Origin of the sequence: Gilvimarinus chinensis DSM 19667 (assembly GCF_000377745.1) — a bacterium.
Taxonomy (GTDB): Bacteria; Pseudomonadota; Gammaproteobacteria; order Pseudomonadales; family Cellvibrionaceae; genus Gilvimarinus; species Gilvimarinus chinensis.
The window spans coordinates 1-57671 of record NZ_KB898715.1 but is presented as its reverse complement, the minus strand read 5'-3'; the positions used below and the strand labels follow the sequence as shown (position 1 = coordinate 57671).

Annotated in this window: 30 protein-coding genes (1 of these 30 running past the window's edge); 21 read left to right on the top strand and 9 right to left on the bottom strand. The window is 48.6% G+C overall.

The features are described from left to right. The 11 genes from D568_RS20665 to D568_RS0117760 form a co-directional block, all read left to right on the top strand. On the top strand, nt 1–5495 hold the 3' portion of the coding sequence (locus tag D568_RS20665; RefSeq protein ID WP_020210969.1) for a DUF7933 domain-containing protein. It extends 91 nt beyond the left edge of the window; 5495 of the gene's 5586 nt are visible here — the last part of the coding sequence; the start codon falls outside the window, past its left edge; its stop codon occupies nt 5493–5495. Further along, a complete protein-coding gene (xrtH, locus tag D568_RS0117805) occupies nt 5492–6040 on the top strand; it encodes an exosortase H (RefSeq protein WP_020210968.1) in 549 nt (182 codons plus the stop codon). Before D568_RS20665 ends, xrtH begins: the two co-directional genes overlap by 4 nt. After that, the gene (locus D568_RS0117800; RefSeq protein ID WP_020210967.1) at nt 6027–6623 is read left to right on the top strand and encodes an exosortase H-associated membrane protein; all 597 of its coding nucleotides are present in this window, start codon (nt 6027–6029) and stop codon (nt 6621–6623) included. The genes xrtH and D568_RS0117800 overlap by 14 nt, the downstream gene beginning before the upstream one ends. 596 nt (nt 6624–7219) lie before the next feature. Next, on the top strand, nt 7220–8236 hold the full coding sequence (locus D568_RS0117795; protein ID WP_020210966.1) for an outer membrane beta-barrel protein: 1017 nt from the start codon (nt 7220–7222) through the stop codon (nt 8234–8236). 188 nt (nt 8237–8424) lie between these two features. After that, nucleotides 8425–9465 (top strand): LacI family DNA-binding transcriptional regulator, encoded by a 1041-nt coding sequence (locus D568_RS0117790; protein WP_026287142.1) that lies wholly within the window; start codon nt 8425–8427, stop codon nt 9463–9465. A 118-nt stretch (nt 9466–9583) separates the two neighbouring features. Then, complete coding sequence (locus D568_RS0117785) at nt 9584–10375, top strand: DUF1206 domain-containing protein (protein WP_026287141.1); 792 nt, start codon at nt 9584–9586, stop codon at nt 10373–10375. Between the two features lie 8 nt (nt 10376–10383). Next, complete coding sequence (locus D568_RS0117780; RefSeq protein ID WP_020210963.1) at nt 10384–10995, top strand: YqaA family protein; 612 nt, start codon at nt 10384–10386, stop codon at nt 10993–10995. A 270-nt stretch (nt 10996–11265) separates the two neighbouring features. Further along, on the top strand, nt 11266–12963 hold the full coding sequence (locus D568_RS0117775; RefSeq protein ID WP_020210962.1) for a ShlB/FhaC/HecB family hemolysin secretion/activation protein: 1698 nt from the start codon (nt 11266–11268) through the stop codon (nt 12961–12963). 34 nt (nt 12964–12997) lie between these two features. Next, the gene (locus D568_RS0117770) at nt 12998–30490 is read left to right on the top strand and encodes a two-partner secretion domain-containing protein (RefSeq protein ID WP_020210961.1); all 17493 of its coding nucleotides are present in this window, start codon (nt 12998–13000) and stop codon (nt 30488–30490) included. A gap of 1 nt (nt 30491) precedes the next feature. Next, nucleotides 30492–31331, top strand: a complete 840-nt coding sequence (locus tag D568_RS0117765; protein WP_020210960.1) for a hypothetical protein — start codon at nt 30492–30494, stop codon at nt 31329–31331. Nucleotides 31332–31474: 143 nt separating this feature from the next. Next, nucleotides 31475–32110: a hypothetical protein gene (locus D568_RS0117760; RefSeq protein ID WP_020210959.1), complete on the top strand. Its 636-nt coding sequence runs from the start codon at nt 31475–31477 to the stop codon at nt 32108–32110. Between the two features lie 675 nt (nt 32111–32785). Here D568_RS0117760 and D568_RS0117750 read toward each other — a convergent pair. Together D568_RS0117750 and D568_RS0117745 are read right to left on the bottom strand one after the other, a co-directional pair. Continuing rightward, nucleotides 32786–33076 (bottom strand): type II toxin-antitoxin system RelE/ParE family toxin, encoded by a 291-nt coding sequence (locus tag D568_RS0117750; protein WP_020210957.1) that lies wholly within the window; start codon nt 33074–33076, stop codon nt 32786–32788. Further along, entirely contained in the window at nt 33066–33308 is a 243-nt protein-coding gene (locus D568_RS0117745; protein ID WP_020210956.1) for a CopG family ribbon-helix-helix protein, read from the bottom strand. Before D568_RS0117745 ends, D568_RS0117750 begins: the two co-directional genes overlap by 11 nt. A gap of 159 nt (nt 33309–33467) precedes the next feature. Between D568_RS0117745 and D568_RS0117740 the strand changes: the two genes are divergently transcribed. Continuing rightward, nucleotides 33468–33824: a hypothetical protein gene (locus tag D568_RS0117740; protein ID WP_020210955.1), complete on the top strand. Its 357-nt coding sequence runs from the start codon at nt 33468–33470 to the stop codon at nt 33822–33824. A 129-nt stretch (nt 33825–33953) separates the two neighbouring features. Here D568_RS0117740 and D568_RS0117735 read toward each other — a convergent pair whose 3' ends face one another. Further along, nucleotides 33954–37733, bottom strand: coding sequence for an SIR2 family protein (locus D568_RS0117735; RefSeq protein ID WP_026287139.1), 3780 nt, complete (start codon nt 37731–37733; stop codon nt 33954–33956). Between the two features lie 295 nt (nt 37734–38028). Here D568_RS0117735 and D568_RS21865 point away from each other — a divergent pair, with 295 nt between their 5' ends. The 3 genes from D568_RS21865 (at nt 38029) to D568_RS0117720 (ending at nt 40916) form a co-directional block, all read left to right on the top strand. Next, nucleotides 38029–38199 (top strand): hypothetical protein, encoded by a 171-nt coding sequence (locus D568_RS21865; protein ID WP_020210952.1) that lies wholly within the window; start codon nt 38029–38031, stop codon nt 38197–38199. Nucleotides 38200–38204: 5 nt separating this feature from the next. Beyond that, complete coding sequence (locus D568_RS22300) at nt 38205–38477, top strand: type II toxin-antitoxin system RelE/ParE family toxin (RefSeq protein WP_020210951.1); 273 nt, start codon at nt 38205–38207, stop codon at nt 38475–38477. A gap of 261 nt (nt 38478–38738) precedes the next feature. After that, nucleotides 38739–40916 (top strand): TonB-dependent receptor, encoded by a 2178-nt coding sequence (locus tag D568_RS0117720; RefSeq protein ID WP_020210950.1) that lies wholly within the window; start codon nt 38739–38741, stop codon nt 40914–40916. A 288-nt stretch (nt 40917–41204) separates the two neighbouring features. On the opposite strand, the gene D568_RS0117715 is transcribed toward D568_RS0117720, so the two are convergent. Both D568_RS0117715 and D568_RS0117710 read right to left on the bottom strand, forming a co-directional pair. Further along, nucleotides 41205–42647 (bottom strand): Nramp family divalent metal transporter, encoded by a 1443-nt coding sequence (locus tag D568_RS0117715; RefSeq protein ID WP_051084097.1) that lies wholly within the window; start codon nt 42645–42647, stop codon nt 41205–41207. 255 nt (nt 42648–42902) lie between these two features. Beyond that, nucleotides 42903–43100, bottom strand: coding sequence for a CsbD family protein (locus D568_RS0117710; RefSeq protein ID WP_020210948.1), 198 nt, complete (start codon nt 43098–43100; stop codon nt 42903–42905). Nucleotides 43101–43630: 530 nt separating this feature from the next. Here D568_RS0117710 and D568_RS0117700 point away from each other — a divergent pair. Continuing rightward, nucleotides 43631–44005, top strand: coding sequence for a DUF1622 domain-containing protein (locus D568_RS0117700; protein WP_020210946.1), 375 nt, complete (start codon nt 43631–43633; stop codon nt 44003–44005). 149 nt (nt 44006–44154) lie between these two features. Here D568_RS0117700 and D568_RS0117695 read toward each other — a convergent pair whose 3' ends face one another. Then, nucleotides 44155–47181, bottom strand: a complete 3027-nt coding sequence (locus tag D568_RS0117695) for a cellulose-binding domain-containing protein (protein WP_211211726.1) — start codon at nt 47179–47181, stop codon at nt 44155–44157. A gap of 509 nt (nt 47182–47690) precedes the next feature. Here D568_RS0117695 and D568_RS0117690 point away from each other — a divergent pair. Together D568_RS0117690 and D568_RS20655 are read left to right on the top strand one after the other, a co-directional pair. After that, nucleotides 47691–48989, top strand: coding sequence for a putative DNA modification/repair radical SAM protein (locus tag D568_RS0117690; protein ID WP_020210944.1), 1299 nt, complete (start codon nt 47691–47693; stop codon nt 48987–48989). Between the two features lie 2 nt (nt 48990–48991). Beyond that, nucleotides 48992–49966 (top strand): TIGR03915 family putative DNA repair protein, encoded by a 975-nt coding sequence (locus D568_RS20655; RefSeq protein ID WP_020210943.1) that lies wholly within the window; start codon nt 48992–48994, stop codon nt 49964–49966. Nucleotides 49967–50124: 158 nt separating this feature from the next. Here D568_RS20655 and D568_RS0117680 read toward each other — a convergent pair whose 3' ends face one another. Further along, on the bottom strand, nt 50125–50400 hold the full coding sequence (locus D568_RS0117680; protein ID WP_020210942.1) for a hypothetical protein: 276 nt from the start codon (nt 50398–50400) through the stop codon (nt 50125–50127). 547 nt (nt 50401–50947) lie between these two features. Here D568_RS0117680 and D568_RS0117675 point away from each other — a divergent pair. Further along, on the top strand, nt 50948–52633 hold the full coding sequence (locus D568_RS0117675) for a sensor domain-containing diguanylate cyclase (RefSeq protein ID WP_020210941.1): 1686 nt from the start codon (nt 50948–50950) through the stop codon (nt 52631–52633). A 225-nt stretch (nt 52634–52858) separates the two neighbouring features. Here D568_RS0117675 and D568_RS21295 read toward each other — a convergent pair whose 3' ends face one another. After that, nucleotides 52859–54412, bottom strand: coding sequence for a fibrinogen-like YCDxxxxGGGW domain-containing protein (locus D568_RS21295; protein WP_026287136.1), 1554 nt, complete (start codon nt 54410–54412; stop codon nt 52859–52861). Nucleotides 54413–55142: 730 nt separating this feature from the next. After that, a complete protein-coding gene (locus D568_RS0117665; protein ID WP_157497991.1) occupies nt 55143–56279 on the bottom strand; it encodes an acyltransferase family protein in 1137 nt (378 codons plus the stop codon). Nucleotides 56280–56442: 163 nt separating this feature from the next. Here D568_RS0117665 and D568_RS0117660 point away from each other — a divergent pair, with 163 nt between their 5' ends. Next, on the top strand, nt 56443–57078 hold the full coding sequence (locus tag D568_RS0117660) for a hypothetical protein (protein ID WP_020210939.1): 636 nt from the start codon (nt 56443–56445) through the stop codon (nt 57076–57078). A gap of 335 nt (nt 57079–57413) precedes the next feature. Continuing rightward, nucleotides 57414–57671: transposase (locus tag D568_RS0117655; RefSeq protein ID WP_020210938.1), on the top strand; the 258-nt coding region annotated here is incomplete at its 3' end.

The following is a 57671-nucleotide window of genomic DNA, read 5'->3' as shown; positions in this document are numbered from 1 at the left end:
CCGGCATTTCCTGGTCCCAGGAAAATGCCAATTTTTCGGTTACGGTTAATACAGGGCCGGTAGCTCCGAATAATGACACAGTGTTTCCCGGCGAACCGACCAGCTTGCGAGTGACATTAAGTAATAACTCGACTGTAACGCCGATCACTAATGTAACCTTTAATAAAGGTCTCCCCAGTGGGGCAACTGGTGGATTGACTGTCAATGGTACAGCGACCATTAACGGCTCTGGGTGCAGCGGTACTTTGAGTACAAGCGTCGGTTCAACTGCTGTAGCGCTATCTGGGTTGGACATTCCGGCTCGAGTCAACGGCATTGAAAATTCTGGCGAATGTTATATTGATATCCCCGTCGTAGCTTGGTCCAGTAATGGCCAAAGTGCTTCTTATGCCTACGCCCTAGAGGCGGGTGAAGTTAGTAGTGATAGTGGAACTAACGCCACAGGTGGTCCCCAATCTATAACCGTTAGCTCTGTTAGTCGCCCTAGCTGGTCTAAGAGCTGGACCGGTGGCGGAGGTGCCTTAATATTGGGAGGGGCGAGTAAAACGTTACGTATACAACTAGCTAATACAGATAAAAATGTCTCGCTGAGAGATTTTAGCTTTACGGATAACTTTCCTGGTAGTGGCAGCTCTGGTGCGATATTGGAGCCTACCGGTGAGCCTGCAACAGGCTCTTGTGTAGAGCCGCCAGTTAATGGATCAGTGAATTTAACACAAGGGAGTACCGCTGGTTTCAGTGTTAGTGGTGGGGTTTTAGCGCCAGAGACTAGTTGCTTCTTGGATGTAGAGGTGCAGGCTCGACATACTGATGGTAATTATCAGCTGAATAGGCAGAATAGAATTGATGCTGCTGGCTTTAATAGCCGCGAAGGCATCACTCCGGCTTCTGATGCCATACAGAATATTACAGTTCGCTCCCCCCTTAGAATCAGTAAAAACTTTGCGGCGAGCCCGGTAGCCAGTGGTGTGCCGAGCTCCTTTACTATTGTTCTGTCAAATAGTGGTGGCTCTGACCTTGAAGTTGGCCATTTTGCCGATAATCCTATTGCCGCCGCCCCTTATGCAGATCGCATGACGGTTACCGATGTAGATAACTCCTGTGGCGGTAATTCTAATATTGTCAGCTCTGGGCAAGGGTTTGAAGTTGATGGCTTTAGTGTACCGGCAAATGGCCAATGTAGTTTAACCGTGACTTTTGAGGGGCAAACACCTAACACGGATTTGCCCACATCCTATACCAACGCGATACCAGAAGGGGCAGTGAGCATTGTTGGTGAGCCGGGTATAGTCAGTCAGGCGCGCTCGGCCAGTGTTATTATCGCGGATCGGTTGCGTGTGCTTAAAAGCCAGTCGCCCAGAGATGTGGCACCGGGCAACCCAGTACGTTATCAAATAACCTTACAAAACTATTCTGCAACTCCTGCCAGTAATGTGACGGTAGCTGATCAGTTAACCAATGGTGCGACACTTCTTACCAGTGGTGCCTTTGCTCCTGAGTTGTCGGCTGCGTGTGGGACCCTGGGGTTAAATGGGCGAGTCGAGGGTGATAGTGACTTGTTATTTAGCGTGCCGACCTTGCCGGGCCGTGCCGGTGCCAGCTCCCCGGGTGTGTGTACTCTTACCTTCTGGGCTATGATTAATCCTGATGCTGAGAGTGATACTGGCAATCAAATTGGTGTGTGTGCCGTTAAAATCAATGGCAGTAGTGCCAATTGTAATGGCCGTGCCTCTAATAATGTCAGTACTAACCACCAGGCGGTGATTGGCCTGAGCAAACGCTTTGACGGAAAAACAAGTCAAACATTAAGTGAAGGGCAAGTATCGCGCATGCGCATCCGCGTGAGCAATTACTCGGACAGCCCACTGACCACGCTTGCCATGAGCGATACCCTGCCGGTTGCAGGAGCAAACCAGCAATTGCGTATAGCGCAGCCTGCTAATGCAGGTTCTACCTGTGGCGGTACACTTAACGCTGTTGCTGGTCAAACCTCACTTGCATTAAATAACGGCCAGGTAGCGGCACGTAACCCAGGTAATAACCAGCCCGGAAGCTGTGTGATTGATGTGGATGTAGTGGGGCCAGCCGGTGTTTATAACAACACCGCAACCGTCAGTGCAATACAAACAAATGCGGATGGCTCGGAATTGGTGGTTAATACCCATGCCTCAGCAACACTGACCTATACAGATGCTTTAGCTGCGCGTAAAAACTTCGCACCCGATACAGTCGGCCCAGGTGGCGAGTCCACGGCTCGGATTACTTTAAGCAATTTGGATGGCTCCCGTCCCATCACAGGTATTGATGTGACTGATAATTTGCCTACCGGTATGGTGTTGGCTCAAGATCCCAATGCGTATACCACGTGTAATGGTAATACCAGTATTACAGCAACGCCGGGCACCGACAGGGTAACTTTAATCGGTGCCAGCCTGGCTCCGGCGGCTAGTTGTGAGTTGTTGTTTACCGTAACCGTTGAAGGCAGCAGCGATTGGGTTAACACTCTGTTGCCGGGCGATATTATTGCCGACGGTGGTTTGTTAAACCGCACCCCAGTGAGCGCGACTCTATATTATCAAGCGCCCGAAGTCCCGCTAATCTCTAAGGCGATTAATCCAGGTGTAATCGCTCCAGGGGAGAGGGCGCGTTTAACCATTACTGTAACTAATGCCAGTCAGGATTTAACCGGTTTACAGTTAACGGACTTTTTTACTGAAGATGGTTTGTCTGGCGGTATCGCCAATGGCATGAAGGTAGCCTCTCCCGCCCAGGCAACCACTACTTGCCCAGGAGGTGTAGTGGTTGCTGAACCAGGTACAGAGCAGGTAGGGGTCTCGGGTGTCAACCTGGCTGCGGATGAGGCTTGTGAGGTGGCTGTTAATGTTACGAGTACTACAGTAGGCACCATTACTAACACCATTCCCATGGAGGCTATTGTTACTAACGAGGGTGCCACCAATACCACTACGTTTGCACAGAGTACCTTGAGTACGACCAACAGCGTCGGTATTAGTAAGCAGTTTTCCCCCAGAGTTATTGCTCCCGGGGCAGAGACCCGGTTGCGTATTACTTTCTATAATACGCTCGAACAATCGCTGGTAGATTTTGATATCGTCGATAACTTTCCAGCAGGCTTGCAGATCGCGGAGGAAGCGAATCCTTTTCATACCTGTGGAGGTAGCGCTGAGATTAGCTGGCCGAATGATAACTCCGTGCAGTTAACGGGGGGGGTACTTGACCCTATGGTTACCGGTGTGGCAGCGAGCTGTTATTTGGAGTTGGATGTAACTGCTGCGACAGAAGGGTCATACACTAATCTAATTCCCGCTGATAGTGTAACTGTGAATGAGGAGCCTGTGAGTCACCCATCTGCGGAAGATACACTGGAGGTGCGCGAACACATAGTAGTGCACAAGGCCATCGATGACTTAACTCTGGATGAAGGCAGTCCAGCCAACTTTGTCACAGGCTCGGCAACACGTATGCCCGGTGAGGCTGCTCCGTTGACAATCCGCTTAGAAAATCCTAACGATATAGAGTTAACTCAGGTGATGTTTATCGATTACTTGCCTGATGGATTGGTAGTCGCAACTGAGCCTAACCTGTTTACTGACTGTGCTAATGCTGTCGTTAACACACCGGAATCGGCAAAATCCATTATATTGACAGGGGCAACACTAGCTCCCAATGGGCAAACGGGAAGTACATGTGATGTTCGTGTCGATGTGCTTAGTAATATCCCTGGAAGTTACGTCAATGAAATTCCATCCGCTGGTGTTTCTAGCTATGAGGAAGTGGAAAATCAGGAGCCCACACAAGCTGAGCTTATTGTTAGCGAACCCGGGGAGTTGGGAAAAACTTTTGCTCCGCCTGTGATTGCGCCGGGCAATATATCGCGTTTGAGTATTGTGATGAATAACCCCAATGATGGGGATATGGTGCTGAGTACACCTTTAGTGGATAACCTGCCTAGCTATCCAGCGCAGATGCGGGTCGCGGCATCGCCCAATGTTTCGACTAGCTGTCCGGGCGGAACAAGCATCGCCGATGCGTCAGCAGGTAGTGAGAGTGTGACAATAGAGACCAATACGGTAGTTCCCCCAGGCGGCTGTACCCTAGAGGTAGATGTTACCGCCGATGAACCTGGACAGTACCTGAATAACTTTTCAGTCGGGGCGCTGAAAAGCAATTTTGGGCCGAATGAAGAACCTGTTAGCTCACCGTTGTTGGTCAGCACCCTTGGGTATATTTCAGGTAAAGTGTTTATTGATCACCAGGCTGTCCCCGATGGGCGTTACATTACTGATGAGTCGACGCCTATACCGGGTAATGTGATTGAACTTTACACGGGGAGTTTTTGTTCTGGCGCTCAGTTAGCCAGCACTGTGACTGATTCACAAGGCAATTATTTATTTGCCGAACTTCCGGCGGGAACCTACTCGGTATGTCAACCGGTGCAGCCAAGCGATACCCTTAACAGTGTGACTACTGAGGGGGAAATTATTTCCTACAACGGTAGTGTTGGTTCTCCTGGCCGTGCCAGTAACCCGGGGACACCGACCAGCCAGATTGTTTCGATTGTAATTTCGGACAATGGCAATGCCGATGAAGTTAGCGGCTCCCCGGACAACAACTTCTCCGAAGTTCAGCCCGCGAGTATTGCCGGTAATGTTTACTATGATGTAAACGATAACGGCTTGATGGACAGCGGGGAAGTAGGCATTGGCAATGTGACTATTACCCTGAGTGGGCCAGTCTCCGCGACGACTCAAACTGGGTCTGATGGCGGCTTTTATTTTGGCCAGCTTCCCCCAGGCGTTTATACAGTGAGTGAAACCCATCCGAGTGGCTGGTTAGATGGACGGGACACCATTGGAAGTCATGGTGGTGATGCGAGTAACAATGAAATATTGACTAGTGTAACTCTGGCCCCTGGTGATAATGGCACGGAATACAATTTCGGTGAGCTGCTGGCTGAAGGTGGGCAATCAGACGGTTTGAGCTTGAGCCTGAGCAGCTTCTGTGACAATGATACGCCTTGGTTGAGTTATCAGGTTCTGTCAAATGGCCAGCCCATTGGTGCGTCATCACCTCCTGTTTCTATCTATTGGTATAGTGAGTCGGGTCGTCTTGTTGAGTTTAATTCTGACTTGGACAGTGAGGGAGTTTTGTTGTGGCCCGGCGCAAAAGTTGATGGCATTGGCAACCCTGTTGCTTGGCCGGGATGGAGCTATGTAGATGGTCGTTGGGTTACGGTTGAAGATGATCGCCGTGGTGAGTTGCGTATTGTTGCTCAAATTAATCCCAGTGCCGAAGCGAGCAGCAGCTACCCAGCGGCTACCCCAAGCTGTGCCGCTCAGCCTCCAGGAACTTTTAGTTTTGGTATCAAAGGTGCACCTACTCTATCGCACTGGGCTCTAATGTTGCTGTCCTTTTTAATGACCGTGATAGTGTACTTAAAGCGTCACAGTGCAAGTCTTAGAGTTCAGCGATGAGCCAAGAAGTCACAGCGTCTTGTTCTCCAAATGCGCCATTAGGTAAGTTTTGGTTAAAATTTTTGCTGCTGCAAGGGGTAATGTTCAGTGCACAAATGCTGGTGATCGTCCAGCAGCAGCTAATTTTGCCATTTAATCGCCTGCTGGCTACCTTGTCGGCAGGTTTACTCTCTTTGTTTGAAACAACTGTGTCAGCACATGATGCGATTATTTGGAATTCTGCGACACAGTTTGGAATAGAAATACTGTCTGGCTGTAATGCCATTGAGGCCAGCATTTTATTGCTTGCAGCCCTGGTCGCCTTTCCTGCTCCAGGAATGTATAAAGTCAAAGGTATGCTATTTGGTGTGTTGGCATTGCACTTGGTAAATTTTGTTCGGATCCTGAGTTTGTATTACTTGGGGCAATGGAGTGATGTCGCGTTCGAGTGGGCGCATCTTTACATTTGGCAAGCACTTATTTTTCTGGATGCTATATTGATATGGGGGTGGTGGGTTGGACGCCATCCCGGCCACAGCGGTGGAAGGCAGTGTGTCTCAGTCTAAAACTTGGCCTCTGGGAGAGAGGTATTTTGTTAAGGTTTTGGTGTGCTTACCGTTTTTTTTTCTGGTTTGGTATTTTCTAGCACCCTATCTCAGTATTTTTCCAGTCCTAATAGCAAAGGTGGCAGCTAACTGGATATGGACCGATTTGATTTTAAAAGTTGAGTCGGTGTCCCATGAAGTTGAATATGTCACCAGCATACGCGTGCCAGGTGCAAGTGCTGAGGCAAAGGGAAATCTAACGGTAGCTTTGAATCCATTGATCTACTCCTGGAGTCTGCCACTATTTTATTCATTGTACTTCGCTGTAAATGAAGAATATTTTCGGCAGAAATATCTTATGATCTGTACCTTATTAATGCTTGGTGCCCATACCTTTTCAGTATTTTTTGAGTTTACTCTTAACTTATTCGTTCGCTATGAAGAGTATTTACCAAAAACTCTTTTACTGAAAACTTGGCAGGAAAATATAGTTGCTCTTTGCTATCAGTTTAGCTGCCTTATGCTGCCAGCTATATCTGTTCTTATGCTTTTTTTTTGGTGCTATAAGAAACAGCTGTCTATTTGGCTTGAACGGCAGATATAGATTAATCGTATAAACAATTGGAGGTTAATTTATTGTTGTGATTTTTTCAGTTAAATCTTTTATGATATATAGGAATCATAGTGTTTTCTGTGATCACTGATTTGGGTATTGCTGAAAGATTAAGACTAATTGCCGCATAAGATGTTTTGTTAGCCTGCCTTTGTTTTCCCCTTTATTACATGATTAAACCCTATTGATAGATTATTGTTCTGATATTGAGTTTCTTTGAGTGGCTTTGACGCTAAGATGAACTTTGGATCGCCAAAAGCTGTGCTGAACGTGGGAGTTAATATCTGTAAATTAATTGGAAATAGATTTTACAGCGTAGATTTTAAGCAGGGCGATAGAATATTTTATATAATTAAGGTCAACGATAATTCACCGGTTGGAAGCCAGTATCTGGGGGCGTAACTCTATAACGCTGTTATGGCAGAGTTTCGAAAGTGTTTCGATAACCGTAAGTTCTAACGGGCTACTCTCTTAATATTCTAATAATTATTTTTTTTTGTGAGCAAAGTGGAGCACACTTGATAAAGTGTGCGTATGATACGTTTACGCCTGAAGAAGGCAATTTAGTGTTTTTACAGGAGTTACAAATGAAAATTCAATACGGCTTGCCCGCAGTTTTCAGCAGTTTATTAGTGCTTTCCAGCACCGTTCATGCGGATGATTTTCCGTACGCAGAATCCGGCTTTTATTTGGGTGGTCAAACTGGGGCCAGTGAGTTCAAATCGGCTTGTCGCGATATGTCGATAAAGTGCGAAGAGGACGACGAAGTCTACGGCGGCTTTGCTGGTTACCGCTTCAATGATTATTTTGCCATTGAAACTGGCTACCACGAGCTTGGCGAAGCAACGTCGTGGTACATGGTTGGTAACAATGCCAAAAAATCCGAAGTCAGTGTAGAAGGATACGATTTATCCGTTCTTGTGGGCTTACCTCTTTCCGATCGCTGGATGGCTTATGTTCGCGGTGGTGGCTTTTACTATGACGCAAACCTTGTAGAGGGTGGCGATGTATTCCAGCAGCAGACTTACAGTTCTGATGGTTGGACAGAAACTGCCGGTGCGGGTCTGGTGTTCCGTGCAAACGAGCACTTGCAGGCGCGTTTGCAGTATGAATACTTCAACGAGTTTGGCGATGATTGGGGCAGCCAGCCCGACGTCCAAGCCGTAACGTTCGGTTTACTGTGGCAGTTTGGCCACGTTGATAAAGCAGAACCTGCTGCACCGGCACCAGTGGCTGCGCCAGCACCTGCCCCAGTGCCCGTTGCGCCGGCAACCAAGCCTGTTAATGTGGTCACCGAGTTTGCCTTCGATTCAGCGGTGCTACAAACCCCTGAGGCACTGGATAATCTGATCCGGGATCTGAACTCAAACAAGGATCTGCAGGTTGAGTTATTGGTTACTGGCTACGCTGACGGCGCCGGTCCGGCAGAGTACAACATGAACCTGTCCAAGAAGCGTGCTCAAGTGGTTCACGATTACTTGGTGAATAAGGGTATTTCCTCAAGCCGTATTACGGTTAACTGGAAGGGTGAAACAGAAGCCTCTGGCGACAAGCCCAACCGTGCAGACCGTAAAGTGGTTGTTCAGACGGAGCTGCCTAAGTAATACAATTTGGAAAGGTATAGAAGTGTACCTTTATCTCCTAAACCGCCCCAAGGGGCGGTTTTTTATTTTTGGGGAAAATGAGAGGAAATAGGGCGACGCCTGTTATTCTGTTATGATTAGATTTTAGGGTAAAAACGGGCATAACGTCCTTGTTTACCTGCTGCGAAAACAACAATCGAGAGCAGCCTATGAAAGATCGTAAACCCACCTCGTTTGACATTGCCTATCGAGCGGGGGTCTCCCAAGCTACTGTATCCAGAGCGCTGAGTGATAGCCCGCTGGTTAATGAAGAGACCAAGCAACGTATTAAAGAGATTGCCCGCGAGCTTAATTACAAAGTCGATAAAAACGCTCGCAACCTGCGCTCGCAAAAAACTAAGACTATTGCATTGCTGCTGAATGAAGACCATGGAACGGGCGACTCGTTAATCAATCCGTTCTTCCTCTCTATGGTTGCGAGTATTATTCGTGCCAGTGCTAATCAGAACTACGATTTATTAATCTCATTCCAGCAGTTCAGCGACGATTGGCATGCAGATTACGAAGATGCTAACCGTGCCGATGGTATTATTTTTCTTGGCTACGGTGATTACACCACCTATGTAAAAAAGCTAACTCATCTGGATGAGCAAAACGCTCATTACATTACCTGGGGCCCCGTCTTGCCGGGCCAGCCTGGTGTTTCAATCGGCTGCGATAATTTTAATGGAGCCCGGCAGGCGGTAGAGCATTTAATAAGTCTAGGTCACCGACGAATTGCTTTTGTTGGCGGTATTTCTGACGGCAGCCCAGAGTTCAAACGTCGCTATGAAGGCTATTGTCGAGCACTGGAAGAGGCCGGTATCGAGGTAGACTTGCAATTACAGATCGATGCAGAAACCTCAGAAGATTCAGGCTACCAAGCAGCCTTGCGGTTACGTGAGCGCAAAATTAATTTCGATGCCGTTCTTGGGGCCAGTGATTTAATTGCTATTGGCGTTATGAAAGCATTTGAAGAGCAGGGTCTAAACATCCCCGATGATATTGCCATCATGGGTTTCGACGATATTCCGATGTCAGCGTATACCTATCCGCCTCTTTCAACCGTGCAGCAAAATACTAAACTTGCCGGTGAGTTATTGGTGGAAAATTTACTCAGACTGATGGAAAACGAAACAGTGACTTCCTTTCTTATTCCTGCTCAGTTGGTTGTTCGCGGTTCGTGTGGAGGAAGCCGACAAGCAAAATAAACCATTATTTTTGAGTTTTTGGTTGTTGTAATCGCTAACATAAATATCGGAATACATTTTGCTCTAAACCTTTACGTTACTCGGGACTGGGCCCGAGCATTCATTTAAGGTTTAGGGCATGTCATTACAAAAACCTGCGTTATCGTTTCTCGCCCGCAGTGGGTATGCGGCAAGAGGAGTAGTGTACCTTTTGGTAGGGGGATTAGCATTTTTAGCATCCATTAATGCAGGGGGTAAAACGACGGGGGGTAAGGGTGCTTTGCAAAGTTTACTCGATGCTCCGTTTGGGTATGTAATTCTTACGTGCTTAGCGTTAGGTTTAACGGCCTATGCAACATGGCGCACAGTTCAAGCCGTGGTAGATACGGATAATCACGGAAAAGGTGCCAAAGCCCTGGCTATTCGTGCGAGTCTTATTGTTAGTGCCGTGCTCCATAGCTTACTTGCTATCTCTGTCGTTCGGTTGCTGGTGTCTTTTGGTGGATCGGGAGGTGAGGGCAGTAAGAGCCTGGTGAGCAGCCTAATGGAAACCACTGCCGGGCGCGCTGTACTTGTCGCCGTATCTGCAGCCATTGTCGTAGCGGGTTTGGCTCATGCATATAAAGGTTGGGCGGCGAGTTTCGATCGGCATTTTTCAGTACCCACTCACTTACAGCCTCTATTGTATCCATTTTGTCGATTCGGCTTGGTTAGCCGTGGGCTAGTATTAATGGTCGTTGGTGGTTTATTGCTGCTAGCGGTTTATAACATGGATGCATCTCAGGTGGGTGGCATGGATAAAGCCTTTTCCTGGCTTCACGCTCAAGTCTTCGGAAATATTATTCTGGCAGGAGTTTCCTTGGGATTATTAGCTTTCGCAAGTTATAGTTTTATCGAAAGCCGCTACAGAATAATCGGTTTAAGTCGTTAAGTTTATTTATGATTAGTTCTATTGGCGCAGACGGTGCAAAACATTGGTTTAAAAAAATTAGCCAATCGAAACACATGCTGTGGTTAATAGGTTTTTTATCTTTTCTTGAAACTATCATTCTCCCAGTCCCTATTGAATTAGTGCTTATTCCTTTAATGGCTGCTAACCGGGATAAGCTATGGAAGATTGCGTTGGTGACTACGCTCGGCTGTCTGCTGGCATCGCTCATCGGATACGGAATAGGCATGGCTTTTTTCGAGTCGCTTGGACGTTGGGTTGTTGAGAACATGGGATGGGAAGGCGCTTTTAAAGAATTCCAGGATTTCTTTGACCAATATGGTTTTGGTGCGGTACTCATTGTCGGGTTAGTACCTATCCCTTTTCAGGTGGCAATGTTGAGTGCGGGTATGGCTGGGTATTCTATTTTTTTGTTTGTCCTGGCTGCGTTAATTGCCCGGGGTGTTCGCTATTTTGGATTGGCCTGGTTAGTAATGAAGTACGGCCAGAAGGTGCAGCACATGTGGCAAAGAAACGCCACGAAAACCGGAATGGTTGCTGGTTTGGTAGTGGTAGGTTTGTATGCAGTTATGCATTACATTTCCGTACTCATCATGGGGTAGGTTATTTTAAACCTGTCGCCTAGTGTTTTTAATTTACCATTTTAATGGCTGTTAAGTAATCCTCTGAATAATGAGTTGGGTAACGAATTATAGATTTCGTAGTTAATATTTTTAACTGTGATGCGCGTCTCACTTTTAAGGTGTTGAGTTTGGTTGTTGCTTTAAGTGTGACGATTTCGTGACTAATATCAGGTATAGAAAAAATATTTAAAAGGAATTAATGCTGATTGATGTATAGATAATAAAGATATAATACAAAGGATTGTATAGGTGACATTAACAATAAATAAAACTATATGGATTCTGAGCCTGGTAATTATTGGTTCAGCATTCATTGAGCAGGCAAGTGCAAACGCTTTAGAAGACGCCGTCCGCAATAATGAACAACGTATAAAAGACGATGAGCTTCGTCGCGAAGACGAGCTCCAGCGTAACCTTCCCCATTCCGATATTTTTCTACAGCAACCAGCCGAGCAGGCACCACTGTTTAATCAAGATAGCCAGCAGTGTTTTGATATTCACACTATTGCCGTTGCAGGGGTAACGCGATATTCCAGCGCCAGGGTAGATGAGCTAACGGCCCCCTATACAAACCAGTGTTTGGACATGGCCAGTTTGCAAAATATAGTCAGAGCCATCAGTAACCTGTATTTAAACGGCGGCTATGTCACCAGCAAAGCCTATGTCCAGCCTCAGGGAATACGCGACGGTGTGCTGGACATTCTGGTTGTCGAGGGCCGCCTGCAGTCGTTGCAAGCTAAAAAGGGCAAGTTAACCGAGCGCCAGCTCTATTGGGCTTTTCCGCTTGCCGATGGTGACTTGCTCAACCTGCGGGATTTAGAGCAGGGGCTGGAAAACCTTAACCGTCTGCGTCAGAACACCGCGACTATGGAATTACTGCCGGGTGAGCAGCGCGGTTCAACTGTGGTGGAAGTTGACAATATTCAAACTCGCCGCCTCAGCGGTGGCGCCGGTGTGAATAACAGCGGTAGTGAAGCCACGGGCGAGTATTTGGCGAACCTGTTTGTCTCTTGGGATAACCCCTCAGGCTCGAGTGATAACCTTTATTTAACCTTCAGCCAGTCGGTGGATGCCCCGCCCGATGCTGAATCAAGCAGCTATGCCCTCGCTTACAGTATGCCTTTAGGCAACTTGTTGCTGCGGCTCAATGCCAACCAGTTTGATTATCAGCAAAAAGTGTCCGGCGCGGTGGAGGACTTTACGACCAGCGGTTCATCCGAGGGGCAGTCGTTGGGCGCAGACTACATGCTGCGCCGAGGGCAGGCCGATAAACTGGCGCTGTTGTTGTCTTTCAACCGTAAGGTGAGTCGTAACTATTTAGAGGATGTATATCTGGATACCTCTTCTCGGGTGCTTTACCTAACTGAGTTAGGGCTTAAATACACCCGTTATATCCAAGGCGCCGTTGCGCGATTGGAAGGTGTTTGGACGCGCAGTGGCGATTGGCTGGATGCAAAAACAAAAGTCGTTAGCGCCGAAGACGATTTTCAGTTCGACAAGTTCTCTGTAAACGCCAACTATTCAACGGGGTTTTCGTTACAAGAAGTTCCGTTTAGCTATCAAAGCAATCTGTCACTTTATTACACCCCTGATGATGTTATCGCCTCCGAGGCTTTGTCTCTCGGTGGGCAATACACCGTGCGTGGCATTGAAAACGCCAGTATCGTCGGCTACAGCGGTGGTTACTGGCGCAACCAGCTGGGCCATCAGTTTGAATTGCCCGTTAACGCTTCGTTAAATGTTTCCTTGGCGTTGGATGTCGGCAACAGCGACACGCCCGAATTTCCCGAGCAAGGCCGCGAGTGGATGGCGGGTGCCGTTATCAGTGCGGCGCTGGCCAGTCGACGCCTTGGTATCAATTTAACCTACGCACACTCCCTGCAAAGCCCCGAGTATTTAAACGCTCAAGATTACGGCTTTTATGCATCAGCGCAGTTGTACTTTTAGCAAATAATCAAACAACACAGTTCGCGAGCGCACTATGGAACGCAAAAACAAAACACGGATTATTTCTCTCTCTGTCATTATCGCCATGATTGCCAACCCCGCCCTGGCAGAAAGGCAGCGCGCCGATGAAGTTCGAATGCGCCAGTTAATGCAGCAAGCCATGCAAACCGGTACGATCCAAAAGTCCAGTTCTCGTCGAACGGGTGCGCAAAAAGTTTCAGCGGATATGTCCGCGGGGGTGGTTGTCGATCACTCGGCCCCCGCTCGTAATCAATCTCGTTTAAAAGAATCCTCTAACGGTACACTGGTGGTGGATATTGCCGAGGCCAGTGCAGCGGGAGTATCTCATAACCGCTACCAGAATTTTAACGTCGATGAAAACGGCTTGATTTTAAACAATAGCACCGCACCGGTTCTGACTCAGTTAGGCGGCTGGACCGACGGTAACCGCAATTTAACTGGCGGTTTGGCCAATATAATTTTAACAGAGGTAACCGGCGCCTCCCGTTCTAACCTACTGGGGCACATAGAGGTGGCAGGCCAAGCCGCTGAATTTGTACTCGCAAACCAAAATGGCATTACCTGTGATGGCTGCGGGTTTATCAATATTCCCCGGGCAACCTTAGTCACTGGCCGGGCCAATATGACAAACGGCAACCTGGATGGCTTTACGCTGGGTGACGGTGATTTTGTGCTCCAGGGCGATGGCATCAACACCTCGAATGTTGACCGGTTCGATATCGTAACGCGCATGGCAACTATTAATGCCAGTCTTTACGGTAAAAAGGTTAACGTGTTAACCGGTAACGACTATTTCTCTTACCGCGACGGTGTTATCAGCTCGACCGAAAACTCGCAAGGCTCTACATCGTCTGGTGTTGCGCTGGACGTCGCGGCTTTGGGCGGAATGTACGCACAAAGCATCCACCTGATTGGTACCGAAAAAGGTTTGGGCGTTAACAGCGAGGGTTTAATTCAATCGGTTCAGCAGCTGGAAATTTCGGCAGATGGCGACATTCGCCTAAAAAATGCGGTCTCTAATCAAGCCGTTACCATTGCTTCCGCTTCTGAGAGTGTCATTGCCGATGGGCAAGTGTACGCGCCGACAGTGGAGCTTATTGCAAGCGACACTATCACCAATACAGGAATGCTAGCCGCTCGAGATTCACTGTCCTTGCAGTCGGACCATATCGTCCAGCAAGGGAATTTATACGCAGGCCTGGCGGAGGATGGCTCGCTACTGCCTGAAGCAAGTTTTAGCTTGAATGGCGTTAATCACCTGGAAAATTCCGGTTTTATGTACAGCGCGGAAGATTTGTCGCTGTCATTGCAGTCGCTGAACAATAATAACGGCCACATCGTATCCGGTGGGGGAATAAATTTTGACGTTGCCGAGCAAATTGGTAATCGCGCCGGTGTGCTTCAGGCCCAGGCGGGCAATGTGCAACTTTCCGCCGATGCACTGGACAATCACATCGGAGAGATTCATGCAGAAGATCAGTTCGAGCTTTCTATTGATGTTGATAACGGCGTAAACAATTCGCAAGGTACTCTGTTTAGCACCGAGGCTATCAGCATCCAGGTGGCTGAAGGAGATATAGAAAATTCGCAGGGGAAAATTAAAAGCCAGCGCATAGCGCTGAGTGCAGAAGATATCGTCAATGATGCAGGCTTTATTGATGCACAAACCCTCAGTGTAAATGCCGGTAGGTTGGATAATCGCAGCGGTGTTCTGCTGGCGAGCGATACGGAAGGCTCGGGCCTTTCGCTTCAAATTCAGGGCGACATTGACAACGAGCAGGGAAGCATTCATTCGGCAGGTGAGTTACAGCTTTCCGCAACGGGTGGCCTGAACAATACCGGTGGCACCATCAGCTCTACCCAGGGTGAGCTAACGCTGAGTGTGTTAAATGATATAAATAACACACATGGGGCGATCACCGCGCAGACCTTTACGCTCAACGCTACTGACCTGACAAATACCGAAGGCCTGCTGTCAGCCGACTCGTTCACCGGCGGCTTGCAAAGTATCAACAATCACCGGGGCAGCATTCAAGCGCAACAGTTACATATTGATGCCGCTCAGTATCAAAGCGCGGGCGGGCTTTTGCTCGCTCACGGTGAGCAGGCTGACTTGACCCTGAACATTGAAGGGCTTATCAGCAACACTGCAGGCGCCAGCATACAGACGCAGGGTGAGAATTTTGATATCGCCGCCGAAAGCTTAATCAATAACGACTCCGACATCCTCCATTACGGCCACGGCGAGTTCAATATTACCGCAAGCCATACTGATAATAGCGACGGTGTTATTAGTAGCCAGGGCGACATTCGCCTGGATATTTCCAGCCTGGACAATCGTCTTGGCGTCATTAATGGCGATGCTTTGTTTGTCACCGCCGATGATCTTGTCAATGACGATGGTCAGTTGGCGGCCTCTGACATTACCGTGGATGCGCACCGTATCAGCAACCGATCCGGGTTGCTTTCGGCTGCCAATCGTTTGAACTTGCAAACTTTTTCGCTAGATAACGTCGGGGGCGAAATTTCTGGTGCAAGTGGTGTGTCTCTGTCTTTTGCTGCGAGCGATGCTCTGGATAATCGCAACGGGGTTATTGTATCCGGCCAGGACTTACACATTGATGCATTAGGGTCTTTGCGCAATACCGGTGTGCTCCAATCCCAAGGCAGTTTCACTTTTACCGCAGATCAGTTGGCTAATGATGGCCAGCTGCGCGGCGACAATGTGAGCCTCGAATTACATCAGCTTACCAATCACAATGGCGGTTTGATTGAAGCGCAGTCGCTCAGTATTGATGCAACAGATATACACAACGTGGGGGCGATTCTTTCCTCAGGGGCGGGCGACCGGGACTTCCAGCTAAGCGTCGGTAATTTTTTCAATACGGGCCTGCTAGAGGTTTATTCCCATAACCTGAAACTCAGTGATATCGCCTACGAGACACAGGGCGGCCGTATTATTCACCACGGTGAAGGGCGGCTTTCTGTTGCTACCGGCATTGTATTTGATAACCGTACCGGCACGCTTTATACCGCAGGAAGTCTGGATATCAGGGCATCGGTAATCGATAACCGCGGCGGTGAAATCAGCGCGGGTAAAAATCTGGGTTTAACGGTAAATGCTTTTAACAATGAACAGGGCCTACTGCAATCGGGCGGCAGCTTGACTTTTGATTTGTCCGAGATGAACAACCGCGCCGGGCGCATTCATCTGTTTTCTGATTCCGATTCAAGCTTTACCATTGAAAACACACTCGATCTTACCGACGGCGAGATTATCTCGTTTGGTGAAGGCGGCTTATCACTTGCGGCCAATCAGGTCGTGAACACTCGTGGGCAACTATCGTCCCATAGCGACATTCATATTCAGGCCGAGACATTTTTGAATCAGCAGGGCGTTTTATCCGCTGCGACTAATGTCACCCTGAACGCGGAAGAAATCGATAACCTAGACGGTGAAATAAGTGGACACAGCGTCACCATTACCACGCCAAAGTTTGCAAACCACGGCGTGGTATCCGCGTTTTCGCAGCAGGGCGAAGCCTTGATCTTTTATGTGGATGAGCTTATTAATCGTGGTTTACTGGAAAGCTACGGTGTGACTTTGGATTTGAGTGATACCCACCTAGACAACCGTGATGGACGGTTGCTGCACCAGGGGCAGGGTATGCTAACGCTGCAGCAGCAGGCGCTGGATAACACCCGTGGCCAGGTGTACACCGCAGGCTCATTAAGTGTGTCGGCGCAGTCAATTGACAATACCTCGGGGGAGATTGTCGCTGAGGGCATAGCAAGCTTAAATGCCGCCCAGGGCATTGTTAATTACGCCGGGGTCATTCAATCCCAAGACAATCTCACAATACAGGCAAATGAGTTAAACAATGAAGCCGAAGGCTATGTGGTAGCGCTAGGCCAAGCGGCGAATCTCAATGTAACAAACCTTGTCAACGACTCGGTGATTCAGGCCGCTCACGATCTAAACATTGACGCTCATCAGTTGATTAACCGGGGGGATGTCATTGGCACCGGCGTAATCCTGAACGCAAACCAAATGAATAATACCGGCCTTATCAGTGCTCAGAATTTATCAACTCAGGCGGGACAACTACTAAATAACGAAGAAGGTATGGTTCAGGCCAGTGAGCTGGACATTCTTGCAGATAGTTTCGTAAATGCTGGCACCGTGATTGGCTACGGACAAGACGCTTCCGGTACGTCGCTTAATGTCGATACATTGGCCAACACAGGGCGCATTGAAAGTTATGGTGGTGTGCTGTCCGTGCAGGCGCGCGAACTTATTAATTCGCAAGGGTTATTGCTTGCCTCGGGGGCACAGACTCATTTGGCCGTGGCGACCGATGCGTTCGATAACCGCGATGGTGTAATCGCATCTGGCCACGACCTTACGCTCGACACTGATAGTTTCATCAACGCCAACGGTGAAGTAAGCGCGGCGCAGACACTGCTTTTACAAGCAGCACAATTGGATAACGCCAGTGGTGTTATCTCTTCGGCGGCCGAGCTGGACATTACCGCAACTTCACTGAATAACACGGCGGGTGGCTTATTAGTGGCGGATGAGCAGATCCGTGCAAATATTGCGAACTTTAATAATACCCAGGGTCGGCTTGCCACCTCGGAGCTTAACCTCACCCTTGAGGCACTGCACAACGCAAACGGATTAATCAGTGCGGATTATTTCAGTATTGCGGCCGATAGCGTAGACAACACCGCAGGGCTGTTACTTGCCACCAATTCACTTGAGGCGAGCACACTAGCGGTAACTTCTTCGCTCAATAACACCGCGGGTAGCTTACAGGTAGATGGCGGCAGCTTTGCCATCAGTGCCGATGAACTAAACAATGGTGGCAGCGGCCAAATTGTTCACAGTGGCGCAGGTGAGTTGGCGGTTACTGCAGGGCGTATTAACAACGGCGCCGAGTCTGTTATTGCCGGTGAAGCGAATGTTCAGCTAACGGCTGCTACTGACCTTGTTAACCAGGGTGTGATTCAAGCGGCTGATAATTTGCTGGTTGATACCCACACGTTTGAGAATAAGGCGGGCCAGATTCTGGCCGATGGCGGTATCAGTATTCGCGCTGACACCATCACTAACAGCTCGACAAACGAACAAGCGCGTGGTTGGCTAAATGCGAACTGGATAGACATTACCGCCGCACGTTTCGTGAATGACCAGTATGCCCGCGTAGAAGCCTCGGAGCTTGTGCTGTCCGCCACCGAGACAGTTAACCACGGGTTGTTGCTGGCGGCTGATGAACTAGCTGCATCCAAGCTTGCGATTACGACAGACACACTGAGCAACAGTGGTCATATTGAATCTTACAATGGTGTGGCCACCGTACAAGGTGGGGTAATAGACAACAGCGGGGTAGTGGCACAAACACAAGGCCAAACGCTGCGGCTTGAGGCCGATACCCTGAACAATACCGGAGTACTGGCCGGTGATGGCGAGCTGACGGTAATTGCCGAAGGTCAGTTACATAACCAGGGCGAAATAGCCGGTACCGGAAGCGGGGCGGTTAGCTTGTCGGCCGCCGAATTGATTAACGAGCAAGGTCTGCTCAGTGCCAGCACATTGGATATTCAGGCGGGGCAGCTGAACAACCTGGCCGGAGAAATCAACGCCAATACCTTAGGCATTACCACTCAGCAGTTGGTAAACGATACCGCCACGATTCTCGCCGCGAACCTTGCAATTGAGGCCGCCGACGTCATCAACCGAGCCGATACCGACGGGCAAAGCTACCTCAGTGCCGACACTCTTACCCTTAGTGCGAATACACTCAACAACACCGCCACGGTTCAGGGCCAACAGCTGACGCTGGATACCCATACTCTGACGAATCGCGAAGGCACCATACTGGCCACTGGTGAGCAGGGCGAGAGCTTGCGGCTGCTAGCCGCCCAAGTAGATAACAGCGGCGGACTGATTGAAGCCCACGGCGAGCATTTGTCTATCGGCGCGGCGCTCACCAATCAGCAAGGCACCTTGTTGCATACCGGTAATGGCTTACTAACGCTATCGGATATCGACAACAGCGGCGGCCAGGTGGCGACGCAAGGCGCCTTAGAGCTTGACGCCACCGACGTAAACAACAGCCAGCAAGGGTTGATTCAGGTGGCCGGTACTGCCGAGGTATCCGCCGCTCGTTTGCATAACCAAGGCGGTACTTTGGTTGCTGGGCAAGGTTTATCGTTAAACGTCGACGAGGTGCAAAACACGGATGGCGGTTTGGTGCTATCGCAATCCACCCAAACGGATGACTTTTTCTGGAGTGGCAGCACCTGGAATAACCAGTACGGCACCTTAGAAATTCATTCGGCTGATCAGACCTTGCAGCTTGACGGGTTTAATAACGCAAGCGGTACTCTCTACCACGCCGCTGCCGGCACACTCACCCTTGAAAGCCTCGCAGACTGGAATAGCGGCGACGGCGTTATCGTCAGCGATGGCGATATCGAGGTTCAAGCGCAGCAGCGTTTTACCAACAGTGGGACACTGGCAGCGAACGGCATTGAAATTTATGCCACTGAAATGGAAAACCAATTTGACGGTTTTATCAATGCTGTTTGGATGAGCCTGGATGCTCAATATGCCACTAACTTTGGCACCGTCCAGACTGGTCAGTTTTCGTTGCGCTCTGGTGTGTTGCGCAACCAGGCCACGCCCGCTGGTGACGGCAGCTACGAAGGTGGCCTGCTGATGGTTACCTCTGAACAAGACAATGCGTTTAGCCTTAATGGTAATAGCCTGGAAAACAGCGCCGGAGCGCGGCTGCAGCTCAGCTCAGCGAACAGTCACATGGATGGACAAGTAATTAACCAGGGCGTTGTCGCCGCATTGGGCGAAGGTGAGCTGTCGTTTAACGGGCTGGTTAACCACCAGGGGGTGGTGTATTCGGGCGGCTCTATCACCGTGGCGCAGGGCAACTGGGATAACCGCGAGGGCGAAGTGCGTGCAGAGGGTGCCGTGAAGGTGGATGCATCGGCACTGAATAATACTAACGGAATTATCCAGGCCGCGACCGGCCTGAACATTAACGCTGATACCTTAATAAATACACACGGCTCGGTGTTCTCGGAAAAAGGTATAGCGCTATCGCTGCAAGACATTCTGGATAATTCTCGCGGCGCGGTGCTGGCAGAGTCTGGGGCCGTCACCATCCAGGCTGACACCTTGCTAAACGAGCGCGGCTTTATCGAACAAGCAGGCCAGGGCAACTTGGTACTGGAGCTTGCTAGTGTGTTGAATAACACCGGCGGCCAAATCAATACCGAAAATCATCTGCTCATCGACAGCGCGCAAATTATTAACAATGCCTTTGCCCAATCGGGTGAAGATGACCGCCAGGCCATTATCAACGCAGCGCACACTACCCTTACGGCAGAGCAGCTGAGTAACAGCGGCGGTTACATTCAAGGGCAAGAATTTTTGTCCTTGGATATTAATCAAATAGACAATCGCGCCGGCACCTTGATTGCTATGGGTGAAGGCAGCGGCAGCTTTACGCTGCAAAGCGAGCTTTTGGATAACCGCAATGGTGGCTCGTTGCAGGTGTTCCAACACGATCTATCCCTCGTGGGACTTGAGCTGAATAACACCGGGGGTATCATCGAGCACCGCGGCCAGGGTTTGTTTACCGCGAATAGTGAATCCGTATTGCGCAACGCGGGCGGTGTGATTCAATCGGCCGGCGACATTACGTTAAACGCTGCCAGTATTGATAACACCGATGGCGCCATTGCGGGGCGGGGCGTGACCTTAACCGCCGAAAACACAATTCATAACGCGGATGAAGGCTATATCGCCGGCGATACCCTAAACCTTTCCGCCCAGTGGGTGGATAACACCAACCAGGGTATTGTGGCTTCGGTGGGCGAGGGTGAAGACACCCTGAGCTTAAATGTTGATAAATTTAGCAATCACTACGGCACCGTACGCAATAGCTCCACCAACTGGGATTTTGTATTTGGTGAAATCGACAACGAAAACGGTACCGTTATTCACACCGGTAGCGGGCTGTTTAATCTCGACCACCCCGATACCCTCACCCTTACTGGCACCGTAGCCTCTACCGGGGATATTCACGTCAGCGCCAGCGACTTGCACAGCACGGGCAACTTACTGGCCGATGGTGATATGACCCTTGATATTACCGGTGCAGTGATTAACGCCGGCCAGGCCATTATCCGTGCTGGCGAAGCATTGAACCTAACCGTGGGAGGGCAAATAGATAACTCGGGAGGTATCACCGCCTTCTCTGGTTTTGACCTTACCGCCAGCGGTGCGCTGAATAACAGTGGCATTATCGTTACCGATTCGCAAAACGCCACAATAACTGCCAGCCGCGTTAGCAATAGTGGCGATATTGCCCACAATGGCACGGGCGCCTTTACCCTAAACACCACCCAACTCGACAATGGCCTGTTGCCGGGCGCTGCTGCTGTGCAAAGTGTCGCCAGCTCTCAGAGTGAAAGCACAAATGAACCTGCCGGCACCCTAAAAACCGGCGGTACTTTGGCAGCCAGCGGCGTTGTGCTGAATAACAATGGCGTTATCAGTGCCGGCACCTTGCAGTGGACAGACTTTGACACGCTGGTGAACCAGAGCCTCGGTCGGATAGAGGCCAGCAGCATTCAACTAAGCGGCAACGCCTTGGACAATGCCGGGCAAGTAGTTGCCACCGGCGTGTCGGGCTCGATGGAGCTGGCTGTGGCTACACTGACCAACCGAACCGGCGCAACCTTGGCCAGCAACAGCCAAAACCAATCATTTATGGGGGATGTAATCAATGCGGGTAGTATCGTTCATGCGGGCACCGGGGTTTTAAAACTGGGCAATGCCGGTGTTATGAACATTAGCGGTGGCACAGTGTCCACCGCGGGCACTGCGCAACTTAGCGGTAGCATTACTGGCGCTGGCACGGTATCGGCGGCCAAGCGTATTAGCATTACCGGAGTGGGTACTTTTACTAACACTGGCAGCACCCTTTACTCCCAGGGCGATATCGACATCAGTGCTGCGGTGAACAACCAGCAAGGCGTCCTGATTGCCGATGGCATTTTGGATATTGATACCAATGGCACCATCGAAAATAACAACGGTCACTTGCAAGGTGGCCGGGTGCAATTAAACGCCTCGCGGCTTAATAACACCGGCGGCGGTAAAATCCTGTCTACCAGTGGCGGCAGCGGTTACATCAGTGTAGGAAGTCTTAATAACCGTGGCGGTAGTATTGTCGCCAATAATGCCAGCTTTTCGGTCGCTACCAGCGGCGCTCTTAATAATACCGATGGCAGCATTCAACACACGGGTGGCACCCTCACGGTTACAGCTGGCTCTGGGCTAAACAATGCCAGTGGCAAAGTACAATCCGTTAGTACCTTGCGCTTACGCGGCGGCCCTATTGAAAACGACAATCAAGGCGTACTCTCTGGCGCTGTGCTGGACATAAATACCAGCGCGTTGACTAACGCAAACCAGGCGAGAATTATTGGCACCGGCTCTGGCACCAATGAAATTATTGTTTCCGACCTGACAAACTCTGCCACTATATCGGCAGGTGGCTCTGGTTTTAACGTGGATGTGGCAAATACGTTTAATAACGCCGGCGGCACCCTGGCCTTAACCGGCACAGGCTTTCTGGATTTAACCTTTAACCAATACCAAAGCGATTCTGACAGTAATATTCGCAGCAACGCCAACCTTTCCTTGCAAACCACTCAGGCCCTTGGCAACGCCGGTGACATATCCGCAGGGGGTTTTCTCAGCGTTTATGCACAATCGTTTAACAACGCTAGTTCCGGCCAGGTGGACAGCGGCAATGTTCTTGCTATTGATACGGCAGGCGGCAGCTTTAGCAATGCCGGTACGGTAAGTGCGGCTGAGGCACTAGAAGTAAAGACTGCTAACTTTTCCAATAGCGGGACGCTCGCGTCAGATAATATCCTGCATTTGAGTATGGACACCTTAAATATAGGCAGCGGGAATATTGAGGCCAAAGGCCTGTTGGATATTCAGGTAATCAATAGCGTTAACCTTGGTGCCAACGAATCCTTAGTCAGTGAGGGTAGCCTTATTCTTGCCAGCGAGGGCAGTATTTTTAATGGCGGCACTATATCAGCCAACGGGGATGTCACGTTAACTTCGCAAGGTTTAACCAATGATGTGTCGGCTGTAATCAGCAGCGGCGCTACGGCGGAGCTGAACATTACCGGAAACTTGAATAATAGCGGCACCATTGAAAGCTCAAGCAACGTAATTGTTAACGCCGCGAGTGTACAAAACAATCATTCTATTGGCGCGGGAAATAATCTTGAGTTGTTTGCCGATAATATTACCAACCAGAACAACGCTGTTTTGTACTCTGGGTCCTCCATGACTCTGGGGGTAAGAGACACCTTAAACAATTACTACGCGGACATTCTCTCCTTAGGCACAATCGATATTAGAGGTAAATCCTCTGGTAGCAGCGCTCATCTGATTCAAAATACCGGCGGCACTATCAATTCTTCAACAAATATGAGCTTGTCGGCGCAAAGCGTCGTCAACTCGACAGAGGGTGTCAGTGAAGAGTATTTGGGCTTAACCGATACCACTGAAGACAGTACCTATGTCGCGTTTCAGGAGAAATGGGGCAACGGGGCAGAAACTTCAGAAGGACAAGCACTGCTATCCGGGATGACTATCACGGAAGGTTTTCATCCTGGTCGCGTTCCTCTACAGAAAGACCTTCAGTTTTACGATAAGAAACTCGTAACAGAAAAAGAGTACTTCACCACTGTGGTTCGAACGGAGGGTAAACGAGCTGGATTAATTTCATCCGGTGGCAACATGGCTTTTTACAACGCAGATGTGATCAATGACTTTGGTAATATCAATGTTGGAGGAAACCTCACCGCTCAAGGGGCGAAGCTGGCCAGCTTTAATACCGCTAAAAATCAAACCGATGTAATTACAACAACCTACGATGAGTACGATGTTGAATTTGATGTGTACGAGAATGACCCTTATACCGGTGTTGAAACATTTAGGAGAGAGTATAGGCTTGTAGGCCATAAGAACCGCAATCAGGAAGAATCCGTCGAAAACGCTGACCTTAAGTACGGCCAAATTAACGTTGCGGGGAATATGGCGGCCAGCTTTGAGCATGATATTTCATTTGAGGGAAGTAGCAGTCTTGACGGGGTGGACGAGCGCTCAATCAGTGTCAACAACACCGCGCAAGCGGTTGGCCGCCTCCAAGAAAAACAAGATGAATACGCCAGCGTAACAGGCGACGGCGGCAGAGACGGTCAAAGAGGAAACACCAACCAGTCGCAACGGCAATATGCAGATCAGGAAACCGGGCGCGATGGAGATGCCACAGCCGGTGGCGACAAAGAAATACACGTAAACATTCTTTCTCGCCAAGCTGAGGATGCCACGGCCAAGCAGGCTCAGGCCCAGCAAGCGGCTGCCTCTACGGCGCGGCCCACGCAAGAGCGCGCCGAAGCGGGTGATGACTTTGTACAACAACAACTGCAAGACTTAATTGCACGCTACACACCAGAGCCAGAAGTTTCCGCTGCTGAGCAGGCACAAGGCCGTGACGCGGGTGTTGATGGCACCGGCGCCCAGCAGCAAGCACTGGCTGATGGCGAGTCCACCCCGGTAGATGGTACCCAGGTAGACGGCAATACCGAGGTGGTGGCCAGCAACACCAATACTGAAGGCGGCAGCCAGACGCTTCCGGCGGAAAGTACAGATCAGCTGGCCGAGTTTAAAAACCGCGCCGCCGAGCAGGGCAAAGAAGTGGTGCTAACCCCGGGTGGCCAATACGTCATGGTGGACCCGAAAAACCCCGAAGCCTCGGGGGCGCAAAGCCCCACGGGCGTTGAAATTTCTACCGCCCCGGATAACTACAACCCCGAGTACCTGGGCGGCCTTTACGTTGAAAACACCACTCCCGAAGGGCAATACCTGGTAGAAACCCGCCCGGAATACACCGAGTACGGTAACTTTCTTGGTTCCGACTATTTGCTGAACGCCATTGGCTACAACCCGGATAAAACCCAAAAGCGCCTTGGGGACGCCTTTTATGAAACCCAGCTGGTCAACCAGGCGCTAGTGGGTCAGGCCAACCTGAGTTTTGGCGCTGACGGCGTGAGCGACGAAGCGCGCATGCAACACTTGATGGACAACGCCATCGCCGCCAATGGCTCGATGGAGCTGGCCGTGGGTATTGCGCTTACTGCAGATCAAGCGGCCAGCCTTACCGACGATATTGTCTGGATGGTAGAGGAAGAAGTAAACGGAGAAACCGTGCTCGTTCCCCGGCTGTATCTGGCCAGTTTAAGCCAGGATGACATGCTGGCGAATGACAGCGCCCTTCGCGTGGGCGGTAATGTGTACGTCGAGTCTGGCGGTAACATCACGTTTAACGAAAATGTTCGCAGCCGCGGCACCATGAATTTCTCGGCTGATGGTGCAATTGATCAAAATGCTAACCTCGCTTCTTTAAGTGGTTTAAGGTTAACAGCGGGCGAAACCCTGACTAACACCGGCAGCTTACAGGCAGATCTGTTAGAGCTAACCGCAGGCGGCGATGTTACCAACCTTGGTTCGCTGGGGGCAGACCGTGGGTTATGGGTAAACTCTGAGGGTGGCAGTATTATCAACAGCTCGGTGGCCGATATGGTGTCGGGTGGCACCCTTAGCCTGACGGCGCAGCAGGATATTATTAACCAGCAAGGCTACCTTGAAGGCGTAGACGTTGCCCTAACCACCGAACTGGGCGACATAGTTAACAGAACCGAATTCGAACAACTTGAATACAGCACGGCCTGGAGCCAGGGTGTAAAAACCAAAGTGGGCGAAGCCTCGGTGATTGTTTCCCATAACTCACTGTCGCTGGATGCCGGCAACAACCTTGAACTGCAAGGAAGCTCCCTTTCTGCCGACTCATTTGTCGCCCTTCGTGCGGGCAATGACATTCAGCTTGAAGCGATAGAGAAAAAATCCACCTATCAATCCCTTCATCACGACAGCGAAGGTAGCCGGGTTGAGTATCAGGTTGCGAACATTCAAAGTGGTGGCGATTTATTAGTCGATGCCGGTCGCGATATCAATGCCGAGGGTACTCAGTTTGACGCCGGCGGCTTTGCATCAATAAGCGCAGGCCGCGATATTAACCTAGAAGCCGTTGCCAATAGTCGCCACAGTCGTTTCGATTATGGTGACCTTAAAGGCGAGCGCGAGATAATAACCCATACCCAAGCCAATGTTATTGGCGATCAGGGAGTTAGCCTTAAAGCCGGACAAGATATCAACTTAACTGGCAGTAATGTGATTTCCGAAAACGGCAATATTCGCTTGCACGCCGAGCGCGATACGAACTTGGTGGCGGTAACGGATTCTGAGTATCACTATAGCTACGAAAAGAAAAAGAAATCGTTTGGTCGCAGTGAAACCAACATCAGTGAATCAATGCACGAGTCAGCCGCTGGCGGTGTGATTGCCGCAGGCGGTAGCGTACTAATCAATACTCAGACTTCGGACCAGGGTCTAATCAATCTCGATAGCAGTAATGTCAATATCGTTGGCGGTGTGATTCAGGCGGATGAGCATATTCTGGTTAGTGCCGGAGATGACATTAATATCACCGGAACCACTTACCAAGACTATGAGTATCAAGAAAGTCGCAGTACCGGTTTTGGTGGTTTTAGTAGTGAATCGGTTGGCGCGGTAACCGACACAGCTCGTTGGAACAGCGCCGTAGTTGATGCCGGTGGTAGCGTAGTTATGGATGCCGGGAATAACCTGTCGGCCATTGGTACGGATATAAGCGCCGGCAAAGACATTGAACTAAAAGCCATCGATCAAGTGTTTATTGCCAACGGTGTGGAATCTAGTAGTGAAGAGAGCTGGAAAAAGTCGTCAGGCTTCTTTACTAGTGGTGATATATACGCCGCCGAAGAATCTCGCACGGGCGAGACGTTACAGCAAGTTGTGGGCAGTAATATAAATGCTGAAGGTGTGGTGATTGTCGATTCGGGTAGCACTACGATTGTGAGCTCTAATATTCACGGCGGTGCCGGTGTAAAGATTACCGCTGACATTGGCGATGTGAAAGTGTTGTCGGCCGCTAACACCAGCGAGACGTTTAGTTTTGAAGAGTCTAAAACGGTTGGCCTGGGTGATCTGGTAGAGGGGTGGGGAGATACCGATGGCCCCATAAAAAACCAAGATGGCCGACTTACGCTAACGTTTGCGGATGCCACCTACGACCGGGTAGAGACACAAACCAACGCCACCGACATGACCGGCTCCACCATTACCAGCGGCGGCAATGTTATCGTTGATGCAGCGAACGATATCATGATCGAGGGCTCTACTTTAGTCGCCGGAGTGGGGGCCGATGATGCGGAACAGCCCCATGCGATTCAAAACCCTAATGGCGGCGTGATCTATACCGATACAGTAGCGCAATCGGCCGAGTATCAATCTGGCGGCCAGCGTGTTGCGCAGGCCGCGCCTAGCACTGGCCCCGAAAACAGCGTCATCCTCTCGGCGGGTAACAACGTCACCATTAAAGAGGCCACCAACACCTACGAGTCTGAAACCAAAGAGGTCCATGGCACGGCCGAGATGAGTTTAGTGGTTCAGCATCAAGCGGCTGAGGTGGTTAAAGCGATAGAAGCGACTGAAGATGCTCGCAAAAACGTCAAGCAGGCTAAAAAAGACCTTAAAAACTACGAGAACAACCTCAAACAACTGCAAAGTAATCTGGGCCAAATGGAGGCCGATTACGAAAACGGCGTACCGGGCATTAACTACAACGACTTGCTTGAAATGCGCGAGTTGGTAGAAGACGTTGAGGGCGACAAAGAGTGGTACCAGGGCGGTGTCGTTTTGGCGGAAGCCGACTTGACCGCAAAGATCACCGCCTTGGCTCAACAGACGGCGGCGGCCGCGCAAAGTACAGGAACCTACGGCTTTAACGCGGGCGTCCAGTTGGATATTGATGCCAGCAAAACAGAAGAGACGATTAAAGAAACCACCTCACTCGCCTCTAACGTTACTGGCCAAAATATCCACATCCAAACCGGTGTGGGGCAAGCGTCGGCCGCCGGTACCAATACCACCATTCAAGGCAGCAACGTTATTGCCGACAATGCATTGTCTATCAACACCGGCAGCCTTGATGTGCTGGCCAGCCGCGATACCTTAGAGATAGACAGTAATTCTGAGCAGGCTCACATTACCGCTCAAATGACCGTCTATGGCGCCTCCGGTGGTGCCAGCATCAGTGGTGATTACAGTCGCAGCAAAAGCGGCGAGAACCACACCACTTACAACAACAGCACCTTGATGGCGGACAACATGACTCTCAACACCATCGATGATGCCACCATCCGCGGAGGCAACGTTCGCGCCGAGAGCGTGCTTAATGCCACTATCGGCGGCGATTTAGCGGTGGAGTCTGTACAAAACCGCAGCCGTACGCAAAACAACAGTATGGGTGTAAGTGGTGGTATTAGCTTAGGGGGAACAGCAGACAGCAAAAAAGACAGCGTAACTAACAGCGCCGGACAAACCGTTAGCAACACCCGTGGTCAAGGGGTTAGCGACATAGCAGGCCTAGCTGGTGCCAACGGTGGCATCAACGCTTCCAATGGCATGAGTGTTACCAAAGAGACCGTGCGTAGCTCGCTCACCTCTGGCGGCATCGCTAACATCAACGTAGGCGGAGTCACTCAAATCACCGGCGCCACCATCGGCACCACCGATGACGAGGGCAACGATTTAGGTAACCTTAATCTCACCACCTCCGAGCTTCGCTTTACCGACTTGCGCGATATTCACATGAGTAATCAAACCAGTGGGTCAATTAGTACCAGCGTCAGCCTGAGCGGAGCCAGTACCACCGAGCTAGAGCAAGGCCAAACACTCGCTAAAGATGGAGAAGGCCGAGACATGACCGTTAACACCACCAATATTACCTACAGCAATGCCTCTGAGTACGATGCCAGTAATTCGATGGCTACCTTGGGTACAGGTAATATTACTGTGGGAGGCGTGGCGCTTGAAGAAAATGGTGAGTTAACCGAGGCTGGGGCTGCGGAAGGCTCGGTGCTTGCTGGGTTAAATCGTGATACCGCTAATACCACGAAAGAATTGTGGAGTATTGATCGACAGGAGGGGAATGTTGATTTGCAGGTAGATCATCGGTTTTTTAGTGAGGAGGGAAGGGGGCAGATTCAGGGGGACCTTGAAAGCTTCGGTGAAAATATACAAATAATTTCTCAAAATGTGCCAAAGGCATACGAGGGAAATGCTTTTGAGATGGCAATAGGCGAATTTCTTGAGGATCTAAATGATTGGACTTACGGTATTACACCGTCAGACTTATCTGGTGGTGGGCTTATTGGTGGCTTACCGTCTGTCCTGGGAGTTAAAGACAATCAACATCAACCAATAATTGTAATGCCCACCGATGATCCTCTAGCCTCAGGTGGTGATTACGATAGTTATAAGATCATTGAAAATCCAAATGACAGTATTGTAGATAGTCAAGCGTTCATAGTGGAGTCATTATCCGGTAGCGGCTCCGATACTGCTAAGTTAAATTATCTATTAAAAGAGATTCTCAGTGATCCGGGGCAGCGCCCGTCAGCCGGTGAACTAAACGGTTTGACGTTGGTGATCGGTGCAGATATTGACAAGTCGACAGCAACGGATCAGAACTCTGTAAACGGTATGTTGAACAATCCCTTGCAGGCAATAATCAACGGCAAACAACAGACTCAAAGCGATCGTTTTAATGTTGCGTATAACCCAACTCACGGAGTGGTAGGGGATCTTTTAGAAGCTGGTATGGATAAGCTCTTTGATCGCGCGGGGCTACAGTCTGGAGTGTCACGTCAAACGGGTGAGTATATTTCTAATACCTTGTCTGCTAGAAGTGAACAGTATTCAGAAATAGGGGAGAAAAAAGATGATGATGTGTATATCGCAAACTTTGCGCTGCATTCTCAAGCTAATGCGATTGTTAATGCAGCCTTAAATAACGACGGAGTGAGAATTGATAAGTTAGGAATAACAACTAAACAGGCTGCAGGTGTGACATTTATGATGTATGGATCCCCTGTTGCGAACGAATCGATGGAGAGATCAGTAAGGGAGAGTGGGTTTACGTTCGCTGGATCCATATCTAATGATGGGGATTCAGTGTCAGAGGTTCTAGGAGGTAATCAAGGTCTGTACTTGCCTGAAGTGAAAGGCAAAGATTTAAACTCTCCATTGTCCTTTGTAGAGAGAATTGCAAGAGGAATTAATGGTTTTGAGGGCGAGGGTGGTATTGTTAATACCTTGCGCGGAGATAAGAACGAAATCTTGGATGAAGAAGGAAATGTGACCAATAATATATCCACCCATTCAACATATTCATGTGTCGAAGAGTCAAAAACGTGCGGTAATCGCAACTTCTCTCGGAGGGATTAGCTTGAGCTATAAGGTTTTGTTGTTAGCTGTCTTTTTAACCGCTTGCTCCACCCCCGGTCCAGATTACCTGGAACCGGGTAAACGGTACATTATCGAACAACCTCTGGGACACCCCGCGATGTCTTTTAAAATACCAGAGAATGGAAGGTGGTTAACCTACGTAAAGGATATCGAGCATATAGACCAGGCAATAACCATCGATAAATACAGTTCTGAAGGGTTCGTAACCTCTATGACGCTTGGCATGGTTGAAGGAACTTCAGATCGAATAGCGCTAGAGCACAGGCAGTCCCTTAAGCAGTTTCTTATTGATGGTAATATGGAAGCTTACTTTACTAGATACTCATCGAAGTTTGTCGATGGCAAGCAAGTGAAAAGAGTGCCTGGAACCTACTTTGAATTTAACGATACGAAATGCATGGCAATCGGCAATTTCCAACCCAGAAAGGTTGCACTCGGAGTCTATCTAGATGGGGTAATGATTACTTGTTATCTCGTGGTAGATGGTCAACTTAAGGATTTGTTTATGCGTAGATCTTTCGCGGTGAATGAAGATTTAGAAAACTCCGAGTATCACAAAAGAAAGCAACAGGCCGTTGTGGGTTCTAAAGACTACGACCTAGACTTGATTTTCCCCGAAGATTTAAAAGGGATACGAGACAGTATTCGAATAATAGGTAATAAAGTAAGCCAGAATTACGACGACGTTGAGGACAAGACTATTTTTGATGTTCCTCAGAGAATGTCGACTGGCGAGACCTTGGAGGAGTACAAGGCGAGATTAAAAAGCGAGGGAAAGGCCTGGCGGCCTATTACCCTAAACCCGGATGGAACCTTTTAAATACCTGACTGAATATCCACGCTTGATGATCTAATTCGGAACGAGTTTATTCAGAAAGGGAGTGATAAATTAATTGAACTAATAACCGCGACGGTTTTTCGGATTGTGTAGAAGGTGATCGTAGGGACTTGTAACCTAATTTAATGTTCCAAACAAACAGACCGGAAGGTGAAACCTCGCTGTTTGGATTTCCTTTAGTCGATTCGGTCTCAGATTTACCAGGATTTTTAGGGGGGAATTATAATCAGGGGGAGGGCGGATCACTGGGCGGCAGTATTATTTCTTTGCCAAAACTTTTTACCGATGATAGTGCTCATAGCAACTATATTTGTCAAACAGCAGCATGTACTAAAGAACCTGAACTTATGCCCTCAGCTGTGCAGACTTTTCGGGATGGTTTCCGTACGCCGGGCACAGATGGTGGAGGGTATATACGCCCTGAGATTTTTTATCCACCTAGGCCTGCGTCAGGTGATTATTCTAATCAGTACCAGTGGAGGCAAACGTCAGTTAATATAAATGAATCTTCAGATACTGGCCGAATACGCAATTCGAATCCCGACTTGGAGCAGTTACCTAGGGTTCAGCAGCTATATCAGTACCCAGAGCATAATATTGGGCCGAAAGATAATCTAGACGGACCTCCAATTGATCTGACATTGCATGTTGCCCCCGAAGGTGGCGGTCAAAGAGATCAAGATAGTGAAAAACGGCAGATAACTCTTCCAGAAAGAGTAGACGAGGCCGCGGAGAATCATGGGGAAAGTGCCGATGAGTAGACAATACGGTGCTTTTTTTCAGGCTCTGGGTGTAGCAATAATTTCTATAATAGGTACGGGCTGCTCTTTAGATCCAAATTACGTTAATCGAGATGCGTTAGAAAAATTCCGATCATTTACTTTATGCGCAATGGATGGTGAGGAGGATACATTATATGGTTTGAGATACAGCTTTAATCCCCCCCAAAGGTACTTTTCTCCTCATTGCAATGCATCGAGAGTTCAGTACTATCCAGAGAAGGATAGACTTTGGCTTCATACGCATGGTCCAGGGCTTTGGGTCAAAGGATTAATGAGTGGTCATTATGCGTTTTACAATATGGATATAGACACAACTTACCATTGGCTAAAAAATCTCCACAACTATTCTACCCCTGGGCGATATAAAATAAAAAGTATGGGGAATGTGGCCAGGTTCAACCTGCCCCCTATCTTTTTTAGTTGAGTGGATGAAGGATTATTTTTCCGGAAAACCCTTGGCGAATAAAAAGTAGGTGTAAATGGGTCGCCTTATGTGTTGCCGAGAGAGTTTGGAGAAAACCTTAAGTTCACAATTCAAGACTTGCCCCGGATGTTCCCAACCATTTAAATAGACCTACGTTCAGCTGGATATGATGAGAGTGGAGAGCGGTGCTACGTAGAAAACTCCTGTCGTTCGAGGAGCTTTACCCGAAATTACCAGTGTTTAGGCCGGCGCCTAGAGGTATGGAAAACACGCAGAACCTCGATGCGATTTAATCTCGGTCTGACCCGGTAGGGGATGATGTAACGCGTACCAGGGACGACCAACTCGCGCGTGCCGTAGATGCGCCCTGGACTGCCCATGGCAGGGTTGTCTGGCAACAAATTAACGGCATCAAAAACTCTCTGTACGACGAGCCTAGCTGCTGCCGAGTCATCTTTGGCAATGTATCCGGCTTCGTCATCGAGGTTCTGGAGCGCTTTGCGAAGCCACTTAACCTGCATTCACATCCCACTTGGCAAATGTCCTTTTAACGTCCTGATCACTGGCAAACTCGCCATTATCGGCCTCTTTGAAAGCCTCTTTGATCTCTTGAATTTGCCACTCGTTCAGCTCAATGAAGTCGCGCAAAGCTTCAGTGGCAAGGAAGGATTTAGAACGGTGAGTTGCCTCGGCAAGCTGGTCAAGACGTTGCTTTAACTCTGGCTCTAGACGGATAGTCATAGTGGTAGACATGGGAGCCCCCCATAAGTGTACAGTGTACACACTGTAGCACATATTCATTGGTGAAAGGAGGTATATAGTCTGAGTCGCCAGATATAAAAGCAGATATCTAACCTAAGACGTAACGCCAATTCTGTTAACCTACAAAGCTCCACTACTCAGGGAATATCAATGTCTGAAGATCCGTTAAAAACCTTGTCCGACCAAATCACCGAAGCTCATACTAAAATTCAGCAGACCCATCAAGACATTAACCCGGTGGTAGCGGTGCGGCGTGGTTTGCGCGATACCGGTATTCCAGCCGATGTTATGAAAGTTGATTGCTTGCGAACACGCAAGCGCATTATGTTGATACTGCATGACGCAGAACAGGGCATGCTGCTCTATCAATTTGCCAATTTGGATGATGAAGCCAGTGATCAGTTTCAGCGTAAGCGGCTGGGTGAGGTGAATGTTGATTTACTGTTTGAGTGGATGCAGGATTACTTTTCCGGTAAGCCTTTATCAGAAAGTAATTATAAGCAATAACGTTAACTTCCCGAACGCGGAGAAGATTCAGGCCAGCTCTGAAATCCACAATTCAAGACTTTATCCTAATGTTTTTGAATTAAGTAAACTCTCACCGAAATTCGGACTCGCGAAGGTTAAATGTATAAATTAACTTCTTTCCACAAGATCGATAAGTCTAAGATAGCGAAAATCCGCAGCTAATCTCGGATTTGCTTCAGCAATTGAACTAAGCACGCTTGAAAGCTCGTATAACGGTCGATGGAGTACATGCGGCGTAACGGTATCAACTAAATCCAAGGTGGTCTCTGGAAACCGTATATTAAGAGATCGCTGTCCAGAAATTTCCCGAGTAAACCGATAAAAAAATTGGTGTGCGCTCTCAACAGGTGCAAGAAATGGCTTTATTGCGATGTAAACCTCTGGAAATTGTTCATCAGTATCATCAAGCAGTCCAATCCATGCTCTGACCGAGGTGGAGGTTCGTAGTTTTCGCTCTCTGGGCCAAACATGTTTGAGAAACGGAATGACAAGTTGGTTCCATCCGTTTATCTTTGTTTGACCAACGTCGCCAAGCCAATAGATAAACTGATTACGACAATTATCAGACATAGAGCGAAGTGCTGAGCGCATCTCTTGATTGCTAATCCCATGAGTCTTATCACGGCAAAAAATGTGTAAGTGACCGATCCACTGAGCGGCTATAATCGACAGCTCCCCCGCCCAGGAAAATTGATTGATCCATGGAAAAATATTAACTAGAAAAGGTTTTATCAAGCGAGCCAAGGGTGTCCAAGGTACTCGTCCGCTATGTAGAAGCCCGTTCCAAGCAGGCTCCGACATTGGATTATCAAATGCTAGCATCGGAAGAATGCGCGTCTCTGTCCAGCTAGGATCTATATACATAAGCCTATTGAGCTTAATCATTGTAATAGTTACAGCATGGTCGCTGCCTTCACCGGGAGCAGAAAGAAGCCGCTCTAAACGAACCTTTATATGCTCTGGGATCAAAGAACCCTCTTTGGTGGTATCGTTATCTGCTACTTTATAGAGAGCTTCTGTACAAAACCCCAAGCAACCGTAGAGCGCATGGTCATGCGTTCGCCTTGAGCGCTCGACAACTTCATCACCGATATTACTCGCACCAATCCCGCTTGTTGTTGCCTCTGCACCTCCACTCAAAATACCATCAACGATGTGATCGTAAACCGACCAGCCAAGACCTTCGTCTAGTTCCAATACTGATATGAAGTTATTGTCGAGCCATCGGCTCAGGTCATCCCTCAACTCAATGACGACGCTGAAGGGCAACCGAGAAAGCCTGTGCAGAAATACTCGCTGAAGGCGGATAGGACAATTATCTGGCAGGTTCTGTATAAAAGACGTCCAGAACCCATATGGGTAATTTCCACTTTTACCAGCAAGTGTCAGAGCAGATAACGCCCTTTGAGGCTTGGCTTTTACAAGGCCCGTAAAAGGACGTTTCTCGGAAAAACTATAGAAGTCACTCCCTGAATCGGCTTCAGCGGTAGGAATTATTTTACAAAGGGGAGTATTTAATAAATTACCGGGTTCCTCATTTCGACTGATCCAGCCAGCCCGCGCTCCATGCTCAAAGACTATACAGTTAGCAGCCTCATCAGTCCAATTCGGTATATTTTTTATGATCGCATTAAGCCGTGCTTTATGTTTTTTTAACAGGTGACAACCTTTTAGCTCAAGGTATTTTGTATATTGCCCAGCATAACAATCTCTCCATTTTGTATATTCACCTTTCGATATATGATCCGGCTGATCAGGGCCGGCGAGAAGACGTTCTGTTAATTCGATTTTATGCTTGTATTTGAATTTGTCCCACCTATCCTCAATTAAAAACAGCAGCTCACGAGCAACCTTGCGATCCCAGAAAGCTTCCTGGCTGAAAGAGAGCAAATTTTTCGCTACACTGTCAGAAGAAAATACTTGAGTTTTCGACAATGCGTATAACTTAAGCTTACGGAAAAAATATTTGTCAGACTCTAACCAAAGGCTAGCATGTGCATTTGCAATCTGTGGGTGAAGATCACATAACCTTTCGAAAAGCTGAACGAAGAAGATTATGAAATCCGCACCCTCATCAAAATATCGCGTTCCGGTACTCTCACGACCTGGGTAGAGCGTAGGAATATTAAAGTAGGATTTATTTACATCCGTCAGTAAGTTTGATGCTACAGCGATCTCGCGGCACAGAATGTTGCACACCTGAGGTAATAGCTCGTCAGGAACTTCAAGTTTGTCATCATGCAATACTGGAAACTTGACCTCAAATTGGCCAATATCTCTCAAACTAACTTTATCCCAGCTCATTGTGGGTGGGGGAGAGAAGCCATTATACAATGATGAAACTGCTAATCTTGGCTTAAATGCTTTTGAAATGTACCGGAGAACACTGCCAGACCAGCCTTCATTAACTATCTTCTTACGAAGATTGAACCACCCGTCATCTCTTCCAACTAAATATCTCTCCTGATGATGCTCAAGAATTAAGTTCCAAATATGACAGGCTCTCGGGTGTAGCCCCGCATCGTTGAGAACCTTCGATTCGAGCATCCTAAGCAACTCGGGGTGCAATCCACTTTTCTGAGCAATCCACCAAGCTGTCACGGGGCTATGGACAGATTTAACTATCCAGCTATTGAGGTGCTTAAGCCTTGCAGGGAGGGATTCTGAGGCACCGAAAAGACCTCCAGAAACGCTAATAGATTCATTAGGAATCTCATCGTCTACTCGTAATCTAAACAAGTTGTCTTGCGAATCACATTCCTCGTCACCATCTAACCCATATATTTCCTTCGGATCGACTTGTTCGTCATCATTCCCTAAGCCTCGAAATGGCTGAGCTGTCCGTATCTCCGTATCGAACACACAGACCCACTCCGGATGAGGAGTTGGATCTGCATCAAGAAATAACTTCGATCCATGAGAATTCCTAACGGCATGAGCAACTTGACCACGTTGATAAGGAGCCATACTTTTGGGATCACGCTGCGCAGTTGCGATTACACCTTCCCTCCACAATCGTGGATCGTCAGCACGGTTAGCCCAAGCCTCCATCGTTTTCCATAGATCAGTATGATCAGAGTAAGCTATGGCCGTCACCCCCCGATCACGCCACTTAGCCTCAATGTCTTCCTTCAATCCTCGATCGAAAGCGTAAAGGCGAGATGAGTCATATTGGCCATCGTGATTAAGCCCCTGCAATAGGTATTTGATCGGGGGATCTTCGGCTTTATAGCCGACAAGGACAACCGTATAACTTTTTAAGAGATTTCGGACAAAATTGGTAGCCCAACCCTCAGCCAAATAAGCTCGTCCAAAGTCCGCGCTGCTTAGAACGTAAGGGTGATGTTCTGCATTAGCATCCACTAGCCTGCCGTGTAAATAGGTAATGCCTTCAATCGCTATACCCAGTGTAATGTCGGGAAACCTAGGCGGAATGTGAATGCTCAACTCATCGGCACTTAGTCCAATTTCGAAGAGTCGATCAAAGTTTGTTGTAACGACTTGGGGGCGGCCACTTTTACTCGAAGATATGCGCTTAATAAGGTCGTGCTCTCGTCCAGCGCTGGTGGTTTTCAAGGATTTACTTAATCGCTCCGAAACTAATGCGTTGACTTCGTCTTTACCGTACTCCTGATGAAGTAAATTGAAGATTTGATCCAGAGGCATATTCGCGCTAGCTGGGTCATCTACCCAAGGCTGAAAGCTAGACTTAATTTTCGTACTCTCTGGCGGATCAAAAAAATCAATTACATATTGAGTTAAGCCTATAAAATCAGGCATACCAGATGGCAGAGATACTCCCGCACCACATAAAAATACAACTCGACCAGCATCACATTGGTCTAGAAGAATGTCAGGAATATTTGGTCCGTCAGAATAAAATTTCATATTTCTACAAGTTAAGCGAAAATCAAATTCAGGCCATTTATTTCACACAATAAAACTGAAAAGGCTAACCTGACTCCAACTTAAAATTTCTGCGAATAAACTGACGAGTCAAAGGGAGGGAAAGCATTGCGTATATCCGGGTCATGCCCGCTATTATCTAACCTTCCTGACTGGTTCAATCTGACTTATCCTGGCCTGCCCCTGGCAAGCGGTTTGGGTGATAAGCCTTACGCGCTATGCGGCTTAGTGTGCCACGGCGTATTGGAGCTGACAACCGGGAAATAGATAAGAAACAATGGGGCCAGGTGAAGCTTATGACGCTAAAGCCATAGGTACTGAAAAGCACGAGGCCCTAGCGCGCTGGGAGACGTATCAGGAAACCGGTGAGGTGGTGAGCAATGATGCCATGACCGAGTGGCTAGACTCTTGGGGTACAGACGCGGAGAAACCATGCCCCGTTAAATAGTCTGGTTGCCGGGCGCGGCGAAGGATGTAGCGCGCTTACGACGCTTTATTGAAGAGAAAAACCCAGGGGCTGCCCGTCGCGCTGCGAGCCGAATCATAGAGGCTACGCCAGTGTTGATGGAAAACCCTGAGGCGGGAAGGCCCGTTGAAGAAGCCCTGCCATTCCGGGATCTATTTATATCCTTTGGCAGTGGTCATTATATTTTGCGCTATCGGCCAGAGGGCGACCGGATAGTGATTGCCCGTGTTCGCCATAGCAAGAAACAAGACTTCTCATAAGAAAAAGAATAAGCTGGGTCAGATGAAACTTGTGGCCCAGTATCTACCCTTTCGATTGGCCCAATGCTGTTTATCGTGGCCTGCCCCTACCCTTTTCTTTTAAAGGTGACCGTTTGCAGCGTAACGTTTGTGATCACAGGTGCATCAGGCTCGCCTGTATCAGTTTTACCTAACCCAGTCCTAATTCACTAGCACAGAAACACAAATGAAAACGATTGTCGTTTATAATGGCGTTTTTATCACTAGCTTTCGGGACACGTCATGAATATGAACCGCACTCTGCTCGCGGCCTTGCTGGCCAGCGGGGCCCCTTTCGCTTTTGCCCAAGAACCTGACACCGACGCTAATGCTTCTGGCACCGAGCCCGGTTTGGAGGAGATGGTAGTCACCGGCCAGCGCTCGCAGGTGGAGTTGCTGCAGGAGTACTCGGGCGGGCAGGTGGCTCGCGGCGGCCGTGCGGGTTTGTTGGGCAACCTGGATTTTCTCGATGCCCCTTTTTCAGGGACGGCTTATACCGCCTCTTTGGCGGCGGCGCAGCAGGCCGAGAGTGTTGGGGATGTTTTACAGAATGACCCCGTGGTGCGGGTTGCCAAAGGTTTTGGCAACTTCCAAGAGGTGTATATTCTGCGTGGTTTTCCGGTCTACTCCGACGATATTACCTTAAACGGGGTATATGGCATTTTGCCCCGGCAGTTTGTCGCCGCCGAACTGGTTGAGCGGGTAGAGGTGTTTCGCGGGGCCAATGCCTTTTTAAATGGTGCCGCACCGGGTGGCAGCGGCACTGGGGGCACGGTTAATTTGGTACCCAAACGGGCCCCTGGCGAGGGTATTGCTAAGTTAACCGCCGGGTATGAGTCCGACGCGCAATATCAAACCGCGCTTGATGTGGGCCAGCGCTTTGGTGAGAACGACGCCTGGGGCATTCGCGTTAATGCCGTTCGTCGTGATGGCGAGGCCGCCATCGAAAACCAAGAGCGAGAGCTTACTGTATTCTCGCTGGGCACCGATTATGCTGGCGAGCGCTTTCGTTTCTCGGCCGATTTTGGGTATCAGGACAACCATGTCGACCAACCCCTGCCGCAGGTCACCCCCTTGGGCGACATTCCAGCCGTGCCTGAGTCAAACCGTAACTTTGGTCAGCCCTGGACTTACAGCGATGAAAAACAATCCTTTGGCGTGGTGCGCGGCGAGTATGACGTGACCGATGCGGTTAAGGTGTGGTTAGCCGGTGGCGCGCGCAGCGGCGAAGAAGCCAACCTATTGGCTAACCCTAAGTCCGATGCCGACGGCAACCTATCCTCCAGCCGTTTTGATAATACCCGCGAAGACGATGTGACTTCTTTAGATGGCGGCGTAGAGCTAACCTTTAACACCGGCTCAATAAATCAAACAGTGGTGTTTTCGGCCTCGTCTGTCGATTTGGAATCCAAAAACGCATTTGCCTTTTACTTAACGCCTTTCACCTCCGATCTGTATGATCCGGTGGTGGTAACTCCACCGCAAACCGATATTTTCCCCGGCGGCGATTTAAACGACCCCTTGCTGACAGAAAAAACCAAAAATGAAAGTCTGGCGCTGGCCTATACAGCGGGGCTGCTGGATGATCGTTTGTTAGCCACCGTTGGCTTACGCCACCAGAACATTAAAACCAACACGTTTGATTACAACGACGGCTCAGAGTTATCGGGTTACGATGCCTCTAAAGTAACGCCGGCCCTTGGCCTGGTGTGGAAGAGCTCCGACAACCTTTCTTTTTACGGCAACTATGCCGAGAGCCTTCAGCCGGGGTCGGTAGTGCCCGCCATCAGTGGTGGTGTAGTCATCGATAATGCCGGTGAGGTGATTGACCCGCTTACCGGTGAACAGGTGGAGCTGGGTGTTAAGTACGACGCTGGCACTTTCGCGACTACGGTCAGTGCGTTTACCCTGGAGCGCGCCAACACAATTGTGGTTGACCAGCGGGTTGAACCCTCCGGTCGTCAGGAGAATAAAGGTATTGAGGTTAGCGTATTCGGCGAACCCAGCGAAGGCGTGCGGTTGATTGGTGGGGCCACCTATTTACAGTCGGAGCTTGCTCGCACTGAAGGTGGCGTTAACCAAGGTAACTCGCCTATTGGTGTGCCAGAGCTACAAGCTAATTTCAATATTGAGTGGGATGTATGGGCGGCTAGAGGCTTAACGCTGGAAGCACGAGTCGTGTACACCGACAGCCAATACGCCAATGAAGAAAATACCGTAGAGTTGGATAGCTGGCAGCGTTTTGACCTAGGGGCTCGGTACGCCACCGAGCTTAACAATACGCCGGTTACCTTACGCGCACGTTTAGACAATGTGTTCGACGAACACTACTGGGCCTCCACCGGTGGTTTTCCGGGTGCCAATTATTTGATTATGGGCAATCCGCGCACTCTGTCACTGTCGGCTTCTATCGATTTTTAATGCGACTTTTACGGCATGAGCACCAAGGGCATTCTTACCTGGAGCTGGGTTCATACCTGCGCCAGCCTCGTCTCTACGGTTTTTGGGTGAGGGTTAGATGAATACGCTTGGAGTGGTTGCCACCGCTTCAGCATTGCTGATTGTGGTTTAGGTTTTAGTTAAGCCGCGACCCACACCTAAATAAGTAAAATCAGCGCTTAGGACGGCATTCCCGGCCAAGCCGCTGACAGATTAGCGAACAGCCGCTTCACAATTAGCGTTAAGCTTGATCACGCGCGTGTGTGCTTTTTACGAGGCACCTGAGCCGCCCGCCACTAAATCCCACACATACAACCCGGCAAACCCTAAATAAAACAGACCCGCTGTCGCCATGCTTACCGTTGCGACGATGCCGGGGCGTATGCCATCGGCGAGGCGTGTGCGATTAACGTAAAGTGCGGCGAGCGCAATAAAAGGCGTATGGAGTGCGGCGACTATTCCAGAGGCGGACATGACTTTAACCGGGTCTTTAAACAGTAAAACGATAACGATGGGAATAATGCCGGTTACGGTAACCACGAAAATTCTCTTTAAGGTTTTTCGCTTAAAAAGCGTGATACCCGATTTATCTTTAAGCCAATTTTCCAATGCGTGAGTTTTGCCAGCTTGACGGCTATCGCGCAGGTCGCGGGTGAGAATCAGCGTCATATCCGCGAAGCTTCTGCCCCAGCCGTCTTGGTTGGCAAGCACGCTGCCGCCCAGGGCAATAATAATTGCGGCCAACAACAGGTATTCACCCCAGCTTCCCCACACTTCGGAAAACAAGCCGGTTAAATCTGTGGCGACATCAGTACCTTTGGGAATGTCGCCGCTGCCGCCAAGTAACTCAGCCCCTAGAATTAAAAATGCAGTAATTACCAATAAGCCACCCACTACACCAAGGGTAGCCGCTCCGGTCATCACCTTGACCCAATCGTTTAACCGCTGAGACTTTACGCTTTGGTCGTTGTCCTCGGTAGCGGGAGCGGACTCTTTACACTCGTCGTCTTTATCGCGACTTTCCAGGCCACCGCCAAAGCCTCGGGTGGCAGTCCAGTAGCCAAACCAGACAATGCCCATGGAGCCAGCTAATATTGTTCCCACCCAGGGTAAAATGATGTACAGCTCTGACTCTTTAGGCCACGTCGGTGTCAGCCCCTTAGCCATTTTGGTCATATCGGGTGAGACGACCACCGCTGCAACAATGACCATAACCATTAAAACCAAAGCCATAATGCGGCTTATGCGCTCAAGCGCCGAGTACTGCCCACCGGCCACCACCATAGTGGATAACCCGATCAACAGGGCACCGTACAAAGTGGCGTTACCCGGTAAAAAGCTTTGCAATGCACTGCCGACCACACCGGCTAAACCTGCAATACCCACACTGGCCGCCAGTAATTGCGGCACCAATATAAACCACACCGCCCAACCTTTGGGGCCTTTTAAGGTGTACATGCCCTCCAGCATGGTTTGGCCGCTGGCAATAGAGTAGCGCGCCATTTCACGAATCATGACCCACATAAAGAATACGACTAACAGCAGCAACCACAGCAGCTGATATTCGTAGGCGGCTGCCACGCGAGGCGTAAATAAAATAGAACCGGTACCTACCGCCGATAACATCCACAGTAGACCGGGGCCATACCAACGCAGTTTACTCCAGCCTGATGGCGGTTCGGGTGTGGAGGCGCGAACGTGTAAACTTGTCACGATTGTCTCCCGTTATTTAACACTTTATTTAAAGTTGGCGGTAAATATTGGTTTGACTCTGTTTAGTATTTAGCAAAGCTGACACCATCAATGCACATGTAGAGTGGTGATCAACATTAAAAACCGGTGCATAAAATTTTAAATTTTTTGGCGGGATAAAAAGCTTCGAGGTTTGCTGGTTAATAAAAGCTACGCCGATGCAAAAGCTCTTAGCACCTTACGGCTGCAAAAAGCTTCTGCACCGGTTTTATCGACTTATAAGCTATCGATAAAGTCGTTCACTTCTTTTTTGGCTTCCTCTTTGGATTTTCCGTATTTGGCTTGAATCTCGCCTTCAAGCTTTTCACGGTTGCCGTTGACGCGGTCAATATCATCATTAGTCAGGTCGCCCCACTTCTCTTTAGCAGCGCCTTTAACTTTATGCCAATTTCCTTCGAACTGATCGTTGTTCATAATAATCACTCCTAATTTTTCCAGTGTTTTGCCATCTACTTCTATCGAGCTTTCGCTTTCAATAAGAAAATGGTTATTGCCTCTACGATTGAGGCGGTCGATCTCACAGGTGCAGCAAGCATGCCAGCCATCAATAATTTTTGTATCAGCCTAAAATAGGCATCAACGAGCGGTATTGAACGGCCGAAAGCCAATGCTTTACTTCTATCGCACGTAAAATCTACAAAGCTCTGTAGAATTTTGACTGCCTTTATAATTTTTCTTCCGATCTTCAACAGCCTTCAGGCTCTTTTACTGAGGCTTTTAGCAACCGAAACCATTTTATTACTGAGGAATACCGAGCGATAAGGCAGGAAAGTTGCAGAGTTCAGAAAAGCACAAGGTTAGCGCACATAAAGTAAAGCGCTGCCCGTTACCATGAAGTGTATTACTTAAGCTCAGTTACGCTTTGTGCTGAAATAAAGACACGACCGGAGTGTTAGCGCTGTAGTTAATAGCGACATGACAACAACAGATTTAGGAAACTCAGGATGATTGATTTTGTAAAACCCTTTGCCGAGTGGGGCGCAGCGATTATTGAAGTTATTGGTATATTTATTATTGTTGCTTTCTCCATCTATACCTTGGTGTATGGGGTAATTGACACTGTTAGAAAGCGCGACCGGAATGAGATTTACGCCCGTGTAAGGCGTCAGTTGGGGCGGGGCATTTTATTAGGGCTGGAGCTATTGGTAGCCGCCGACATCATTCACACCGTGGCCGTTGAGCTGACCTTCACCACCGTGGGTGTGCTGGCGATTATTGTCTTAATACGCACCTTTTTAAGCTTTACCCTGGATGTCGAACTAACGGGCCGTTGGCCATGGCAGTCGGCAAAGGCCGCGAAAAGTCACCAAGAAATCTAGGGGCGCGAGGGAAATTTTATAACGCTTTAACTATTGGCACCGAGAAACAAAATGCTTTTTGTAACGTGTTTTTCGCACTTCAGGTTTGGGGCCGATTGTACTGACCCTGGGTTTTAGGCCACAGGGTCAGCACTTATTGCATTACTGGTTTATTGCGGGTTTACACCCAATTTTTCCAGTACCAAAAAGAAGTTTTCACGGCGGTCTTCAATGCCGTCAACTTCGCCGCTGATGGGGCAAGAGGAATCCGGGCAGCCGCGGTTGACGATGCCGGAGATGTCATCGATAAACTCGGTGCCTTGCATGCCGCCATCCACATAGGCTTTTAGCTCGGTCAGGTAGTCCCAGTCACCGTAGGGGCCGCCGTCCACGTTGTAGCCCTGTACGTCGTTTACCCAGTAGAACAGGCCGGCAATCCACTTGAGCTCTTTGTGCTCTTCAGAGGTACAGATCAGCTGCGGGTTGGAGCAGAAGTCCAGGTTGGCGTACAGCGGGTCCGCTGGCGCGGGCGCTACGTTAATGCCTTGTTGTACGGTGCCCACGGTGGCCGGGTCCACATGGCTGCGGCCCAAAAAGTGGTTTAGCGTACCGAAGTTCTGGCGCCCTGTGGTTTGAATCACGCCACGGCCCCACCAGCCACAGCCTTCAACTGACTTTCCGGCAGCACCATTGTGCACAAACTCACCGGCTTTTTGGCCCGCGTAGACTTTACAGGCATCGCGCTCCCAGGCTTGTTTTGAGGTGTCGATACGCTCAGGTGGTTCGGCGCACCAGCCGCCACCGAAGTTCCAGTAACCCACGGCACCGTCGACCAGCAGGCCGGCCTCTTCCAGTACTGCATCGGGCGCGGCAAACAGTGGGGCAGGCGCACCATACCAACCGGCATGGGTGGTAGCCGTTACTTCCATTTTGGGCGCGCGCGGGCAAGAGTAGGGGTGGTCCTCACCGGTTACCGGGTTCACACCATAGCTGGCGTAGTCTTGTTGCAGCTGCCCACAGGATGAACTCAGTGGGTAGTCCACCGGGTCACCGGTGCCAATTGACCAGTTGTTTTCGTCGCACGCATTGTAACGAATGGTTTCTTTCATGCTCTGTGAAAGGAAAGCGGCGATGGCGACTTTTGCGTACTTCTCATTGGTGGCATCGTCGGCGTTCTCATCCAGCAACCACAACTTTTTGCCAGCAATGCCGACGTTGTGCATGGAACTTAACGCTTTCAAATAGTCGTTCCACTTGTAAACGGTAGATGGCGCGTAGGAGCCTTGCGAAACCTCGTAGAGGAAGGCTTCGTTATTCATGGTTTGCTCTACCGAAAGCAGCGTCGCGTTCAATGAAGCGTTTGAGGTTAACTCAAGGTTATCATCCACCGCGCTGCCCTGGCCCTCGTAGTACAAAGGCACGGTTGCCGTGGCATAGTCAGCAATTTTGTTGCTAAGGCTTGCACTATCGGCATCAAACAGAACCGCAAATACATTGTGGTGCGCCGTGTGACGCAGTTTGCGCTCGGCTGAGGTTTGCCCCAAAAAGTAAGTGCCGGCCTGATCCGATGGTACAGACAATAAGGCAGGTGACTCGATAAAGTCAGACACTTGTTTTACAAATCGCAAGCCGTTGTCCCACTGGTCTGCCGTTAGCGCAGGCGTGTCTGTTGTCTTAACAAAGGCGACAATATCAGCCGCGTTGCTGCCGCGGTACAACTCGAAAGAGTACAGGGCATCAGCCGTCGCTTTAGAGGCGGCGTTCCAAACACTGCGATAACCTGTGTGGTATTGGTTAACGAAGCTGCCAATGGTCAACTCCCAGCCGAACACAGCGTTGGGGGCCAGCTCGTTAAGGATTAAGTTGTAAGCTTGCACCACGCCTTTGGCATCGTTGCTAAGCCCGCTGGCATCAATTGAGGTTGTGGCCGCCGACAGTGCTGCCTGAACATCTACGGCACCTAAAGACGCGCCTTTGTCGGCAACAATTGAGTCAAGCAAGTCACCGCTAATAACCACGGTTTTGGAGCCGGCGTTTTGCGCTTTGGCAATAGCGGCTTCAAAGGCGCTGGTTAAATCGGCCGTACTGGCAGCACTGGCCACCGATGCGGTGATATCAATAATGTCAGGCGCGGTAGCGGGTGTGGCTGCGACGACCTGATTGGGCCAGCCGGCCACTTTTAAGCTAACCGGGTCTTTCGGGTTGGGCATTGAAAGCAGGGCCGGGCCACCTTCGGCGGTACCGTCACAGTTAAGCTCGTGCTGCCAGGTGTCATCGCTGCCCGGAACGGTATCTGTGTAGTATTTGGCGCGGTAGGCAATATTGTCGTAAACCACCACTTGGTCTTTTTCAGCGTAATCCGCTTGCGGCCAATTCGGGTAAACCGGATAGTCGGCACACAGCTCACCGACATCCACACTGCTTGAGCTTGAAGACGAACTGGAAATGACGCTGGAAGCTGAACTGGAAATCACACTGGATGAGCTACTGCTAGAGACACTGCTCACACTGGATGATGAGCTGCTGCTAGAAACGCTGCTGAGGCTAGATGACGAGCTGCTCGATGAGGACTCGCTGCCACAACTGGCGCTGCCAATTAGCTTCCAGGGGCCGTAAGTGCCTGCCGTTTGCGGGTCGTCGCCGCGCGTCCACCACTTGGCTTCATAACGGGAGCCACCGGCGGTGACCTGAGCACCGCCCGAGTAGGCCACGCTGGCGTCCCAGGCGTCGGCACAGCCGCCGCCCGTTGACGATGACGAAGAACTTACAACGGATGAACTGCTAGAAGATACAGATGAGTTGGACGAGACCGAGCTAGAAGATACGCTTGATTGGCTGTTGCCATCGCACTGGCCCAAATCGGCCCAGGCATTCTCGTAAGCCCAACCCGAGCCCGGCTCGTAGGCACCACCGGTAGAGCACCAGCCGCCAACCTCGCAGCGGAAGGCCTCGCCATTGTGGCGAACCAAATCGCCGGTGGCATAAGTGGTGTTGGTGTAATCGCTAAGGTTAGCGCAGTCGTAGGCTTGAGCCTGCATGGCGGTGCCTGTCCCCACGGTAAGAGACAAAGCAGCCAACAGCTTGCCCTGTTTGTATAGAGTCATTTTATTGTTCTCCCAAGTCATTAAAGCTTTAGTCATGGACGGAGCATCGGTGCCTTCCCCTATCAACGCTCGCTGACAACGTAAGTCTCTCATCAGGTAGTGCTATTACAGCCTCCAAACCCACAGACAACGTTGTCATTTAAAGCGAAAAAAGCGCGGATTACTTGTTATTGATTCGCTGTACGGGGAATAAGCGAAATCAGTATGCAAACACATGAGTCTAACAACAAGACAATTTGGCTAAAAAACCGACAAACACTCGTTAAATGTGCCTTAAGTCACACTGGAGGGTTTATGGCTAAAAAGTCCGAGTGACGATAATCGCAAAAGACAGCGTTGTCATTTTTGTCGGTTTTTCTTTCTTTTATAAACGGCACTGTAGTGCACCAGGCCTCACCTCAAGGGTGAATACCCACATTTTCGCGCTTATTGGCCCAATAAATCCGGCTGGGTGAACTTAAAAGTTAGACTTCAGTGTCTATCACCTTTAACTAGCAGGCTGTTAGGTGGACACAGAGTGGTAGTTGAATTCTGCCTAAAGGCGACATTGACTTTCCACTATAACTGTATAAACATACAGCACTCTTATACAGGTGTAGTGGATGTCTGATTTAATCAAAAAACTCGCGATATTGGCCGATGCCGCCAAATACGATGCCTCTTGTGCCAGCAGCGGTACCACTTTTCGCGACTCTGCTAAAACTGGCGGTATCGGTTCGTCGGGGGGCATGGGTATTTGTCACTCCTATACCCCTGATGGTCGCTGTATTTCATTGTTAAAGGTGCTTCTTACTAACTTCTGTATCTACGAGTGCAGTTACTGCGTTAATCGTGCCTCCAGCAATGTGCCCCGCGCGCGCTTTAGCGTCGATGAAGTGGTAAAGCTGTGTCTTGATTTTTATAAGCGTAACTATATCGAAGGGCTGTTTCTAAGCTCCGGTATTATTCAATCGGCCGATTACACCATGGAGCAAGTGGTGGCAGTCGCGCGAAAGCTGCGTATAGAGCACGGCTTTCGCGGCTATATTCATTTAAAAACGATTCCCGAGGCCTCCAAAGATTTGCTGGCGCAAGCAGGTCTTTATGCCGACAGGCTGAGCATTAACGTCGAGCTGCCCAGTGAAGAGTCTTTGCAACAGCTAGCCCCAGAAAAATCTACCGTAACCATTGAATCCACCATGGGGCGCCTGAAAGAGACGATCAGTGAGCATAAAGCCGAGAGAAAAGAGCAGCGTAAAAAATCTAAAAGCCGCACCAAGCAGGTGCCGGACTTTTCTCCGGCGGGGCAAAGCACGCAGATGATTATCGGGGCCGATAACTCCAATGATGCGGTTATCTTAAATAAATCCCACCACCTGTATAGAAGCTATGAGATGCGGCGGGTTTATTATTCGGCCTTTAGCCCGATACCCGATGCCTCTTCTGCGTTGCCGCTAAAACCACCGCCTTTGATTCGCGAGCACCGATTGTATCAGGCCGATTGGTTAATGCGGTTTTATCACTTTAAGGTGGATGAGATCACCCAAACCACCAGCGCTGAAGACGGTATGCTGGACTTGGATGTCGATCCGAAATTTGCGTGGGCCCTTCAGCACAGGGAGTACTTTCCTGTGGATGTGAACCGCGCCGATTACGAACAAATATTGCGTATACCGGGGGTAGGGGTGCGAACAGCGCAGCGCATATTGCAGCAGCGGCGTTTTAAGAAAGTGCGGATCGAGGATTTCGAGCGCTTTAAAATTCCGTTTAAAAAAATTCAGTTTTTTGTGCAAACGGCTAACTACTCTCCGTCTATTGGTGATGTAAGTTCTAAGGCGATTAAGCAGCGCTGGTTGGCGCAATCGCAGGGCTCGGCTGTCTCTGCTGCTGCGCAGAAGAAAAATCAGCTATCGCTGTTTTGAATATGTATTATTTCAATGTGAATCATTTTCGCGAGTGGCGCCGCTATGCCCGATCACTTTTGCAGGCTCGCATCAGCCCCGATGAAATAGAGTGGGGCTCGGGAAACCAACAAAGCCTGTTCGAGTCTATGGCTGATTCGCTTGATGAAATAGACAGTTTAGTTCCTGCTGGGCGAATGCCCGTGATTACAATGCCCAAAGCTTTTCTTGAATTGGCGGAAAACGCAGCCTGCTATCGTGACAACCAAAAGTGGCAGGTATTGTACCGCTTGGCCTGGAAGCTACAAAACCATAGCCGCCATATTATTCACGATTTAGCCGATAGCGATGTTATCGCTGCCCGCAACATGGCAAAATCAGTGGCTCGCGATATGCACAAAATGAAAGCCTTTGTGCGCTTTAATGATCTGGAATTCTCCTGTTTACCCTCTCTGCTGAATGCAGAGGAAGTTGATTTTTTAAAGCAGAATACAGCAGAGAATGGCTCTTCAGGTAAGGGCTTTTTTGTCGCCTGGTTTGAGCCCACCCACCTAATTGTAGAAAAGCTTTCGTCCTTTTTTGCCAAGCGCTTTACCGGTATGCATTGGTGTATTTTAACCCCCGATCGATGCGCACTTTGGAATCAATCAGAGCTGCGTCTTGCGCCCGGCCGTGAAAAGCCCGCCGCGCTAGACGACCCCATGCACGAAATGTGGAAAACCTATTATAAAAATATATACAACCCTGCTCGCTTAAAAGAACAGGCCATGCAGTCGGAGATGCCTAAAAAATATTGGAAAAACTTACCCGAAGCGGAGTTGCTGCCAGAGTTAATTGAACAAGCATCAGCGAGAACCCAAAGAATGCTGGAAAACGAAAGAACACCTGCGGATAGACTCAGTAAAAAATCATCAGCCCTTCGCAACGCTCAGCGCGATATTCAAAAAACACTGGAGAAAAAACGCCGCGAAGCGTCGCCTGCCCCACTCAAAAATTAACGTTTCTGAGGGCGAAATTTTCACGTCTAAAACACTTACTTAATAACTAAATGCAAAAAATCGAGGCTAGATTTCTTCAAGCGGCCTGTGTTAAGCCCCCCCGCACAAACAACCAAGTAGAAGGCAGGTTTAACTCCCACTCAAACGATTACAGCCGGTTATCCGCGCTTAATCCGTACCACTTTCATAATTTCAAAATCCATACCTGCCACTTTTTCGGTTTCAGGGTAGTAAGTCATATTCACCCGTGCACCTTTTAGGCTTTGATAATTGTCTTTACGCTTAAATTTGAAGGGCACATCATGGCCTTCGACCATTACAGTATGCTGTACCCAATCATCTTGCTCACGCTGCACGTGAGAGATAACTTTGAGCATTTCGGAATGAATCAAGTTTTGATTTTTTTGAATCAGTTTTTTGGGGTCGGATTTCATGGGTCGTATGAGTAAAAGCTATGAAAACGGTAATATAGAATCGGATATTCTACACTGGCGGTAAAAGACAAGCACAAGCTTTTATTCACAATCTATATTAAAAGACATTTTTCTGATTTTAATAGTTGGAGTAGTTTATTTCGTCGTTAGCTGCATTATTCATTAAATATGCTCATCCTTTTATATTATATTCGCACGCAGTACTCTTATTCCTTTGGGCCTCCTTACGACAACCCCTCTTATTCAATCTAGGCGCACCTTAAACCTTGTGAGTTCCCGACTCTAGGCGGTTTTTTACAAGCTAAGGCCAACATTAGATTGAAATAAATCAGTGTTTGAGTTGACTTTAAAGGCCTTCTTTATCCGCCAAACCTTCTGCACTACACCTTGTCAGCCTGGGGCTAGTCGCACCTTAGATAACCGTAAACCCTCAAGTTGAAACCGGATAATTCCACCAATGTTACCCGGCAGAAGCGAACAATTAACGACTGCTTTCCGCTAAAAGAACCAATTTAAGGTCATTTATCTCAGTTTGGGCTAGAATAGTGTGCAGCTTATTTCTATCACTGTTGGTTCCGGCATGCCCGCTGTACTGTTAATTTTCATCCTTTCTATTTGGTTTAGTCCGGTCTGGGCAGAACCCTTGGCATTGTCGCAATCGAGCCTCAGCACTCCAACTGACCAGTCGCTGTGGCGTTCACTACCCGCCCTGACTACTGAACCTACTTTTGCAAAATTACAGTCTACTATCACTCAGGCTCAGCCTGTCGATACCACTCAAGGCGGTAAGGGAGCTTACGGCTTACGCTTGGAATTAAAAAGCCTGCATCAAGCTCAGGCAACTTGGTTTGTGAATTTGAAAGCAAACTATCTGGATCGGGGGTGGGGTTATTGGCAGAGTAGCAGTGGCCGTGTATTAAAGCTGGATAACTTTGGCCAATTGCAGAACCAAAGTGTGCGAAAACTGCATCAACAGGCTTTTCCCATAACACTGAATGCGAATGAAGCTGGTGTTTTGTGGCTGTACGTAGAGGCTAAAAAATTTCCCACAGCCATTGATGTAGAAGTTTTTTCCAGCAATTTATTTTATAAGCAACTATTTTGGGAAAATACCATTACACTCGCGGCTATTGCCGTTATGTTAACTTTGGCATTGCTGGCATTATTCGTTTATGTACATACCAGCAACCCTGTAACTTTAGCCTGCTCTGGCTACCTTGGGTTACATGGTTTCGGGTGGTTGGCTGCCTCTGGAGCTTTGGATTTCTCTAGTTTAGGCACACATGTTAACCCGGTGTATTGGGGAATACTTATTTTCCCTTTTGCTATTGCTGCAGCCTGTCAATTTACTAAATATTTGTTTAATTGCAGTTCAAATCATCCGCGGTTAGCGATGTTTTTTAATGTTTTTTCTTGGGTTTGCCTGGCACTTGGCCTGGCAATGCCTTTTGTTCCTTTTTCACTTAGCTTTCTTATTTCTCATGTGATTGCGTTGGTGTGGGTTCCCACGTCTATTGCCACTGGCATTAGTATGCTTCGGCATCAAGATTTTCGGGCTAAATACTATCTTGTGGGCAACCTCTTCTACGGCGCAGCACTTTTACTGTACGTGTTATTACACGTAATAAAGCTACCCTATCTCGGCGCGGCCGAGGTATTTGTAGTAATAGCGTTAGCTATCGATTGTTTTTGTATTTTATTGGCACTGCTTGAATGGCTAAAAATGCAACAACAAGAGTTTCACAGAAGCTACAAAATGTCGAGGGTGGACCAACTGACACAAATCGGCAACCGTCATGCGTTTAATGAACACTTTGACCAATTAAAGAAACAACCCTATTGCTTGGTTTTTATCGATTTTGATGGCTTTAAAGCCATCAACGACCAACTTGGCCACAGCCACGGAGACCGTTTCTTAATCCGTGCGGCTCAGGCCATTAAAGCGCGTATTAAACATTGGGGCTTGGTGTTTCGCACCGGAGGCGATGAGTTTATATGCCTGCTACCTCTCCGAAAAAAAACCGATATAGCCACTGTAACCACTGAGATAAAACAGCTTCTGTCTGAGGTAGAAATAGAGCTAGCAAAAACAGGGTGGGAAGATGCAGCGTTGAGCTTTGGTATTGCGACCAGCTTTGAAAGTAAAAACCCGTCCAACTGCTTATCGTTGGCAGATCAACGTATGTACCAACACAAGCGGGATAAAATGACTCATCATGATTTGAAGAGGTAATAAGGGATAAATACCAGCCCTTAGTGATTACAGATAAAAACATGCATTTTGTTTTGCATGTAGAGCTACCTATTATTCTGTGCCTCAGCACTCCAGGCTCGCTTGCTCTTTAATCTTGCAGCCTTACCTATTATCCAGCCATGGCGCTGGACTTTTGAATAGGTAAGGCTGATTTTTCCCGTCTACTTATTGCGCTATAAGAATTAACCGCACTTTTTGACAGCGTTAGTGTTTGCGACGAAAGTAGACCCCAGCCCCGGCCAGCATAATTGCCATAAGAATGAGGTTGGACAAATTGAGTGCTGGCAGTGATTTTAGCTGTTGCACAGGGTTATTAACACACTCCACGGTAACTGAGACCGGGGAGGCAGCCGAAAGAATTCCGCTGCCATTAATTACGGTGCAAGTTTGGCGTTCTGGCTGGGATAAGACAGTAATACTGTAAGCGGCGTTATGGACAAGCTGTGTCGAGAAGCTGAATGAGCCATCCGCCGAGAGAGTAAGTTCATCGCCGCCATTATTCTGTAAAGTAATACTACCCGACAGCCCTGAAACAACCCCACCTACAGGATAAAGATTATCAGTACAGTTGACGCTAAGGTTAGTGACATCTGAGCCCGAAATATTTCCAGAGCCATTCGTAACGCTGCAGGTTTGCCCTGCTGGCTGACTCAGAACAGTTACAGCATAAGCCGTATTATGGGTAAGCGGAGTCGAGAAGTTAAACGAACCATCCGCGGATACAACAAGATCATCGGCACCATTGATCTGCAATGTAATACTACCCGCAAGTCCGGAAACGGCTCCCCCAACAGAGTAAACATTATCAGTACAGCTCACACTAAGATTAGTGACATCTGAGCTCGAAATATACCCAGAGCCATTGGTTACGCTACAAGTTTGGCCGACTGGCTGCGATGACACGGTAACGTTGTAAGCTTCACCGTTCATGAGCAGGGTCGAAAAATTGAATGATCCACCCGAAGAAACTACCAGGTCGTCCGTGCCATTATTCCGCAGCGTTACGCTGCCAACAAGGCCCGCTACGTTGCCGCCAACAGAATACGGAACGCTTTCTCTCGCCCAAATAAACCAGCTGCCACTTAAGATCCCCGACACTCCACATTTTCTAGTTGTGTCGTCCTCACCCCAGTCGGTTCCATCACTCTGGTTGGCATCCATTCCTCGGTCATCAAAATCGACTGTGAAGTCATTTAGATCACTTGCAGAATCTTCTCCTTCCAAGTACCCACTGTTCCATTGATCTCCCAAAGGCAAAAAATCATTATTGATGAGGTTTTTGCGTGCCGGGGGGGGTAACGTCTGATTAGCGCCGTTACTACTCTCAAAGTCGATGTCGGCGTCATTGAAAGAGGAGGTAAGCTCGTCGTACCACCCGATGTTATAAAACGCTAAATCCACCGTGAAAGGGCCCGTGTTTGCACCATTGCGGCATGAAAAACGGATATCGGATGCACCCATAGGTCTTAGGCCGTTCCAGATACCTTCATGACCAGCCGCTGGAGACAGGGTTTGCAAGTCAGCGTAATAGCTTGAGCCCTGATCATTTAATGTTTGACCCGCTGTAGACGCAACCAGGGTCCAACCCCCACCGTCGGTCGTCATATCGCAGTAAACAGACTCTCCCTGTACCGTATAAACCCCATCAGTAGCACCGGGCGTGGCGGTCAGAATATCTAAACATGACTGAGCTTGTAAGCTGGAACTGGCCACCATTAAAGAAATAACGGTTAGGGCCCTTTCTATAATTCTTTTCATTTTTATTGCTACCTTTGTTTTGTTTAACAGGCCTTTAAAGTGGGGCCATATAAGCTCAGCCGTTATAGATGCATCAAAGACATTTGAGTCGTTTACCCCCGGATCAACAAGGTCAAGGGGAGCAAAAATTACAAGTAATTTACACGCAGGGCCTTATAAACTCGGAATTTTGGGCCTCTGGTTATAACCAAATGTGCTTAATTTGAATATTAACCGAATTTTTTCTGCAAAGCGATAGGGCCCGCTGCAATCCACCAAGCACTGGCCACTCCAAAATAAAGTTTTCTGAGAGGTCGCCCTTAAGAGGCGATAATGAAGAAATCACGGGTTACCGATTCCAAGATCAACTCTCGGAAAGAAGTTTTTCCAGAAGAAGGAGGAGGCTCGAGAGTTATTGAACCAGCTTCACCCCAGCTCCGTAACGAGGCTGGGGGGGACTTTCACTCATCAACCTCTACTCTTCAGTTCTAACTGATTGCAAGCGATGCCCCCCAACCTATATGTGTGGCTATGATAATAGAGAGGGCCATCAACTAGCTGGCCTACTGGAGCCTTATTCCATGGGCCTTCAATGGCCTGAATTTCACAGTATTTCCTACAAAACCAGAACTCAAAAGGTACGTAGCTTAGAGAAATACCAGTTATCTCTTTAATTGTGAATTTAGCTATTGGCCGCTAGTTTTTATGGTCAGATTACTACGGGGTATCTGACCCCGAAACCTCTTTTCTCTTAATTATGTTTTGTGGAGCCCACACTAGTTTTTGATATGGCTTTGGGATGACGCCACCCCATTACGGGTTTTTCAATGAAATAGTAACTGAAGGCTGCAAGTATCAGCGTGACAACACACGTAATGATTAAAGAGATTATGCTACCACTGAAATTATTGGCGAGATGAGGCCAGGAGGTTTTGACAACTGTGAAACAGGGGTAATGCCATAAATAAATACCAAAGCTCAGATTTCCAAGCCATACCAGGGGCTTGCTTCCCAGCCATGTAAAACCGGGAAGCGCAGCGGAGCACGCCCATACAGCTCCGGCAATAGTCACCGCTAATAGGCTTGGCCAAAGTATAAGCATAAGCCCTCCTTGCCAATAACTGGAGAGGTTGAAGTTAATAGCAAGTAAAAGCAGGTAGGCGGCGATTAACGAGGCAGTAAGGGCGGCATAGTGCCATCGTAGGCGGGGGGTCGGTAAGTGGGCAATAGCAAATCCCAGTATAAAAGGAGTTAATATACCTGGAAATGAATCCAGTACGTTAAGATGTTTATAAAATGGTGGATCATTAATCACTGCAATAGTTGCCCAGCGCCAGCAAACTGTAATGGCGATACACGCAAGAGTTATGATTGGCCAAGGCAGGCGTCGACTAGCAAGTACCAGCACCGGAAGAAGTAGGTAAAAGCTGAGCTCAATTGGCAGAGTCCACCATACTAGGTTGATGGGGGAGACCATGAGAGGAGGCAAATTAATAAAAAGAAAGGCATTACTGATGCTTTTGGTGTCCCACTGCATTGAAGGTAAGCCGTCGATACTGGCTCCTAGCGCAGCAAAAATGGCAACTTGCAGCCAAACTGCGGGATAAATTCGTAGAATGCGACGACGCCAAAAATACAAGGTTGCCCTACCGGTAACAGGTCTCGACTTCAATATTGATGTCAGAAGATAGCCAGACAAAACGAAGAATAATGTTACGCCCATCCATCCAAAACCAATAAAAAAGGAAAGGTGCCAGCGGAATCCAAAGTCGTTACTTCCGGGGTGAAGAGTGGTCTGCACTGGATAGAGTTGTGCCCAGTGGAATAATAATACTCCAATAGCCGCTAGCGCTCGCATACCGTGCAGTCGAGGATTGAAAGTTGTCACGGGGTGGGATATTCCTTGTTCCGAAATGTGGATCTTGTTTACGACAAAAAAAGAAAATAAGTGGGTCAGGTTGAACCTGCTACAGTTTAACGAACATTTTTAACAAGAGACAACAGGAAAACAGAAAAGGGTATCTGACCCGTTTTTATTTCGTTAGCTTTACATGACCATGATAAATGAACGTGATCCGAGAAAAACAACCGTTATAGCTGAAGATCTTAGGCTGCTATATGAAGCTTTGATTTTGTCTAGGAGGAATCCAGATCAGTTTCGGAGAAACTATGATCAATACATTTATAAAAGCCAACAATTAACAGAGGCCATGCGCAAAGAGTACAAAATCTATACTGGGGAAAGTTGGGCGGCCTCCAAGTTTGATGGCTGGAACGGGTATACAGAAGTCTTAAAGCATCTTCGCAACATGACTTATCATGGCACTCCTTTAGTTCTCAATGTTTCCATTTTATCTGTTTATCCCGCTGTAGAGTTTGAAATAGATCAAGAGCCCATAGAAAAGTTTATTATTAAGAATAAATACAGAATTCTAGAGAAAAGGTCTTTTATAGCCTTTCCTTTTGATAAAGAGCCTAGACACGCTATCAACTCGTTTCTAAAGAAACAAATACCTTCAAAAAACTCGAAAGATCCTGACAACTATGCTTATCCTCTTAAAGAGTTCATTACATATAAATTTCAACATCAACTGGTGTGTGACAAAGTGATATCTGCGTTAAACTTATCAGGAGATCTGGACGCAGTAAAATTGCTTTTTCATAGTTATCCAATACTCAAAAAATAGGTAGACTTCTATGAGGTTAATCTTGAGCGGCATCGAAAGTTTTGAAAACTAATAAACGCAGACACATGCATAACATCCCCGCTGAGCTCCAATTTTTCCTGTGCTGAGTAACAAATAGGGTCAACTTGACCCTATTTGTTACTCATCTGATCTCAATAACTGTCAGTACTCCGTTGTAGGCGATAGCAATTGAAAAATTAGGGTCAGATACCCTCTTGAAAATCAAGCTTTGATAGCGGAATTTTCGCATTAAAATAATTTCCTGACTTCCCAAGTTACCCATAAAAAGTAGACACCCTGTATAGTTATATTTGCCCTATATGGAGGTGTCCAAAATGGCACGTAAAAAGCATCAGCATTACACCGAAGAATTTCGAAAAGAAGCTATTAAGCGCTCAGAAAAGCCGGGCGTCACACAGGCCCAAGTGGCCAAGGAACTCGGGATCAGCGCACAACAGATCTCGAACTGGAAGAGGCAATTCAATCGGCTCTCTGATAAACAGTTTAACTCCATCGATGGCGTAGATTATTCCAAGTCCGAAAGCGAAGAGCTGCGTAAGCTCAAGCGGGAGAACAAGCGCCTAAAAGAGGAG

Coding starts and splice junctions, on each gene's coding strand:
- xrtH (WP_020210968.1), top strand. CDS start 5,492: ATGAGCCAAGAAGTCACAGCGTCTTGTTCTCCAAATGCGCCATTAGGT.
- D568_RS0117750 (WP_020210957.1), bottom strand. CDS start 33,076: ATGCAGGTTAAGTGGCTTCGCAAAGCGCTCCAGAACCTCGATGACGAA.
- D568_RS20655 (WP_020210943.1), top strand. CDS start 48,992: ATGTATTATTTCAATGTGAATCATTTTCGCGAGTGGCGCCGCTATGCC.
- D568_RS0117790 (WP_026287142.1), top strand. CDS start 8,425: ATGAAAGATCGTAAACCCACCTCGTTTGACATTGCCTATCGAGCGGGG.
- D568_RS0117690 (WP_020210944.1), top strand. CDS start 47,691: ATGTCTGATTTAATCAAAAAACTCGCGATATTGGCCGATGCCGCCAAA.
- D568_RS0117745 (WP_020210956.1), bottom strand. CDS start 33,308: ATGTCTACCACTATGACTATCCGTCTAGAGCCAGAGTTAAAGCAACGT.
- D568_RS0117735 (WP_026287139.1), bottom strand. CDS start 37,733: ATGAAATTTTATTCTGACGGACCAAATATTCCTGACATTCTTCTAGAC.
- D568_RS0117760 (WP_020210959.1), top strand. CDS start 31,475: ATGTTCCAAACAAACAGACCGGAAGGTGAAACCTCGCTGTTTGGATTT.
- D568_RS21295 (WP_026287136.1), bottom strand. CDS start 54,412: ATGAAAAGAATTATAGAAAGGGCCCTAACCGTTATTTCTTTAATGGTG.
- D568_RS0117770 (WP_020210961.1), top strand. CDS start 12,998: ATGGAACGCAAAAACAAAACACGGATTATTTCTCTCTCTGTCATTATC.
- D568_RS21865 (WP_020210952.1), top strand. CDS start 38,029: ATGGGGCCAGGTGAAGCTTATGACGCTAAAGCCATAGGTACTGAAAAG.
- D568_RS0117785 (WP_026287141.1), top strand. CDS start 9,584: ATGTCATTACAAAAACCTGCGTTATCGTTTCTCGCCCGCAGTGGGTAT.
- D568_RS0117680 (WP_020210942.1), bottom strand. CDS start 50,400: ATGAAATCCGACCCCAAAAAACTGATTCAAAAAAATCAAAACTTGATT.
- D568_RS0117710 (WP_020210948.1), bottom strand. CDS start 43,100: ATGAACAACGATCAGTTCGAAGGAAATTGGCATAAAGTTAAAGGCGCT.
- D568_RS0117795 (WP_020210966.1), top strand. CDS start 7,220: ATGAAAATTCAATACGGCTTGCCCGCAGTTTTCAGCAGTTTATTAGTG.
- D568_RS0117740 (WP_020210955.1), top strand. CDS start 33,468: ATGTCTGAAGATCCGTTAAAAACCTTGTCCGACCAAATCACCGAAGCT.
- D568_RS0117660 (WP_020210939.1), top strand. CDS start 56,443: ATGACCATGATAAATGAACGTGATCCGAGAAAAACAACCGTTATAGCT.
- D568_RS0117695 (WP_211211726.1), bottom strand. CDS start 47,181: ATGAGAGACTTACGTTGTCAGCGAGCGTTGATAGGGGAAGGCACCGAT.
- D568_RS0117720 (WP_020210950.1), top strand. CDS start 38,739: ATGAATATGAACCGCACTCTGCTCGCGGCCTTGCTGGCCAGCGGGGCC.
- D568_RS0117700 (WP_020210946.1), top strand. CDS start 43,631: ATGATTGATTTTGTAAAACCCTTTGCCGAGTGGGGCGCAGCGATTATT.
- D568_RS0117780 (WP_020210963.1), top strand. CDS start 10,384: ATGATTAGTTCTATTGGCGCAGACGGTGCAAAACATTGGTTTAAAAAA.